This is a genomic window from Arthrobacter sp. 1088, assembly GCF_031455315.1.
Lineage (GTDB): Bacteria > Actinomycetota > Actinomycetes > Actinomycetales > Micrococcaceae > Arthrobacter.
The window spans coordinates 459135-516610 of the sequence record NZ_JAVDSM010000001.1; the positions used below are offsets into that span (position 1 = coordinate 459135).

At 61.6% G+C, this 57476-nt stretch carries 57 protein-coding genes and 1 tRNA gene (2 of these 58 cut by a window edge); 43 read left to right on the forward strand and 15 right to left on the reverse strand.

Translation table 11 applies throughout. The features are described 5' to 3' along the window. The 6 genes from J2Y41_RS02065 to J2Y41_RS02090 all read right to left on the reverse strand — a co-directional run. A protein-coding gene (locus J2Y41_RS02065) for a dihydrofolate reductase (protein ID WP_309925746.1) crosses the window boundary here: on the reverse strand, nt 1–426 show its 5' portion. It extends 174 nt beyond the left edge of the window; the window shows 426 of its 600 coding nt (coding positions 1–426); it begins with the start codon at nt 424–426; its stop codon lies beyond the left edge, outside the window. After that, nucleotides 423–1226, reverse strand: a complete 804-nt coding sequence (locus J2Y41_RS02070; protein ID WP_224165015.1) for a thymidylate synthase — start codon at nt 1224–1226, stop codon at nt 423–425. Before J2Y41_RS02070 ends, J2Y41_RS02065 begins: the two co-directional genes overlap by 4 nt. A 135-nt stretch (nt 1227–1361) precedes the next feature. Next, nucleotides 1362–2330 carry an NUDIX hydrolase gene (locus tag J2Y41_RS02075; protein ID WP_309925749.1) on the reverse strand — a complete coding sequence of 323 codons (969 nt, stop codon included), beginning with the start codon at nt 2328–2330 and terminating at the stop codon, nt 1362–1364. Between the two features lie 9 nt (nt 2331–2339). Beyond that, the gene (locus tag J2Y41_RS02080) at nt 2340–4589 is read right to left on the reverse strand and encodes an RNA degradosome polyphosphate kinase (protein ID WP_224088354.1); all 2250 of its coding nucleotides are present in this window, start codon (nt 4587–4589) and stop codon (nt 2340–2342) included. Between the two features lie 104 nt (nt 4590–4693). Next, nucleotides 4694–5674, reverse strand: a complete 981-nt coding sequence (gene mshD, locus J2Y41_RS02085; protein ID WP_309925752.1) for a mycothiol synthase — start codon at nt 5672–5674, stop codon at nt 4694–4696. Between the two features lie 239 nt (nt 5675–5913). After that, on the reverse strand, nt 5914–6612 hold the full coding sequence (locus J2Y41_RS02090; RefSeq protein ID WP_216925061.1) for a response regulator transcription factor: 699 nt from the start codon (nt 6610–6612) through the stop codon (nt 5914–5916). 262 nt (nt 6613–6874) lie between these two features. On the opposite strand from J2Y41_RS02090, the gene J2Y41_RS02095 reads away from it, so the two are divergent. The 6 genes from J2Y41_RS02095 (at nt 6875) to J2Y41_RS02120 (ending at nt 12319) form a co-directional block, all read left to right on the forward strand. After that, entirely contained in the window at nt 6875–7609 is a 735-nt protein-coding gene (locus J2Y41_RS02095; RefSeq protein WP_224088350.1) for a permease, read from the forward strand. Nucleotides 7610–7776: 167 nt separating this feature from the next. Further along, nucleotides 7777–8376, forward strand: a complete 600-nt coding sequence (locus J2Y41_RS02100) for an FABP family protein (protein WP_224088348.1) — start codon at nt 7777–7779, stop codon at nt 8374–8376. Nucleotides 8377–8433: 57 nt separating this feature from the next. After that, the gene (locus tag J2Y41_RS02105) at nt 8434–9156 is read left to right on the forward strand and encodes a flavodoxin family protein (protein WP_309925757.1); all 723 of its coding nucleotides are present in this window, start codon (nt 8434–8436) and stop codon (nt 9154–9156) included. Between the two features lie 39 nt (nt 9157–9195). After that, entirely contained in the window at nt 9196–10281 is a 1086-nt protein-coding gene (locus tag J2Y41_RS02110; RefSeq protein WP_309925760.1) for a folate-binding protein, read from the forward strand. Further along, a complete protein-coding gene (locus J2Y41_RS02115; protein WP_224088342.1) occupies nt 10278–10712 on the forward strand; it encodes an ankyrin repeat domain-containing protein in 435 nt (144 codons plus the stop codon). The genes J2Y41_RS02110 and J2Y41_RS02115 overlap by 4 nt, the downstream gene beginning before the upstream one ends. 92 nt (nt 10713–10804) lie before the next feature. Continuing rightward, nucleotides 10805–12319: a DHA2 family efflux MFS transporter permease subunit gene (locus J2Y41_RS02120; RefSeq protein WP_224165010.1), complete on the forward strand. Its 1515-nt coding sequence runs from the start codon at nt 10805–10807 to the stop codon at nt 12317–12319. A gap of 104 nt (nt 12320–12423) precedes the next feature. On the opposite strand, the gene J2Y41_RS02125 is transcribed toward J2Y41_RS02120, so the two are convergent. The 5 genes from J2Y41_RS02125 to J2Y41_RS02145 form a co-directional block, all read right to left on the reverse strand. After that, nucleotides 12424–13173, reverse strand: a complete 750-nt coding sequence (locus J2Y41_RS02125) for a GNAT family N-acetyltransferase (RefSeq protein ID WP_224165009.1) — start codon at nt 13171–13173, stop codon at nt 12424–12426. A gap of 9 nt (nt 13174–13182) precedes the next feature. Next, the gene (locus J2Y41_RS02130; protein WP_223934019.1) at nt 13183–14208 is read right to left on the reverse strand and encodes an ATP-dependent 6-phosphofructokinase; all 1026 of its coding nucleotides are present in this window, start codon (nt 14206–14208) and stop codon (nt 13183–13185) included. Between the two features lie 207 nt (nt 14209–14415). Then, on the reverse strand, nt 14416–14664 hold the full coding sequence (locus J2Y41_RS02135; RefSeq protein WP_224088338.1) for a PspC domain-containing protein: 249 nt from the start codon (nt 14662–14664) through the stop codon (nt 14416–14418). A 94-nt stretch (nt 14665–14758) separates the two neighbouring features. Further along, the gene (locus tag J2Y41_RS02140; protein WP_309925764.1) at nt 14759–15109 is read right to left on the reverse strand and encodes a hypothetical protein; all 351 of its coding nucleotides are present in this window, start codon (nt 15107–15109) and stop codon (nt 14759–14761) included. 1 nt (nt 15110) lies between these two features. Next, a complete protein-coding gene (locus J2Y41_RS02145) occupies nt 15111–16703 on the reverse strand; it encodes a PspC domain-containing protein (RefSeq protein WP_309925766.1) in 1593 nt (530 codons plus the stop codon). Between the two features lie 125 nt (nt 16704–16828). Here J2Y41_RS02145 and J2Y41_RS02150 point away from each other — a divergent pair, with 125 nt between their 5' ends. Together J2Y41_RS02150 and J2Y41_RS02155 are read left to right on the forward strand one after the other, a co-directional pair. After that, nucleotides 16829–18385: a PspC domain-containing protein gene (locus J2Y41_RS02150; RefSeq protein WP_309925768.1), complete on the forward strand. Its 1557-nt coding sequence runs from the start codon at nt 16829–16831 to the stop codon at nt 18383–18385. After that, the gene (locus J2Y41_RS02155; RefSeq protein ID WP_224088332.1) at nt 18385–19059 is read left to right on the forward strand and encodes a response regulator transcription factor; all 675 of its coding nucleotides are present in this window, start codon (nt 18385–18387) and stop codon (nt 19057–19059) included. Before J2Y41_RS02150 ends, J2Y41_RS02155 begins: the two co-directional genes overlap by 1 nt. Nucleotides 19060–19259: 200 nt before the next feature. Here J2Y41_RS02155 and J2Y41_RS02160 read toward each other — a convergent pair whose 3' ends face one another. Continuing rightward, nucleotides 19260–20489: a pyridoxal phosphate-dependent aminotransferase gene (locus J2Y41_RS02160; RefSeq protein ID WP_309925771.1), complete on the reverse strand. Its 1230-nt coding sequence runs from the start codon at nt 20487–20489 to the stop codon at nt 19260–19262. Between the two features lie 256 nt (nt 20490–20745). Between J2Y41_RS02160 and J2Y41_RS02165 the strand changes: the two genes are divergently transcribed. The 9 genes from J2Y41_RS02165 to rplL all read left to right on the forward strand — a co-directional run bounded on the left by J2Y41_RS02165 (nt 20746) and on the right by rplL (nt 27402). Further along, nucleotides 20746–20818 (forward strand) — tRNA-Trp (locus tag J2Y41_RS02165). Between the two features lie 81 nt (nt 20819–20899). After that, nucleotides 20900–21181 carry a preprotein translocase subunit SecE gene (gene secE / locus J2Y41_RS02170; protein WP_216925074.1) on the forward strand — a complete coding sequence of 94 codons (282 nt, stop codon included), beginning with the start codon at nt 20900–20902 and terminating at the stop codon, nt 21179–21181. Between the two features lie 114 nt (nt 21182–21295). Next, nucleotides 21296–22153 carry a transcription termination/antitermination protein NusG gene (nusG, locus tag J2Y41_RS02175; protein WP_309925774.1) on the forward strand — a complete coding sequence of 286 codons (858 nt, stop codon included), beginning with the start codon at nt 21296–21298 and terminating at the stop codon, nt 22151–22153. A gap of 130 nt (nt 22154–22283) precedes the next feature. After that, entirely contained in the window at nt 22284–22712 is a 429-nt protein-coding gene (rplK, locus tag J2Y41_RS02180; RefSeq protein WP_021474784.1) for a 50S ribosomal protein L11, read from the forward strand. 227 nt (nt 22713–22939) lie between these two features. Further along, entirely contained in the window at nt 22940–23647 is a 708-nt protein-coding gene (rplA, locus tag J2Y41_RS02185) for a 50S ribosomal protein L1 (protein WP_216925076.1), read from the forward strand. A gap of 121 nt (nt 23648–23768) precedes the next feature. Further along, nucleotides 23769–24881, forward strand: coding sequence for a GNAT family N-acetyltransferase (locus J2Y41_RS02190; RefSeq protein ID WP_309925776.1), 1113 nt, complete (start codon nt 23769–23771; stop codon nt 24879–24881). After that, nucleotides 24860–26032, forward strand: coding sequence for a GNAT family N-acetyltransferase (locus tag J2Y41_RS02195; protein WP_224088326.1), 1173 nt, complete (start codon nt 24860–24862; stop codon nt 26030–26032). The genes J2Y41_RS02190 and J2Y41_RS02195 overlap by 22 nt, the downstream gene beginning before the upstream one ends. A 325-nt stretch (nt 26033–26357) precedes the next feature. Next, a complete protein-coding gene (gene rplJ / locus J2Y41_RS02200; RefSeq protein ID WP_309925778.1) occupies nt 26358–26948 on the forward strand; it encodes a 50S ribosomal protein L10 in 591 nt (196 codons plus the stop codon). A gap of 76 nt (nt 26949–27024) precedes the next feature. Beyond that, nucleotides 27025–27402 carry a 50S ribosomal protein L7/L12 gene (gene rplL, locus J2Y41_RS02205; RefSeq protein WP_223933995.1) on the forward strand — a complete coding sequence of 126 codons (378 nt, stop codon included), beginning with the start codon at nt 27025–27027 and terminating at the stop codon, nt 27400–27402. Between the two features lie 127 nt (nt 27403–27529). Here rplL and J2Y41_RS02210 read toward each other — a convergent pair whose 3' ends face one another. Then, nucleotides 27530–27997 (reverse strand): aminoacyl-tRNA deacylase, encoded by a 468-nt coding sequence (locus J2Y41_RS02210; RefSeq protein WP_396133427.1) that lies wholly within the window; start codon nt 27995–27997, stop codon nt 27530–27532. A gap of 26 nt (nt 27998–28023) precedes the next feature. Next, nucleotides 28024–29223 (reverse strand): acetyl-CoA C-acetyltransferase, encoded by a 1200-nt coding sequence (locus tag J2Y41_RS02215; protein ID WP_224088322.1) that lies wholly within the window; start codon nt 29221–29223, stop codon nt 28024–28026. Nucleotides 29224–29682: 459 nt separating this feature from the next. Here J2Y41_RS02215 and rpoB point away from each other — a divergent pair, with 459 nt between their 5' ends. The 8 genes from rpoB (at nt 29683) to J2Y41_RS02255 (ending at nt 46568) form a co-directional block, all read left to right on the forward strand. Further along, nucleotides 29683–33189 carry a DNA-directed RNA polymerase subunit beta gene (rpoB, locus tag J2Y41_RS02220; RefSeq protein WP_223933989.1) on the forward strand — a complete coding sequence of 1169 codons (3507 nt, stop codon included), beginning with the start codon at nt 29683–29685 and terminating at the stop codon, nt 33187–33189. Nucleotides 33190–33293: 104 nt separating this feature from the next. Beyond that, on the forward strand, nt 33294–37193 hold the full coding sequence (locus J2Y41_RS02225) for a DNA-directed RNA polymerase subunit beta' (protein ID WP_224165000.1): 3900 nt from the start codon (nt 33294–33296) through the stop codon (nt 37191–37193). 354 nt (nt 37194–37547) lie between these two features. Further along, nucleotides 37548–37922: a 30S ribosomal protein S12 gene (gene rpsL, locus J2Y41_RS02230; protein ID WP_009358312.1), complete on the forward strand. Its 375-nt coding sequence runs from the start codon at nt 37548–37550 to the stop codon at nt 37920–37922. A gap of 1 nt (nt 37923) precedes the next feature. Further along, complete coding sequence (gene rpsG / locus J2Y41_RS02235) at nt 37924–38394, forward strand: 30S ribosomal protein S7 (RefSeq protein WP_003803829.1); 471 nt, start codon at nt 37924–37926, stop codon at nt 38392–38394. Between the two features lie 69 nt (nt 38395–38463). Continuing rightward, nucleotides 38464–40578, forward strand: coding sequence for an elongation factor G (gene fusA / locus J2Y41_RS02240; RefSeq protein ID WP_224088320.1), 2115 nt, complete (start codon nt 38464–38466; stop codon nt 40576–40578). Between the two features lie 231 nt (nt 40579–40809). Continuing rightward, nucleotides 40810–42000, forward strand: a complete 1191-nt coding sequence (gene tuf, locus J2Y41_RS02245) for an elongation factor Tu (RefSeq protein WP_224088318.1) — start codon at nt 40810–40812, stop codon at nt 41998–42000. 157 nt (nt 42001–42157) lie between these two features. Then, nucleotides 42158–46417 (forward strand): hypothetical protein, encoded by a 4260-nt coding sequence (locus tag J2Y41_RS02250; protein ID WP_309925785.1) that lies wholly within the window; start codon nt 42158–42160, stop codon nt 46415–46417. A 25-nt stretch (nt 46418–46442) separates the two neighbouring features. After that, a complete protein-coding gene (locus J2Y41_RS02255) occupies nt 46443–46568 on the forward strand; it encodes a hypothetical protein (protein ID WP_263422265.1) in 126 nt (41 codons plus the stop codon). A 26-nt stretch (nt 46569–46594) separates the two neighbouring features. Here the strand turns inward: J2Y41_RS02255 and J2Y41_RS02260 are convergent, their stop codons facing one another. Beyond that, the gene (locus J2Y41_RS02260; RefSeq protein ID WP_309925787.1) at nt 46595–48028 is read right to left on the reverse strand and encodes a GH1 family beta-glucosidase; all 1434 of its coding nucleotides are present in this window, start codon (nt 48026–48028) and stop codon (nt 46595–46597) included. Between the two features lie 385 nt (nt 48029–48413). Between J2Y41_RS02260 and rpsJ the strand changes: the two genes are divergently transcribed. The 18 genes from rpsJ to rpsE form a co-directional block, all read left to right on the forward strand. Then, nucleotides 48414–48722 (forward strand): 30S ribosomal protein S10, encoded by a 309-nt coding sequence (rpsJ, locus tag J2Y41_RS02265; protein ID WP_003803825.1) that lies wholly within the window; start codon nt 48414–48416, stop codon nt 48720–48722. Between the two features lie 17 nt (nt 48723–48739). After that, entirely contained in the window at nt 48740–49390 is a 651-nt protein-coding gene (gene rplC / locus J2Y41_RS02270; protein ID WP_026539807.1) for a 50S ribosomal protein L3, read from the forward strand. A 4-nt stretch (nt 49391–49394) separates the two neighbouring features. Further along, on the forward strand, nt 49395–50012 hold the full coding sequence (gene rplD, locus J2Y41_RS02275) for a 50S ribosomal protein L4 (RefSeq protein ID WP_223933977.1): 618 nt from the start codon (nt 49395–49397) through the stop codon (nt 50010–50012). Continuing rightward, nucleotides 50009–50314 carry a 50S ribosomal protein L23 gene (gene rplW, locus J2Y41_RS02280; RefSeq protein WP_011775593.1) on the forward strand — a complete coding sequence of 102 codons (306 nt, stop codon included), beginning with the start codon at nt 50009–50011 and terminating at the stop codon, nt 50312–50314. Before rplD ends, rplW begins: the two co-directional genes overlap by 4 nt. Nucleotides 50315–50343: 29 nt before the next feature. Beyond that, on the forward strand, nt 50344–51183 hold the full coding sequence (gene rplB / locus J2Y41_RS02285; RefSeq protein WP_011775592.1) for a 50S ribosomal protein L2: 840 nt from the start codon (nt 50344–50346) through the stop codon (nt 51181–51183). Between the two features lie 12 nt (nt 51184–51195). Further along, nucleotides 51196–51477 carry a 30S ribosomal protein S19 gene (rpsS, locus tag J2Y41_RS02290; RefSeq protein WP_011775591.1) on the forward strand — a complete coding sequence of 94 codons (282 nt, stop codon included), beginning with the start codon at nt 51196–51198 and terminating at the stop codon, nt 51475–51477. Between the two features lie 38 nt (nt 51478–51515). Then, on the forward strand, nt 51516–51881 hold the full coding sequence (rplV, locus tag J2Y41_RS02295; protein WP_090817766.1) for a 50S ribosomal protein L22: 366 nt from the start codon (nt 51516–51518) through the stop codon (nt 51879–51881). After that, on the forward strand, nt 51882–52703 hold the full coding sequence (gene rpsC, locus J2Y41_RS02300; RefSeq protein ID WP_224088313.1) for a 30S ribosomal protein S3: 822 nt from the start codon (nt 51882–51884) through the stop codon (nt 52701–52703). Further along, nucleotides 52704–53120 carry a 50S ribosomal protein L16 gene (gene rplP, locus J2Y41_RS02305; RefSeq protein WP_003803795.1) on the forward strand — a complete coding sequence of 139 codons (417 nt, stop codon included), beginning with the start codon at nt 52704–52706 and terminating at the stop codon, nt 53118–53120. It abuts the gene before it with no gap. Between the two features lie 2 nt (nt 53121–53122). Then, nucleotides 53123–53443: a 50S ribosomal protein L29 gene (gene rpmC / locus J2Y41_RS02310; protein ID WP_275959788.1), complete on the forward strand. Its 321-nt coding sequence runs from the start codon at nt 53123–53125 to the stop codon at nt 53441–53443. Continuing rightward, nucleotides 53440–53736 carry a 30S ribosomal protein S17 gene (rpsQ, locus tag J2Y41_RS02315; protein WP_142938371.1) on the forward strand — a complete coding sequence of 99 codons (297 nt, stop codon included), beginning with the start codon at nt 53440–53442 and terminating at the stop codon, nt 53734–53736. Before rpmC ends, rpsQ begins: the two co-directional genes overlap by 4 nt. Nucleotides 53737–54090: 354 nt before the next feature. Next, the gene (gene rplN, locus J2Y41_RS02320) at nt 54091–54459 is read left to right on the forward strand and encodes a 50S ribosomal protein L14 (RefSeq protein ID WP_003803789.1); all 369 of its coding nucleotides are present in this window, start codon (nt 54091–54093) and stop codon (nt 54457–54459) included. Between the two features lie 3 nt (nt 54460–54462). Continuing rightward, nucleotides 54463–54822, forward strand: coding sequence for a 50S ribosomal protein L24 (gene rplX, locus J2Y41_RS02325; protein ID WP_062073171.1), 360 nt, complete (start codon nt 54463–54465; stop codon nt 54820–54822). Continuing rightward, nucleotides 54822–55409: a 50S ribosomal protein L5 gene (gene rplE / locus J2Y41_RS02330; RefSeq protein WP_223933975.1), complete on the forward strand. Its 588-nt coding sequence runs from the start codon at nt 54822–54824 to the stop codon at nt 55407–55409. Before rplX ends, rplE begins: the two co-directional genes overlap by 1 nt. A 77-nt stretch (nt 55410–55486) precedes the next feature. Further along, complete coding sequence (gene rpsH, locus J2Y41_RS02335) at nt 55487–55885, forward strand: 30S ribosomal protein S8 (protein ID WP_216925090.1); 399 nt, start codon at nt 55487–55489, stop codon at nt 55883–55885. Nucleotides 55886–55903: 18 nt separating this feature from the next. Then, nucleotides 55904–56440, forward strand: coding sequence for a 50S ribosomal protein L6 (rplF, locus tag J2Y41_RS02340; protein ID WP_144659422.1), 537 nt, complete (start codon nt 55904–55906; stop codon nt 56438–56440). A gap of 3 nt (nt 56441–56443) precedes the next feature. Beyond that, on the forward strand, nt 56444–56827 hold the full coding sequence (gene rplR / locus J2Y41_RS02345; RefSeq protein ID WP_223933973.1) for a 50S ribosomal protein L18: 384 nt from the start codon (nt 56444–56446) through the stop codon (nt 56825–56827). Between the two features lie 29 nt (nt 56828–56856). After that, nucleotides 56857–57476, forward strand: the 5' portion of a protein-coding gene (gene rpsE / locus J2Y41_RS02350) for a 30S ribosomal protein S5 (RefSeq protein WP_216925200.1). It continues 52 nt past the right edge of the window; only the first 620 of its 672 coding nucleotides appear in the window; the start codon lies at nt 56857–56859; the stop codon falls past the right edge of the window.

A 57476-nucleotide genomic window follows, 5' to 3' on the forward strand; every position in this document is an offset into this window, starting at 1 on the left:
TCCCATCGACTGTTCAAAAATCTGGCCGCCGCCGATGATCCAAACCTTTTGGCCACCGGGTGCGAACTGGGATTCCAGCAGGGCTGCGTCCAGGGAGGAAACCACGACGGCGCCCTCGGCCTCAGGCGTGGAAGCCCACTCCGGGTTGCGGGTCACCACAATGTTGGTGCGCCCGGGCAGGGGACGGTACTTGTCCGGGAACGATTCCCAGGTCTTGCGGCCCATGATGACGGGGTGTCCCGTGGTCAGCTGGCTAAAGTGCTTGAGGTCCTCGGGGAGGTGCCACGGCATGGAGCCGTCATTGCCAATGACACCGGCTTTGGTCTGGGCCCAGATCATGCCGACACCGGTCATTTTGGCTGCGGTTTCCTGGGTGAAAATGACGCCCGGAAGCTGGGAAGGATTCTCGGATGGGGGAGTGCTCATACGGCGATCGGCGCCTTGATGGTGGGGTGGTGCCGGTAGCCCACAACCTCGAAGTCGTCCAGGGTGTAGTCGAAGATCGAGTCCGGCTTGCGGAGGATTTTCAGTTGTGGATACTCGTACGGTTCACGGGTGAGCTGCTCGGTGACTTGTTCCACGTGGTTGTCGTAAATGTGGACGTCACCGCCTGTCCAGACGAACTCGCCCGGCTCCAGGCCCAACTGCTGGGCGACCATGCACGTCAGCAGGGCGTAGGAGGCAATGTTGAAGGGAACGCCCAGGAACGTGTCCGCGGAGCGTTGGTACAGCTGGCAGGACAACTTTCCGTCCGCCACGTAGAACTGGAAGAACGCATGGCAGGGCGGGAGCGCCATGTCCTTGAGCTCGGCGACGTTCCACGCGGAGACGATGTGTCGCCGGGAATCCGGGTTGGCAGCCAGGTTGGCCATGAGCTCGGAGATTTGGTCGATATGCCCACCGTCGGGTGTGGGCCAGCTGCGCCACTGCACACCGTACACGGGGCCGAGTTCGCCGTCGGCGTCCGCCCATTCGTCCCAAATGGAAACGCCTTGGTCCTGCATCCACTTCACGTTCGAATCGCCGCGAAGGAACCACAGGAGCTCCACTGCCACGGATTTGAAGTGGACCCGCTTGGTGGTGATGAGCGGGAAGCTTTCGGCGAGGTCGAAGCGCAATTGGCGCCCGAAGACGCTGCGCGTTCCGGTTCCGGTGCGGTCCGACTTATGCGTGCCATTGGCCATGACGTCGCGCAGGAGGTCTTCATACGGGGTGGGGATGCTCACGAGTCCAGCTTACTGGTTTGGTCCATGCGGGCCCTCAGTGGATTGATGAGTGTCTCATCACCGACGCCGACGACCGAAACCCCAGTAGGCGCGCGCGGCGGCGATCCCGGGGTTTGCTGCCAGGCTTCGGCGAGGCTAGTCGTCGAAAGGCTTGACCTGTTCCACCGACACAATCTTCCGCTCGGAACCACGGGCAACCTGGCAGACGATGACCTCGCCCGGAGAAAGGAACGGATCGGACGTTGGCAGCAACCCCCGCAAGGCGGCTGACATGTGCTGGCCCAGTTGGTTCAGGACGGTGGGCAACGCCGGGCGATGGGTGCACACGGCGATTGGCACCTGCTTATCGAACAGGGCCTCTACTGTGGCGGCCGTTTTCTTGGGTGACCGGTTGTGGTTGTGCTCGGTGAGGGCTTCAACCAGCTTTACCTTCGCTCCGCTTGCCTTGGCGTAGGGGGCAATGGTTGCTACGCAGCGGGTCCACGGGCTGGTAACTATCCGTTGCGGCTTCCACACTTCCAACAGGCGCTGGACGGCCGCCGCCTGGCGTTGTCCAGTGGCGGCCAGCGGACGCTCCCCCTCAGCTTTGGTCCATGAGGACCTGGGCTTTGCCTTTGCGTGGCGGATCAATACGAGCGGCCACGTATCCAATTCGCCCCGGATGTGGGCCTTCTCAAGGTACTCGAGGGGCTCCACATCGGTGGGGTTGCTGAGGAAGGACGCAGCCCTGTCCGGGCTGCACCACATGACGCTGTCTACTTCCTTGCCGTCGGGCCGCAGCTGTTCGCCGTTGACCCGCATGGCCCAGTAGTGCACAACTTTCAGGCCAGCACTGACATGGTAATGAATGGGTGGCAACGGCACGCCGAGCGAACTGTTGAGGCCGATCTCTTCATGCACTTCACGGACGGCGCACTGCGGAACTGTTTCGCCGTCGTCGAGCTTTCCTTTGGGCCAGGACCAATCATCGTAGCGGGGCCTGTGGATCAGGAGCACCTCAAGGGCGCCCTTCTGAACCCGCCAAGGAATTGCACCGGCCGCAACAACGGCCACCCGTTCACCGGGGTGGTCCGTCTGATCCGCCACGGGGGTATCGCTTTTCAACAGGTTCCCTTACCGCCGGGCCGCTGCACGCTGGCGTGACCGGGATGCAAGGAGCCAGGACTGCATGTCCAACAGAGGCTTTCCGTCCTCGTCAAGGTGGTGCCTGGTCCAATGACCTTGGTTGTCCAAGTGCCAACTCGCGGTTCCGTCGTCCACATAACGGTTCATGAGGTCCACGACCGTGGCGGTGTCTTCCTTGCTGGCCAACTGGACGAGTGCCTCAACACGCCGGTCCAGGTTGCGGTGCATCATGTCTGCGGATCCGATGTAAACCACAGGGTCCCCACCGTTCGCAAAAGCAAAGACGCGGGAGTGTTCCAGGAACCGGCCGAGGATGGAGCGGACCGTGATGTTTTCGCTCAGGCCCGGTACGCCCGGCCGGAGGGAGCAGATGCCACGGACCACCACGTCCACCATCACACCGGCCTGCGAGGCGCGGTAGAGGGCGTCGATGATGGCTTCGTCCACCATGGAATTGACCTTGATCTGGACGCGGGCAGGAACGCCGGCGCGGGCGTTGCGGATTTCCGCTTCGATCCTCTCGATGAGGCCGGCACGCACGGAACGCGGCGCCACGAGCAGCCGTTTGAACGTGGACTTCGGTGCGTATCCGGAGAGCTGGTTGAACAGCTTGGACAGGTCTTCGCCCACTTGCTCGTTCGCCGTGAGCAAGCCGAGGTCCTCGTAGTAGCGGGCGGTCCGAGGGTGGTAGTTGCCGGTACCGATATGGCAATAGCGGCGCAGGCCATCCACTTCCTGCCGGACCACCAAAGACAACTTGCAGTGGGTCTTCAGGCCCACAATGCCGTACACGACGTGTACGCCCGCCTGTTCCAGCTTCCGGGCCCAGGAGATGTTTGCCTGCTCGTCAAAGCGGGCCTTGATCTCCACCAGGGCAAGGACCTGCTTGCCGGCTTCTGCGGCATCGATCAACGCGTCAACGATGGGGGAGTCGCCGGACGTCCTGTACAGGGTCTGTTTGATGGCCTGGACTTTGGGGTCCGCGGCAGCCTGTTCAAGGAATGCCTGAACGGAAGTGGAGAACGAGTCGTACGGGTGGTGGAGCAGGATGTCCCGGCGGCGCATGGCGGCAAACACGTTGGCCGCCTTGGACGTTTCGGATTCATTGAGATACCGGGACGTGTGCGGGACATGCTTGGGGTAGTGGAGGTCGGGGCGGTCAATGGCGCTGATCGCAGAGAGGCCACGGAGGTCCAGGGGCGCCGGAACCGAGTAGACCTCGGACTCTTCAACGCCGAGTTCCCGGATGAGCAGAGCCTTGATGTTCGGGTTGATGTCCGTGGTGACTTCCAGACGCACAGGAGGGCCGAAGCGGCGGCGGAGGAGTTCCTTCTCCAAGGCCTGGAGGAGGTTCTCGGCGTCGTCTTCTTCTACCTCAAGGTCCTCGTTGCGGGTGACGCGGAAGGTGTGGTGCTCCAGGACTTCCATGCCGGGGAAGAGCTTGTCCAGGTGGACTGCGATGACTTCTTCCAACGCAATGAAGCGGGCAACACGGCCAGGAATGGCACCTGCACGGGGGCCGTCCACGGAGATCAGGCGCGGCAGCTGGTCCGGAACCTTTACACGGGCGAAGAGTTCCTTGTCGCTGATGGGGTTGCTGACAATCACAGCAAGGTTCAGCGAGAGGCCGGAAATGTAGGGGAAGGGGTGTGCGGGATCCACGGCCAGGGGCGTCAGGATCGGGAAGACCTTCTCCTGGAACATGATGCTGATCCGGTGACGGGCATCTTCATCCAATTCATTCCAGTGCATGATGTGGATGTGCTCGTAAGCCAGGGCAGGACGGATCTGTTCGGCGAAGACACGCGCGTGGCGTTCCTGCAGCTTGTGCGCCTCCTGGCCGATCTGCTCCAGCACCTCGATGGGGCTCAGGCCGGCGGGGGAGGGAACAGCAAGTCCGGTGGCGATGCGCCGCTTCAAACCGGCAACGCGGACCATGAAGAACTCGTCGAGGTTGGAGGCAAAGATCGACAGGAAATTCACGCGTTCCAGGAGGAAGAGGTCCGGATCCTCCGCGAGCTCCAAAACGCGGGAGTTGAATGCAAGCCAGCTGAGTTCACGGTCCAGGAAACGGTCCGGCGTGATGTCGCCTTCGGGTTCCAGGCTCGGCGCAAATTCCGGGATGTCAATGCGGTCCTGGGTGGCTCGTGAAGCCGGCACTTCCGATGATCCGAAGCGTGGGGGCAGTGTGGCGCCCTTCGAAGTGGATCCGGCGGTGCCGACGGGGTCCGGCTGCATGGGGGTTCTCCTAAGCTCAGGACTGGGTTTCCTCCCACATTACAAGCAATTCCAGTGCCCGAATCCAAGAAGTCCCGGGCTTTCCTTGCAGCGGGATGCTGAGGTTAATTCTTGGTTAAAGGTCCATACATCACATCGGTGTCCCAACGGATGAAGCCAAGCTTCTGGTATAGGGATACCACGGCCCGGTTGTCGGCGTCGACGTAAAGCATGACCGCGTGCAGGCCCTTGTCCTGCAGGTACCTGATTCCGGCCACGGTGAGTGCCTTGCCCAACCCCAGGCCCTGCGCCCCGGGCGTGACACCCACTACGTACACCTCGCCGATCGCGGGATGGGGCCCCTGCCGCGGGTGAACCTTGGTCCAGTGGAATCCCAGCAGTTCGCCTGCGTCACTAACGGCCAGGAGGAAGCCGGCGGGATCAAACCAATCTTCGGCCTTGCGGGCCTCAAGATCGGCCCGCGTCATGGAGCCCTGCTCGGGATGGTGCGAGAAGGCCGCGCGGTTGGCTGCAAGCCAAGCGTCCTCGTCCTGTCCCGGCACGAAGGGACGTAATGAGACCCCGTCCGGGAGGCCGACGTCGGGCAGTGCGGACGTGGAGGACATCAGCCGCATCTTCCACAGTTCACGCACGGGACCGTAGCCAAAACGGGTGGCCAGTTCCGCCGCGGCCTCGTGGTTGCCGTGGGACCAGGCGCTCAAGCCGTCAAAACCGCGTTTGCCTTCCAGCGCCTCCAGCAGGCGGCCCGCTACGCCTTGATTGCGGTAGGTGGGGTGGACTGCCAATTCGAGGACACCCGTTGTTCCCGATGGGCCGGGCGCTTCAACGACGACGGCGATTCCCGCCAGGTCTTCTCCGGTCGCCGGATCTGAATCCTCGTCCGGGGCATAAAGCGCAAGCGACAGGACGGAGTGATCGCCGGCATCGGCCCCACGCAACATGACCAGTGTCTGTTCAGACAGGGGAGGGTTGCCGTCGGATTCCTCGGCGGCCGCTGCGAGTGTCCTGAAGTCCTTGAGGAGTTCGGGATCGAGGGCGCCGGTGACGAGCAGTACTGGCCAGTTCTCAGGGTGCGCTTGACTCATGATGCAAGGCTATACGTCCGGGGCAAGCACTGTAATTTGAAGTCCCCTTGAAACGGCTGTAGGCTCGTTATCTCGTTCGGCTTTGCGGCGGCTCTGTAGCCCACCGTGAAGTCAACACAGGGGGGATCCACCAGTGGGGTGGCCTCGATACGTTCGACCCGTATGTCCTCCACGGAAAAGGGAAGAGGCCAGGATTCATGTGAATCCTGGCCTCTTTTCGTTTCGCAGTCGACGGCGGTCTACGCTTCGGAGAGTTCGTCATCCGGGAGCCTGACCAAGGTCAGGCGATAACCGACGTTGCGGACCGTGCTGATGAGATTCTCGTGGTCAACACCGAGCTTGGCGCGGAGGCGTCGGATGTGCACGTCTACCGTCCGGGTGCCACCGTAGTAGTCGTAGCCCCAGACTTCGGTCAACAGCTGCTGACGGGTAAACACGCGTCCGGGGTGCTGGGCGAGGTACTTGAGGAGCTCGAATTCCTTGAACGTCAGGTTCAGGGGTTGGCCGCTGACCCGGGCGGTGTAGCTCGCTTCATCGATAACGACGCCGGCGGCGCGGATCTCCGTCTGGGTCTCCTCTTCGCCTGGTACAGCACGGGCCATGGCCAGGCGGATTCTCGCCTCGACCTCAGCTGGGCCCGCGGAGTCCAGCACAATGTCATCCACTGACCATGCAGAGGAAACGGCTGCCATGCCGCCCTCGGTAAGAATCAGCATGAGCGGGGCGCTGAGTCCGGTGGCCTTCAAGAGTTGCGTCAGGGAGCGTGCCCCCACCAGGTCCTTGCGGGCATCCAGGAAGACGATGTCCGTGGGGTCGGTTTCGAGCAGCGCAGTCGGTTCTGCCGGGAGGATGTGAACACGGTGGTTGAGCAGCTCAAGGGCAGGCAGAATGTCCACCGAAGAGCCGGTGCTGTTCGTCAGGAGCAGGATGTGCGACATAGTTCCTCCAATGGGCTGTACGCGCATCATCGGGCGTCGAAACCGGAATTTCACCGGCCGGTCACGGCAGCTGGCAAGCCTTGGCCCGTTGTAACGGAATCAAGGCAAACAGTGTGGGCCGTTGAAGTCCGAGTATACCCACCCGAGCCCCGCCAGTCAGGGATTCGTGACGGGCTGCCACCGGAATTACGACATATTCGCCCGCCATAAGGCAGGATTGTCGGGAGGTCGTAAGGCGCATCGAATTGAGGTCGGGCACACAGTGAAGTCTTGGAGCATCGGGGTATTCGGACTCGTGGCGCTCGCAGCCATCGTGGCCAGCACCTTCGTTTCCCGGGAAGCCATGGTGGGCATCGGCATTGTGGCGTCCGCGGCTGTAGGGCTTGGTTGGCCGCATTTCCTTGCGGTCCCGGCCAAGAAAACCCTGGCCTCGGTCATTGCCCTGGCCGGTGCCGGGTCGGCATTGACGGCAGCTTACATGCCGGCTCCTGGATTCCTGGATGGTACCCCCGCCTTCATTGCCTTGGGCGTCATGGCGGTGTTCATCATCCAGCTCGTGCGGGGAACGGGGCAGGCGCAGCGCCTGGAGTCCACGCTCGGCTGTTGTGCCGGGGTCCTGTTGAATTGCCTCGGTGCAGGATGGATTGCCGGCGCCCGGTTCAACGGCGTCAAGGAAATGGTCCTGGTGGCCGGGTTGAGCGCCGCAGTGGCACTCCTGGTAGGCGTCATTCGTTGGCCGGACCGGATTGTGGCTCCCTTGGGCATCGTCATGGCCGGACTCATGGGCCCCTTGGCCGGACTTGTTTTTTCCGATATCGCCGTGCTGCCTGCTGCCTTGGTGGGCGTCGTGGTCGGGTCGGTCCTCGTGTGCTTCCGGCGGATGACTACTCTCAGGCGCGGGCGGCTCAATATTCCGGCAGCATTGGGAATGGGCGTCGCACCGGTTTGGGCTGTGGGAGCCTTGGCCTACTTCATAGACAAACTACTCATCTACTAACGGTTAGGATTGCATCATGTCTGTACTCGCATTTGAAATCTTCTTCCTCGTTCTCCTTGGCCTGGCAAGCATTGCCATGGCGTGGTTTGCGGGTTTCGTTGTTTACCGCCTTTTCAAGGGCCAGAAGTAAAGCCTTCTGATCCTGCAGTCCAAAAGAGGTAGTCGTTGTGCCTATTGAGATTCCAACAGACCTGACGCCTGAACTCGTCCCGCTTTCCTGGCTCATTGGTGAGTGGGAAGGCCGCGGGCGGCTTGGCAGTGGTGATGAGGATTCGGAACATTTCGTCCAACACGTTTCCTTCACCCACAACGGTTTGCCGTACCTGCAGTACAGGGCCGAGACCTGGATCAGCGACGACGCCGGCGCAAAGTTGCGCCCACTGACCGTTGAAACCGGCTTTTGGGCCTTGGAACGCAAGCTCCAGGAAGGCGACGGTGGTCCCGGGCTGATCCCTGCGGACATTGTGCCCGTGCTCAAGACCGCCGATGAGGTCGAAGAACGCCGGAACAAAGAAGGCGGCTTCGATATCTCCGTTTCAATTGCCCACCCTGGCGGAATCACAGAGCTCTACTACGGCCAGATCAAGGGACCACAGATCCAGCTCACCACGGATATGGTGATGCGCGGCAGCCACTCCAAGGAGTACACCGCCGCAACACGGATCTTTGGCCTGGTGGATGGCAATCTCCTCTGGCGCTGGGATGTTGCCGCCAACGGCAAGGCATTGGAACCACACGCCTCGGCGTTCCTTCACAGGGTTTCCTGACGCCCGGCGCGAGGTGTCACTGAACGTTCCACACGCAACCAGCAAAAGGAGCAGCTAGTGAATAACAACCTCAAACCGGGAGGCTACGAGGGACTCAAGGCCGTGTTCTTCAACGGCACGTTGAAACCTTCACCTCAGGTCAGCAACACCGATGGGCTGATCCGCATCAGCCGCGACATCATGGAAAAGCAGGGCGTCGCCACCCGCCTCATCCGGACTGTCGATCACGATATCGCCAGCGGTGTCTATCCGGACATGCGGGAACACGGCTGGAAAACCGATGAATGGCCGGAGATCTATCCGTTGGTCGCTGAGGCCGACATCGTGGTGGTGGCCGGTCCCATCTGGTTGGGCGATAACTCTTCCCAGACCAAGAAACTCATTGAGCGTCTGTACGCCCACTCCGGCGAACTGACCGACAAGGGCCAGTGGGCGTTCTACCCGAAAGTGGGTGGATGCCTCATCACCGGAAATGAAGATGGCATCAAGCACTGTTCCATGAACGTGCTGTACAGCCTCCAGCACATAGGCTTCACAATTCCTCCGCAAGCTGATGCCGGCTGGATTGGCCCTGTAGGCCCAGGGCCGAGCTACCTGGACGAAGGGTCCGGTGGTCCGGAGAGTGATTTTACCAACAGGAACACCACCTTCATGTCCTGGAACCTGATGCATATGGCCCGCCTGCTCAGGGATGCGGACGGCATCCCCGCCTATGGCAATCTTCCGGAAGAATGGAAAGCCGGCACACGATTCGATTTCGAGAACCCGGAATACCGCTGATTCCGGAATACCACTGAGCCGCAAGGACTTCTACTACATATGACTTACAAGAGCCCCCTGTTGTCGCGCCCTGGCGCTGTCGAAGACACTGGTCTGGATGCCGGCGTCGCGGCCCACTATGGCGAGCCGCTGCGGGAGCAACGCGCTCTGGCGACCGGTACCGCCGTCGTGGATCTTTCACACCGGGGCGTGGTGACGGTGTCCGGACCGGACCGACTCAGCTGGCTCAACACGCTTTCATCCCAGCAGGTGACCAACCTCCAGCCCCGTGTTGGCAGCGAACTGTTGCTGCTCAGTGTCCAGGGCCGCATCGAGTTCGATGCGCGGGTTATTGACGACGGTGAAACCACTTGGCTGATCGTCGAGGCCGCGGAAGCGGAGCCGTTGGCCGAGTGGTTGAACAAGATGAAGTTCATGCTGCGCGTGGAGGTCACGGATGTCTCCGGGGAGTGGGCTGTCCTTGGTTCCACAAAGCCCGTGGAGAAGCTCGGCGGTTACTTGGTTTGGGAAGATCCGTGGCCGCATATAGGCCCGGGCGGTTATTCCTACAGCACTGTCCCGGAGGAGTCGCACCCTGGCCTCGAACGCCCATGGTTCGAATACCTTGTCCCGGCGGCAGACCTGGAATCCGTGGTCGAAGGCCTGCCCCTGGCTGGTGCCATGGCGGCCGACGCCCTCCGGATTGCCGCGTGGCGCCCACGTCTCGGTGCGGAGACCGATGACAGGACCATCCCGCATGAGCTGGACCTCATTCGCACCTCCGTTCACCTGAGCAAGGGCTGCTACAAGGGCCAGGAGACCATCGCACGCGTTCACAATCTCGGCCATCCGCCGCGGCGCCTCGTCTTCCTGCAGCTGGACGGCTCGCAACACACTCTTCCGGCCGTTGGCAGTGTTGTATTTGCGGGGGAGCGCAAGGTGGGTACTCTGACATCTGTGGCGCAGCACTTCGAGATGGGCCCTGTGGCTTTGGCTGTCATCAAGCGCTCCGTTCCGGCGGATGAAACGTTGACAGTCATGGACGGCGAGGAGCCTTATATCGCAGCCCAGGAAGTGATCGTCGCCCCCGACGCCGGCCAGGTGGTCGGGCGCCAAACCGGATTCCTGAAGGGACCCCATCGATGAGCCAACCTAGTCACAGCACCGGATCCGAAGCCGACTCTGCCGCCACCGATACGGGCGCCGACGACGAAGCAGTCGCCTTGGCCCACACGCTCTTCGATGCCGCCCGCGAAGGCAACACCGAGATGCTTCGGAGCTACCTGAATGCCGGTGCCCCGGCCACGCTCACCAACGCCTCCGGAGATTCGCTGCTGATGCTTGCTGCCTACCATGGGCACGAGGAAACCGTGCAGTTGATCCTGCACCACGGCGCCGATGTGAATACCCCCAATGACCGTGGTCAGACGCCGCTTGCCGGGGCGGTATTCAAGGGATACACGGGCGTCGCCCGGGCGCTGCTGGACGCAGGAGCAGACCCCGACGCCGGAACTCCCACCGCGCGCGAAGCGGCCAGGATGTTTGCCAGGGCCGAAATATTGGCCCTTCTGGGCTAAGGCGCGAGGGGTTCCGGGAAAGCCCGGCAGCTGCGACAACCGTACTGATGGGTGCGGGATCAGAGAACTTTCATACCAGCCGAAGGAATCCCTTGGAAAACGTAGCCAAGCCGTGGCCCGCGCTGTGGTCCCTCGTCATAGGCTTCTTCATGATCCTTATCGACACCACCATCGTGTCGGTCGCGAATCCGCGAATCATGGAGGGCCTCAAGACGGATATCAATGCTGTCATCTGGGTTACCAGCGCCTACCTCCTGGCATATGCGGTACCCCTCCTCATCACCGGCAGGCTGGGTGACCGATTCGGGCCGAAGAATCTGTACTTGATCGGCCTGGTGGTCTTCACGCTGGCTTCGCTGTGGTGCGGCCTCTCCAGTGATATCACCATGCTGATCGCCGCCCGCGCGGTCCAAGGGCTCGGCGCGGCCATGATGACGCCCCAGACCATGGCTGTCATCACGCGTATTTTTCCTCCGGACCGCCGGGGTGCCGCCATGGGGCTTTGGGGAGCGACAGCCGGCATGGCTGTCCTCGTGGGTCCCATTCTGGGCGGGGTCCTGGTGGACGGACTGGGATGGGAGTGGATCTTCTTCGTCAACGTCCCGATTGGAATTGTCGCCTTCTTTATGGTCACCCGTTTCGTCCCGAAGCTGACGACACACAGCCATTCATTCGACGTCGCGGGCGTGGTGCTTTCCGCCGTCGGCATGTTTCTTTTGGTCTTCGGTCTCCAGGAAGGCCAAACCTATAAGTGGGGAACGGTCACCGGTGCCGTTACCGTGTGGGGCTTGATCATCGCAGGGCTCGTGGTCCTGGTTCTCTTTGTTCTCTGGCAGTGGCTGCTGGGCCGGCGCGGCGGGGAACCGCTGCTGCCGCTCGCTTTGTTCAAGGACCGCAATTTCTCGCTGGGCAACACCACCATCATGGTGGTCGGCTTCACAGTGACGGCGTTCCCGCTGCCCACGATCTTCTACTACCAGGTTGTGCGGGGCTTGACCCCCACTCAATCAGCGTTGCTCATGATTCCCATGGCGGTGATCTCCGGTGGCCTGGCACCCGTCGTGGGTAAGCTGATCGACCGTGCCAACCCGCGCTGGTTCGCATCCTTCGGCCTGGTTTGCCTGGCAGGAGCGCTCTTCTGGACAGCTTCACTTCTACGGCCGGATACTCCCATTTGGATGTTCCTGCTTCCCAGTGCCCTGCAGGGCGTTGCCAATGGCTTCATTTGGGGGCCGGTATCCAATGCGACAACACGGAACCTCGAACCGCGCCAAGCGGGCGCCGGTTCGGGCGTGTTCAACACCACCCGCCAGATCGGCGCAGTCCTTGGATCGGCGGCCATTGCCGCGCTGATCCAGGCGCGGCTTGCGGCCGAGCTGCCCGCGGCGCCAGCGGGAGCTCCGGCGAACGAAGCGTCCATGAACGGCGCCCTTCCCGAGGCACTGCATGCAGGATTCTCGACGGCGATGAGCCAGTCGATCGTGCTGCCCGCTTGTGCGATCCTCGTCGGGGCAGTGGTGGCCGTGTTCTTTGCCAAGCCGAAGTCCGTTGAAGGCTGGGGAGCTGCTGCTTCAAGTGGGGCTCCTCAGGAATCCGTCCGGAAGTAGCGTGGCAAACGGCGGGGGCCAGCCCACTTTTGGCTGGTCCTGACCCGGACGCAGGGGCAGGACCGGTGCCATCCCGGACCAAGGCTGGGCCGGTTCGGCGCTTGTCAGCCGAGCAGCACGCTCGCATGGAGTCCGCCAGTGGCGAATCCCAAGCTTCGCGCCATCGCGAGTGCGCTGCTGTTGCTGACATCGGCCTTCCACTGGAGCGTCAGACCAGCGGCCAGGGCTTCGTGGGCAGCAATGGATGCAGCGAGCGTTCCCAGGCCACGCCGACGCCAGGGCGGAGCTACCAGGACGCCCATGTTGGCCAGGATTCCCTCCCACTCGGAGTAGGCCCCGCACGCCACGGGGGTGGGCTGTTCTTCTTCGGGATGCATGATGGTGAAGCGGTGCTCAAGGGCTTGGAGGCCCACTTCGTTGACGTCATCCGGGGGGCACAGCCCTTCCAGCGCGATCGCCTCTGGATTGCCCCGTGAGACCGTGAGGTCTTCGGATGGTTGATTGAGTGGGAGGTCGTCGGCAAAGAACAAGGCGGAGGACCCCAGGCCGTGTCCACCGTGGGACCGGGTGAGGGTCAACAGCGTGACATGCTGGGCAAGCTCAGTGTCTGGAATTCCAGCGGCTGCGTCGAGGACCCACTGGGGTCCCACCAGCGCTGAGGCACCAAAAAGGCGGAGGAAAACGACTGCCTGCGCCGATTCGTCGGCGAGGGTGATGCGGTTTGAGGGGTCGCTTGGATCCACCTCCGAAGTGGTGACCCGGGCCGCAGCGGCGGCGAAAGCGTCGTCGTCGAACCCCAAATGCCGAGCCCACGCCAGCTGGATAATGGCAGCGGACGTGGGCTCAAGAGTCATGGATTCAGCCTAGCCGAACAACACACTCGCTTCGTCGTAGCGGTGCTGCGGAACGGTCTTGAGCTTGCCCAGTGCTTCTTCGAAACCAACGTGGGAGATGTCCGTCCCCTTCAGGGCGACCATGGTGCCCCAACGTCCCTCCACCACCGAATCGATAGCTGCCATGCCCAGGCGGGTTGCCAGAACGCGGTCATAGGCCGTTGGTACGCCGCCACGCTGGATGTGGCCAAGAATGGTGGCGCGGGTCTCTATGCCCGTGCGTGCTTCGATTTCCGGGGCGAGCTGGTCCGCGATTCCGCCCAGGCGGGGCCGGCCGAAAGTGTCCAGTCCGCGCTCGGAGTGGGGAGATTCCATGTGGTCCGGAACGAAGCCCTCAGCTACCACCACCAGGGGCGCGCGACCGCGGTCGTGGGCCTCCTGGACCCACTCGGTAATCTGCTCGATGCTGACCGTCTGTTCCGGGATGAGGATGGCGTGTGCACCAGCGGCCATTCCGGCGTGCAGCGCGATCCAGCCTACGTGGCGGCCCATGACCTCGGCGATCATGCAGCGGTGGTGGGACTCACCTGTGGTGCGGAGGCGGTCGATTGCTTCGGTGGCGATTTCAACCGCTGTATCGAAACCGAAGGTGTAGTCGGTTGCGTCGAGGTCGTTGTCCACGGTCTTGGGAACACCAACAATTTTCAGTCCGGCGTCGGTGAGCCGTTTTGCCGCCGCCAGCGTGCCCTCGCCACCAATAGCGATGATGGCGTCAATGCCCAGGCGTTCCATGTGGGCCTTGATGACGTCCGGTCCGCCGCCGTTCTCGAAGGGGTTGGTGCGGGAGGTGCCCAGGATGGTGCCACCCTGCTTGGCGATACCGCGGACCAAGGTGCGGGGGATGTCGATGACATCACCTTCCACAACGCCGCGCCAGCCGTCCTTGAAACCCACGAACTCCTGGCCGTGGATTGCGATCCCCTTCAGGACCGCTCCCCGGATTACTGCGTTGAGTCCGGGGCAGTCGCCACCGCTGGTAAGAATGCCAATTTTCATGTTTGCTCACTCATGGCTTGGAGGAATACGTGTAGAGCGCCACGCTGAGCTCCCAACGATTGTAGACGTGGATGTGGGGTGGGACACAAATGGTTACTTTCGACCCCGACGGTGCGCTATTGGAAATCTCTCTGAAAACAACGAAAGCGCCCCGCAACGGCGGGGCGCTTTGTGTCGCTGGCGTCGAAGTCGTTGATCGTTGTGACCCTAACGGGAACGCTGGCTGATGAACGACTCCAGCACGATCCTGTTCTTCTGGTCCGGCAGGATGAGCCAAGCGAGGATATAGAACACTGCAGCCGGCCCGGGCAAGAGGCAGAAGAGCAGGAAAGCGACGCGAACGTATGCCACGTCCACCCTGAGCTTCGCAGCGATCCCACCGCAGACACCACCCAACCAGCGCTGGGGTCCACGCTTCAGGCCGAAGCCCCTGACGATGCTGAAGAACTTGTCCATGGCTACAGACTTCCTTGTTGTGGTTGCTTTGTCACGCTGGTTGCTTGTCACGTTGGTACCTGTCACGTTGCTACCTGTCCGGATGGGTTGGCAGTTACCTTGCGGGGCTCTTGGTTTTACCAGCACTCTTGCGGGCGGCGAGGACTCCTCCGATGACCAAGGCTGCGCCTGCGCCGATCATGAGGCCGATCAGCACATACGTGCCGTCCAGCACCACCCAACCAAGGGTGGAGATCGCCAACAAAGCGGCCAAGGCAATCACAATCAATCCCCACACCACGGTGCCGATCCGCGCCTGCTGCGGTTCGTCGTCGTCGATGGCCGGTTCCACCCGATAGCTGGGCTCAAGCGGTGGCGTGAGCGATATTGGCTGGAGCCGCGGTGCGGGTGCGGGCTCATTCGATTCCGCTGCTTCACGTGCGTTGCTTGACTCGTTCGTGCTCATGTCAGTTTCCTTCCTGGATGGTCACGTTGCTGAAAGTGCCATCGATCTCCACCACGAGGTTGGCTCCGGGCTTATCGGCGTTGTAGACCGAACGCTCGTCCTGGAGGCGGCCGCCGCGGTCCGAGCCGTGTTCGTTGAGGTTGCCGAAGGTCATATCGGCCCTGACCTCAACGGGTACGTCGTCCGGGATGATGACGGTGACGTTGCTGAAGGTGGCGTCCACGGGGACCACGATTTCGGTGGTCAGCGGAGCCCTCAGGGCCAGGTCGTCCAGGTTCACTGTTCCCTTGCCGCCAGTGACGTCGACCCCCTGCCGGGCCTGCTCAATGCTCAGTGGTGCCCAGTCCACGTCATGGAAGGTGAAGCGATCGCCATTCCTTGGGACGACGTTGAAGATTCCACCGATGATCAAGGCCACCACTGCCAGGAAACCGAGGAAACCGGAGGTCCGTCCCCGCAACCCCGCAATGAGGATGCCCAAACCCAGGACCGCTGCGCCCGCGGCCCACACCACGGCGTTGGCTGAGTGGCCGAGCTCGATGATGTTGCCGGCGTCCAGCGCTTTCAAGGTACCCCCAACCAGCAGTGCCACACCCGCGGTGACGGCAACTATCGCTGGCCCGGGACCCCTGCGCCGGGCGCGGGGCGGCTTGGGTTCACCGTTGTGCGGCTGGCCGCCAAAAGGCTGTCCGCCCTGGGGCGGAGTGGGGCCGAAGGGCGGCCGGGGGCCTGATGGCTCGTAGGGGCCAGCCCCATAACCCTGCGGTTTGGTGCCTGGCTGGCCTTGGCCGTAGACCGGAACACCGCTGTTGGTGCCGGCAGCTGTGTTCATGCCGGTATCAGTGTTTGTCCCGGTTGCCGTTGGCGTTCCGTATGCCGTGGGCGCTCCGTAGGCAGTAGCCATTCCATAAGAAGTGCTTGCAAAGTCCTGTTGGTTCATGGGCTGGCCCACCTTCGATCCCTTGTTGCGCTGCACCAGGTAGTAGATGAGGTAGATGACGCCGCCCACCCAGAACAGCGTCCACAACAGGCCGGGAAGGCCGTTCCAGCCCCAGCCCCAGAACCCGCGGCCCAGGCCAGGCAGGCCGATGATCGTGGTGATTAACGCTCCTGTCATGCCACCTGACCAGCGCCCGGCGGCTGCTTCCTGAACGTGGATGCGGCCGTCCGGTTCAGGCAGCAAGGCCCACGCCAGGCCGTAAAGGAGGACGCCAATGCCGGCAAAGAGGGCCAGGACGATGAATATTCCCCGGACAATCAGGGGGTCGATGCCGAACCGGTGCGCCACTCCGCTGGAGACGCCACCGATCCAGCGCTCCGGCCCACGGCGGACGCCCTGGCTGCGGATCCAGTCGAAGAAGTTCTGCTGGGGTGCAGTGCGCGGTTGGGGTTCGGTGCGGGGCTGTGGTGCAGTGCGGGGTGCACCGGGACCGGTTTCGGATGAAGGATAGGCGTGGGGGGACGGTTCCCCCGGGGCGCCGGCGGATGTGCCGGCGTTGGCGCCAGGATCGGGTGTGCCGGCGTCGCCAGGATCGGGTGTGCCGGCGTTGCCAGGCGTTCCGGATTCCTCTGGGTTCATGCTGTTCGCGTTCATACCTCGATCCTCCCGTCCCGGGTACCCTGCCCTCTACTGGGGGATACCCTGAATGATCCCTGAGGGACCCCCGAATCAGGCCGGTTTCAGGTCCGGGCAACCCTGATCCGTGTTTGGATTGGTACATGACAACCGCTGTACAACGCCCGCCGCTGGTCCGCAGCAGCGACCGCATGATCGCCGGCGTCTGCAGCGGACTTGCCGACCATTTGGGCTGGCCCGTGAAGTATGTCCGGCTGGGCATGATCCTTGCCTGCTTCGCCGGGGGAGCGGGGCTGGCCTTCTACGCCTGGCTGTGGACCATGGTTCCCACCGCTGATGAGGCCGCGCGCCGCAATGCCCGGCGCCCGGCGTCGCCTATTGCTCCCGCAGTCAGCCTTCCGCCTGCCACTGAGTCCATACCAAAAGCGCCCGACGCCGGACCCGCACCGCCGGTGGCCGGCTCTCCAGCGGTGGGTGGAAACCTGCCCGGACCCGACGCCGCGGGTGCCTTTGGTCCACAGTTTGCCAGCCCACCGCTCGGTAGCCCACCGCTTGGTGAACAACTGTCTGGTGGGGCAACCAGCGGCAGCACGGCGGCTCCTGCCGGCGGCTCGGCCGAATCCGGAGGCCCCGCATCACCGGTCTCCCGGTTCAACTTTCGAAGAATCCAGTATGGCAAGGAGATCCTGCTCGGAGCCGGCCTGCTTCTGGTCGCTGTGATCCTGATTGCCCGCCAGTTCGGCGTCGATGTGCCCTTGGGAACACTGATTCCGGCAGCTGCCATCCTGGGCGGCGCTGCAATCGCATGGATGCAACTCGACGAGACGCGCAGGGCCGGTTTGGTGGACAAGACCAAGGCCGACCAGGCTGGTGGCTGGGTCCGCTTGGCCGCCGGCCTTGCATTGGTAGTTGCCGGTGTCCTGGTCATGGTGTCCGGATCGGGATCCTGGGAGCAGACCTGGCTGGCGCTCCTGGCGTCCGTTGCTGTGCTGGGTGGCGTTGCACTGGTCCTGCTGCCGTGGGGACTGAAGTTCTGGAAGGACCTCGAGACTGAACGGGCGGGGCGTGTACGGGAAACCGAGCGCGCGGAGATCGCAGCCCACCTGCACGATTCGGTGTTGCAGACCCTTGCGCTGATCCAGCGCAGGGCAAGCTCTGAGCAAGACGTTGTCCGGCTGGCGAGGGCCCAGGAACGTGAACTTCGGTCCTGGCTCTTCACTGATGCCGCCAAGAATGCCGGACTGCTGGCCGAGCGGATCAAAGCCGTAGCCGCCGAAGTTGAGGATGCCCACGGCCAAGCCGTGGAGGTGGTTACCGTAGGCGACGCCGATATGACTGACAGGCACGAAGCCCTGGTCCAGGCAGCCAGGGAAGCCATGCTCAATGCTGCCCGGCACGGCGGGGGAACGGTATCCGTCTACATGGAGAGCACAGCCGGAAACACCGAGGTCTTCATCAAGGACCGCGGTCCGGGATTTGACCTTGAGTCCGTCCCCGATGACAGGCTGGGAGTCAAGGAATCAATCATCGGCCGCATGAAGCGTCACGGAGGCACGGCCACGATCAACAGCAGCAGGGACGGAACCGAAGTCCGGCTGGCCCTCCCCTCGATAAACGCCGATGGTGGCGATACGCGCACTGGAGACGTGCGCTCCGGAGATGTGCACAGCGGCGAAGTACGGAATGGAGAACCACGGTAATGAACAACACCTCCCAAAGCGGTGAGCCGCGCAGTGTACGGGTGGTGATCGTCGATGACCACACGATCTTCCGTTCCGGGCTGAAGGCGGATCTCGATCACCGCATGGACGTCGTGGGCGAGGCAGGCACGGTTGAGGAGGCCATTGCTGTCATTGCGGAAACCCGGCCTGAAGTTGTCCTGCTGGACGTGCACCTTCCCGGTGGCCTTGGCGGCGGAGGGCGCGAGGTCATCGCAGGGTCAGCCGCGCTCCTGGGCACCACCAGCTTCCTGGCACTGAGTGTTTCAGACGCAGCCGAGGACGTCGTGGCAGTGATCAGGGCCGGTGCCCGCGGCTATGTCACCAAGACGATTTCCGGTGCCGGTATTTCCGATGCCGTGATCCGCGTGGCGGACGGCGACGCCGTCTTCTCGCCGCGCCTCGCTGGCTTCGTCCTGGACGCCTTCGGTACGGCACCAGCAGACATCGCGGACGACGAATTGGACCGTCTCTCGGCGCGTGAGCTGGAAGTCATGCGGCTCATCGCGCGCGGATACAGCTACAAGGAAGTGGCCAAGGAGCTGTTCATTTCCATCAAGACCGTGGAGACGCACGTGTCCGCCGTTCTCCGGAAACTGCAGCTCTCCAGCCGCCACGAACTCACCAAGTGGGCCGCCGAGCGCCGCCTCCTCTGATCCTCTCCCACATCCGTCGCCCTTTTGACTGATCCTCTCTCAGATCCGTCGCCCTTTTGACGGATGCTCTCTCAGATCCGTCGCCCTTTTGACGGATGCTCTCTCAGATCCCGCCGGCTTAAACGGAAATGCTCCCGCACCAACAAACATTGGTGCGGGAGCATTCAACCGGTAACGTCGAAGGGCTACCGGGCCATAAGCTATTTCGCCTTGCCCAGGAATTCCTGGATCCGGCGGACGCCCTCGGCGAGATCGTCGTCGCCAAGTGCGTAGGACAGGCGAACATAGCCGGACGGGCCGAATGCCTCGCCGGGAACGATCGCTACTTCAACCTCGTCGAGGATCAACGTGGCGAGTTCCGCGGATGTCGTAGGGCGGACCGGGCCGTTGGAGGTTTCGAATTCCTTACCCAGCAGGCCGCGGACGTCCGCGTACACGTAGAAGGCGCCGGTCGGCGTCGGGCATTCCACGCCGTCAATCGCGTTCAGGCCGGCCACGATCGCCTTGCGGCGGCGGTCGAACGCGACCTTCATTTCGTCGACGGCGGTCAACGGACCCGTGAGGGCAGCGGCGGCGGCGACCTGCATGATGTTCGAAACGTTGGATGTCGCGTGCGACTGCAGGTTGGTTGCACCCTTGATGACGTCGGCCGGGCCGATCATCCAGCCCACGCGCCATCCGGTCATGGCGTAGGTCTTGGCTACACCGTTGAGGATGACGACTTTGTCGCCAAGCTCCGGTGCTGCGGTGGCGATGGAGGTGAACTTCACGCCGTCATAGGTCAGGTGCTCGTAGATTTCGTCGGTGACAACCCACAGGCCCTTGGAAGCGGCCCACTTGCCGATCTCCGCAACCTGCTCCGGGCTGTATACAGCGCCGGTCGGGTTGGACGGGGACACGAACAGCAGGATCTTGGTTTTGTCCGTGACAGCGGCTTCAAGCTGCTCGATGGTCACGAGGTAGCCCTGCTCGGGTCCGGCGAATACCTCCACCGGAACGCCCCCCGCGAGACGGATGGCCTCCGGATAAGTGGTCCAGAAGGGCGTGGGGATGATGACTTCGTCGCCCGGGTCAACCAACGTGGCGAAGGTGTTGTAGACAGCCTGCTTGCCGCCGTTGGTCACCAGGACCTGCGACGGGTCCACTTTGTAGCCGGAGTCCCGGAGGGTTTTATCGGCGATGGCCTTCTTCAGCTCGGGAAGCCCGGCAGCGGGGGAGTAGCGGTGGTACTTCGGCTGGGCAGCAGCCTCGATTGCTGCCTTGACGATGTAATCCGGGGTGGGGAAATCGGGTTCGCCGGCACCGAAACCGATCACGGGGCGCCCCGCGGCCTTCAGTGCCTTGGCCTTGGCGTCAACGGCAAGGGTGGCGGACTCGGCAATAGCGGAGATTCGTTGTGAAATGCGGGCGGCAGGTGTTCCGGCAGACATCTATGTACCGTTCTTCGCAGGCAGCTCGTGGGCTGGATGATGGGATTCGACGTAAACTACCTTATGCTGTTCTGCGGAGCTCCCGGGCGCCTGCTGGACAATGTGACTGATAATGCTGCTCACATTGATTCATAAGCGGCCGGAAGGCCCGGAATTAGTCCGGTTCGACTATCGCGAAGTTCTTGCGTAGACTGGTTCACCGGTGTTGAAAAGCACCACAGGCTGAAGTGCGGCCTGAAACATGGATTCGATCCATAGGGTAGTGGCGCAATTGGTAGCGCAGCGGTCTCCAAAACCGCAGGTTGCAGGTTCGAGTCCTGTCTGCCCTGCGCAAGCTGTTCCGGCGGAAACGCCGGGGCAAGCGCAGCAACCATGGCTCTGATCAGAGCCGGGTCAAACGACTTTGCAAGGTGAGTGAGGACCAGGTGACCGAAACGGCTGCTAGCAGCTCAAAGGGCCGTCCTGCCAAGAAAGCCGATGCCGGCTTCTTTGCCCGAATTGCACTCTTCATCCGCCAGGTTATCGGCGAACTGAAGAAGGTCGTTGCCCCGACCCGCAAGGAACTGATCAATTACACGGTCGTGGTGCTGGTGTTCGTAGCCATCATGATGCTCATCGTCACCCTGCTGGACCTTGCCTTCGGCACGGGAGTGAGCTGGGTCTTCGGTGGGTCAGGCGCTACGGACCGCTAAGCGGATCTGTCCGCAAACCGCGCGAAATTCCTTGGTAACTCAGGAATTTTGTGGGGTTTGCGGAATTGAGCCATTTAAATAGGCATGTTAGGCAATGAGGAAGCAGGAGACCAAGTGTCTGAGCAGGAGCTTGAGGTAAACGAGGCTGAGCTGGATGGGCCCGCTGAAAGCACGGACGACGCCGCGGCTGAGGCTGCGGAAGAGTCGGAGGCTGACTCTGCTGCGCCCGAATCTGCCGACGTCGATGATTCCGAAGAGGATTTCGAGTCTGACGTAGACGCTGAGTCTGATGACGAGTCCGACTCTGACGACGAGTCCGACGTCGACGCTGCGGATGTCTCGCTGGAAGCCGCTGCTGCTGCAGCGCCCGCGGATCCGGCTGAGGAATTCAAGGCCAAGCTTCGCCGCCAGGAGGGTGACTGGTACGTCATCCACTCCTACGCCGGTTACGAAAACCGCGTGAAGGCCAACCTCGAGACCCGCATCCAGACGCTGGACATGGAAGATTACATCTTCGAAATCCAGGTCCCGATGGAAGAAGTCGTCGAGATCAAGAACGCGCAGCGCAAGGTAATCAACCGCGTCCGCATCCCCGGTTACGTCCTGGTCCGCATGGACCTGACCGACGCTTCCTGGGGCGCCGTTCGCCACACCCCCGGCGTCACTGGCTTCGTTGGCAACGCCCACAACCCGGTCCCGCTGCGCCTTGACGAGGTCTTCTCCATGCTCGCCCCGGTCTTCGAAGAAGAGCAGGCCGAGAAGGGCAAGCCGGTCAACAAGCAGAGCCAGGCTCCCGTGGCTGTCGACTTCGAGGTCGGCGAGTCCGTCATCGTCAAGGAAGGCCCGTTCGAGACCCTTCCGGCAACGATCTCCGAGATCAAGCCCGAGTCCCAGACCCTCGTGGTCCTGGTCTCGATCTTCGAGCGCGAAACCCCGGTTACGCTCGCATTCAACCAGGTCACCAAGATCTAGCTGATTCCAAGATTTCGCTCCCGTTCCGCCTGCTTTGCGGTTCGGAAGCGGCCGGCCGCCTTGCCATGGCGGCCACAAACCTGGGACGCGCTCCTGTGTCCCAGGAAGCTATTGAGAGAAGGACCCTACATTGGCTCCCAAGAAGAAGGTCACCGGCCTCATCAAGCTGCAGATCCAGGCAGGTGCCGCTAACCCGGCTCCGCCGATCGGTCCTGCGCTTGGCCAGCACGGTGTCAACATCATGGAATTCTGCAAGGCGTACAACGCTGCAACGGAATCCCAGCGCGGAAACGTTATCCCGGTTGAAATCACGGTCTACGAAGACCGTTCCTTCACCTTCATCACCAAGACCCCGCCGGCTGCAGAGCTCATCAAGAAGGCTGCAGGCGTTGCCAAGGGTTCGGCTACCCCGCACACCGTCAAGGTTGCCAAGCTGACCCAGGCCCAGGTCGAAGAGATTGCTTCCACCAAGATGGAAGACCTGAACGCCAACGATATCGCGGCTGCTGCCAAGATCATCGCTGGTACCGCCCGTTCCATGGGTATCACCGTCGAATAGTCGAGGAATGCACGGACGGTGCGGGCTGAGGAACGAAGCACTCGCCGGAAGTGAGTCCCGGAGACTTTCGACAAATAGACGCAGCAGAGGGCTAATTTCAGCCTTCACCCGCCGGGCAACCGGCATCTGAAACATTAAAATGTCGCAGGATCCTTGCCGGATCCACGACTTGTGGCAGGGCCCAGCGCGGTCCGCAGACCACAACTGCACAAGGAGAAATAAGCAGCATGGCAAAGCGCAGCAAAGCATATGAGGCAGCCGTAGCCAAGATCGAGGCAGACAAGGTCTACGCCCCGTTCGAGGCAATCACCCTCGCGAAGGACACCAACCCTTCCAAGTTCGACGCAACCGTTGAGGTCGCTTTCCGTCTGGGCGTTGACCCGCGTAAGGCCGACCAGATGGTCCGTGGCACCGTCAACCTGCCGCACGGCACCGGTAAGACCGCCCGCGTCCTCGTTTTCGCAACCGGCGACAAGGCTGAGGCAGCAATTGCTGCCGGCGCCGACTTCGTTGGTTCCGATGACCTGATCGAAAAGATCGCAGCCGGCTGGACCGACTTCGACGCCGCCGTGGCAACCCCTGACCTCATGGGTAAGGTTGGCCGCCTCGGTAAGGTCCTGGGCCCGCGTAACCTCATGCCGAACCCGAAGACCGGTACGGTTACCCCGGATGTCACCAAGGCTGTCAACGACATCAAGGGCGGCAAGATCGACTTCCGCGTCGACAAGCACTCGAACCTGCACTTCATCATCGGCAAGGTGTCCTTCGACGCCCAGAAGTTGGCTGAGAACTACGCAGCTGCACTGGAAGAGGTGCTTCGTTTGAAGCCGTCCGCTTCCAAGGGCCGCTACATCCAGAAGGCTACGGTTGCAACCACGTTCGGTCCGGGCATCACCGTTGACCCGAACGTCACCAAGGTTCTCACCGAGGCGTAAGCTTCGCGAGTTCAAACTCTGAGAGGGACCGTCCGGCATTGCCGGGCGGTCCCTTTTTCATGGGTTCGTGCAGGCTGGCCGCGACTTGTTTGCCACCCCAGGCGGCCGTAGGCTGTGGGGCGTGGCGTCGTCGTCGAACTTTTCCGCCAATGGCGGGCTCACCATAGAAAGGCTTCCTGTTCCGAACGGTCCGGAGGCCACTGCCTCACCGGACTTCAAAGCCTTCCATGCGTTACGCATCGCCCATGAGCTGGCTTTGTGGGGCAACCTGGACCATTCGGCCACATTGGCCGAGTCGTTCATGTTCTGGCAGGGCAACGAATACGAGGAGCGGCACGTCTACCTGGCCCGTTTGGACGGCATTGTGGTGGGCAGCGGTTCGCTGACCCTGCCGTTGAGCGAGAACACGACGACGGCGGGTGTGGACGTCGTCGTTGACGCAGCTTTCCGGCGGCGCGGCATTGGGACGATGATCCTTGAAGTTCTCGAAAGGGCGGCTGTGGAGCGGAACCGTACTTCCCTTGACGGATACTGCGGCGAGCCAATCGGGCCTGTCATTGCGGGCGAGGCGCTGCTGGAGGCAAAGTCCGGCACGGGTGGCGTGCCCCTGGACGCGGCATCGACCCGCTTTGCCGTGCACCATGGCTATTCCCTGGAACAGGTCGAAACCAGCAGCATCCTGACACTGCCGGTTGATGAGGCGCACCTGATTGAACTCGAAGTCGAGGCGCTGCGCCGGGCAACGGAGTACGACATCGTCGGTTGGATGAACGAATGCCCGGACGAACTCCTGGACAGTTTTGCCAATCTCAAGAGCCTCATGAGCACGGAGGTGCCCATTGCCGGTCTGGGGTGGGAAGGCGAAGAGTGGGACGCCGTGCGGGTTCGGCGTGAGGAATCCACGTGGCGGGCAAGCGGCATGGACTCGGTTGTGGCGGCTGCCCGGCACCGCCCGAGCGGGGAGTTGGCGGCCTATACGGTCCTGACCCACCGTGAGGCGCTGCCGGCGGTCGTCAGCCAGGAAGACACGCTGGTGGCTCCCGGCCACCGGGGACACGGCCTTGGCATGCTGGTCAAAATCGCCAATCTTCGGAGGGCAGAAAGTCTTTGGCCGGACGCCACAGGCGTCATGACATGGAACGCCAATGAAAACCGGCATATGCTGGCCATAAATATCGCCCTTGGATTCAAGCCTTCCGGTTTTGAAGGCGAATGGCAGAAACGGCTGGGATGACTGTACACGAGGCGAAGACCGTTGTTGTCGAGCAGCTATGGGTGCCGGACAATCTGGACAGCCCCAAGGCAAGGGATTTCCTGGACGCCGTGGAAGTGGCGCGACGGGTCCGGATGCAGACCTGGGGGAGCGATGACCTGGCTTACACACCCCTGGAGAAGCTGCTTGAGTTCTCCGACCCCTATGAGCGCCAGATCATCCTGGTAGCCAAGGTGGACGGGGTCATCGTTGGAACAGTGGACATTGCGCTGCCGCTCGCGGACAACATGGACCTGGCGGAGTTCACCCTCGATATTCTCCCGGAGTATCAGAGCCAGGGCGTGGGTCGTCAGCTCCTGGAGGCCGCAGAGCAGTTGGCACGTTCTGAGGGCCGCACCATGGTTTTGGTGGACACGAACCACCCGGCGACCTCACTGACAGAGATACCTGAAGACCAATTGATTCCCGGCAGCGGCCCGGGCTTCGTTCCTGTCAGCAGCAGGGAAGTGGACTTTGCCCAGCGGGCCGGTTATACCCTTCAGCACATCGAGCAATTCAGTTCCTGCGTGCTGCCGCTGGATTCCAAGCTGGTTGCGGATCTTCAAGCAGAGGCCGAGGAAGCGAACGCTGGCCGCTACAGGCTGCACCATTGGACTGACCGGTGCCCGGAGGCTTGGTTGGAGGCCGTGGCTGAGCTGGAAAACGCTGCGGGTGAGGTTGTCCACGGTGAGGACGGCGAGGAAGAAGACTCCGCTGTTGAGGTTACCGGCATGGTCTTCGACGCCGCGGTTTTACGCGAAACCGAAGACGCCGCATTGGCGCAGGGCCGGCGCACGGTGGTTACAGCCGTCGAGCATATTGAGAGCGGGCGGCTGGCCGGATTGACCACCATCAGCGTCCTCGCGCACCGTCAGGACGTTGTTTTCCAAGACGATACTTTGGTCCTGCAGGAACACCGCGGCAACAAGTTGGGCCTGCTGATCAAGGTGGCAAACATGGAAAGGCTCAGCGAGCAATTTCCTGATGCCCGGGTCATTTACACCTGGAACGCACCGGAAAACCGGTACCTCCTGACCGTGAACAAGCAATTGGGATTTACGACGGCGGGAGTCACCGGGCTCTGGCAAAAGGAGCTTCCCGATCGGGGACCGAAGGTCACGTCGTCGGAGTAGCCAGCCAGGCATCCCACGGGGGGAGCGCGACGTCGATTTGGTTTGCTGATCGGTCTCCCGTAACCTTGAAGTACCAAAGACCGTCGGTTGATGGGAATCCACTCTTTCGAGCGCAGCTCAATTCTGCAGCGACGCCCCTGAGAACAAAGTGCATTCCTTGACGAAGGACCCTGAACATAGGGCGGCCGGCGCAGGTGAACGAAGCAAGTCTCCGCAGTGCAAACTGTGTTGAGCCAAGCCCCGTGCATCTGCGCGGGGCGTTTTTAGTTTTAGCTCTCGTGAGCGGGGACCCGGAAGACCGGCTTTATTCCCCGGAAGGAGGGTTATGACAACGCCTAGCAAGGTCTCCGCAGTTGCAGAGATCACCAACGATTTCAAGGAATCGAACGCGGCTGTCCTGACCGAATACCGCGGGCTCACTGTTGCACAGCTCAAGGAACTGCGTGTTGCACTCGGCCAGGACACCAAGTTCTCGGTCGTCAAGAACACCCTGAGTGCCATTGCGGCCAAGGAAGCCGGAGTTGAAGCATTCAACGACCAGCTTGCAGGCCCCACTGCAATCGCCTTTATCAAGGGTGACGCTGTTGCTGCTGCCAAGAGCCTGACGGACTTTGCCAAGGCCAACAAGCAGCTGGTTATCAAGACCGGTTACTTCGAAGGCAAGGCATTGGATGCACAGGGTGTTGCCGCACTGGCAGCCCTCGAGTCCCGCGAACTGCAGCTTGCACGTGTTGCTGGTGTCCTTAAGGCTCCTGCTTCCGCTGCTGCCCGCATCATTGACGCTCTGCGCCTCAAGCTTGAAGAAGAGGGCGGCGCATCTGCACCGGCCGCTGAAGAAGCCCCGGCTGAAGAGGCTGCTGCTGAAGAGGTTGCGGCTCCGGCCGAAGCCGCTGAAGCCGCAACCGAAGAGAACTAAGTTCTCCCCCCAATCAAACTCAGGTGCATGGATCGGCTTTGCCCGGATCTGCACCAACTAATGGAAGGACGCCACCATGGCGAAGCTCAGCAACGAAGAGCTCATTGAAGCTTTCAAGGAACTGACCATCATCGAGCTCTCCGAGTTCGTCAAGCTCTTCGAAGAGACCTTCGAAGTTACGGCTGCTGCTGTTGCAGTTGCCGGCCCCGCCGCTGGCGGTGCTGCTGAAGCTGCTGAAGAGAAGACTGACTTCGACGTCATCCTCGAAGCTGCTGGCGACAAGAAGATCGCAGTGATCAAGGAAGTTCGCGCCATCACCTCCCTCGGCCTCAAGGAAGCCAAGGACCTGGTTGACAGCGCACCGAAGGCTGTTCTCGAAGGCGCCACCAAGGAAGCCGCAGAGAAGGCAAAGGCTCAGCTCGAAGAAGCTGGCGCAACGGTTACCCTCAAGTAACTCGTCTTGCTTTGTGGAAGCCCCGTCCGGTTCGCCGGGCGGGGCTTCCTGCTTTAAACAAGCAACGCGGGGTCACTTACGGCCCATCCCATGGGGAATTACCGGCCGTAAGTGACCCCGCGTTGCGCTAAGCGGGTTCGCTGATGTCCGCAACGATGGCATTGAGCGCGGAAGTGAGGGCGTCCGCGTCCACGAATGCACTCCTGCCATGGGCTCCGGCACCCATCGAGATGCGGCGTCCGGTGATGGTGGCATCCGCATACACCGGCCAGGGCGTGGTGCTTCCCAGGGGAGTGATGGTCCCGCGCTCATAGCCGGTTGCGGCCAGGGCAACATCGGCGTGCGGCAGCGAGAGCTTGTTGACGCCCACCAACGCCCGCAACTTGGGCCAGGAGATCTGCCGGTCGCCGGGGATCAGCGCGAAGAGGAAGGTGCCGTCGCGATGCTTGACCACGAGCGACTTCACGATGTCCCCGGGACTGATCCCGAGGATGCCTGCGGCCTCCTCAAGGCTTTTGGCGGCAGGGCGCTCGACGACGTCCACGTCCAGTCCGCGCGCGGCGGCGTCGGACAGGAACCGTTCGGCCCCGTTCATTTGAGGTTCCACCACGTCCTGTGCCATTAATCGCGGTACAGCAGGAGAGCTTCGCCCTGGCCACCGCCGCCACAGAGGGATACAGCAGCCTTGCCGGTTCCCCTGCGCTTGAGTTCGTGGGCCGCGTGCAGGGCCAGCCGGGCCCCGGAAGCACCGATCGGGTGGCCGAGCGCGATTGCGCCGCCGTGGATGTTGCACTTCTCCAGCGGGTAGCTCAAGTCCTTCAATGATTGGACCGCCACAGAGCCGAAGGCTTCGTTAATCTCGATGAAGTCCAGGTCCTCGGCAGTCCATCCGGCCCGCTTCAATGCTTGCGAAATAGCGTTGGACGGCTGGGAGTGCAGTGAGTTGTCCGGGCCGGCCACTTGGCCGGGTTTGCCTACGACCGCAAGGTATTCCAGCCCGTTGTCCGTGGCGAAGCGGCGACTTGTCAGCACGAGTGCGGAGGCGCCGTCGGACAGGGGAGAGGAGTTGCCGGCGGTAATGGTGCCGTCGGTAGCGAATGCGGCCTTCAAAGGGGCAAGGGTTTCCAGGGTCGTGTTCGGACGAACGCCCTCGTCCGAGGTGAGTGTTACCGGATCCCCCTTGCGCTGCTTCACGCTCACGGGAGCGATTTCGACGTCGAAAATTCCCTCCGCGATTGCGGCAGCAGCGCGCTGGTGGGAAGCCGCCGCAACTTCGTCCTGCGCACGGCGGTCAATGCCCAGCGTTACGTTCTTGGTTTCTGTGGACAAGCCCATGGACTGGCCATCGAATGCATCCGTGAGTCCATCATGGGCGGCAACGTCCAACGCCTGGATCGCGCCGTAGGTCCAACCCTGCCGGGAACCGGGGAGCAGGTGCGGGGCGCGCGTCATCGATTCCTGGCCGCCGGCGACAACTACGGTGGCGTCCCCGCTGCGGATCATCCGGGCGGCATCAATGACAGCCGTGAGGCCGGAGAGGCAAACCTTGTTGATGGTGACGGCAGGGATGTTCCAGCCAACGCCTGCCGCGATAGCGCTCTGCCGTGCAGGATTCTGGCCAGCGCCCGCTTGCAGCACCTGTCCCATGATGACGGCGTCCACTTGTTCGGCCTTTACGCCGCTGGCCGCCAGTGCGGCGCTGATGGCGTGGGCGCCGAGGTCGACGGCGGTGAATCCGGCAAGCTGCCCATTCAGCCGACCCTGTGGGGTACGGGAAGCGGCAAGGATGACAACGTCATTGTCGTCAGCGGAGTTGTTCATGGTCTCTCTTCCGATCCGTGGTGGTGTAGCCAAGGCTATCGCGCTGCGTGCGCCAGCCTATCCTTTTCAACGCTCTTACCTGTCGCTGGATTCCATGCCGGGAGATTTCACGACGGGCCCGGTGCCTTGCTCCGCCAGATGGTCCGGGCAAGGTCCGTGGACCGCGCATAGGTGCCTGCGGCAACAGTGCTTGCATTCACGGACAATCTGGGGTAGACAGGAAGGCTACTTTGCCGTATCGTAGATATTTGCGTCTTCCCTGTTAACCTTCAGCCTTCATATAGCGGTGGGCTTTACCTCTCAGCTGCGACATTGACGTGCCGTTCACAACGTGCACTGCCATGTGCGGACTGGGTCCGGGTCATATAGCGGAACCGGAATAAGTATGCTGCGGAGCACTCTGCATCATGCAAACGGGGGAGATCTGAAAACGCCTGAAGGTCTGTGGAAGGATCCCTCTTGGTCGCCTCGAGCACCTCTAATAACGAAACCGCTAACACGGCAAGCACCGATGGTGCCACTCGCCGCCTCTCATTCGCAAAGATTCACGAACCCCTTGATGTTCCGAATCTTCTCGCCCTGCAGACGGACAGCTTTGACTGGCTCGTCGGAAACGAACGCTGGCAGGCGCGGGTAGCGAAGGCTGTCGAGGAGGGCGACCTCAGCGTCGCCACCACCTCCGGACTTGCCGACATCTTCGAAGAGATCTCCCCCATCGAGGACTTCCAGGGCACTATGTCCCTGAGCTTCTCCGAGCCGGAGTTCGCTGATCCGAAGTACACCATGGCCGAATGCAAAGACCGTGACGCCACTTACTCGGCACCGCTGTATGTCAAGGCCGAGTTCATGAACAACAACACGGGCGAAATCAAGCAGCAGACCGTGTTCATGGGCGACTTCCCCCTCATGACTGAAAAGGGAACGTTCGTCGTCAACGGCACCGAGCGTGTCGTTGTCTCCCAGCTGGTCCGCTCGCCGGGCGCCTACTTCGAGCGCACTGCGGACAAGACCAGTGACAAGGACATCTTCACTGCGAAGATCATCCCGTCCCGCGGTGCATGGTTCGAACTCGAAATCGACAAGCGCGACCAGGTCGGCGTCCGCCTCGACCGCAAGCGCAAGCAGTCGGTCACCGTTCTGCTGAAGGCCCTCGGTTGGACCGAAGGCCAGATCCTGGAAGAGTTCGGCCAGTACGACTCCATGCGTGCAACGCTGGAGAAGGACGCCACCGAAACCCGCGAAGACGCGCTTCTGGACATCTACCGCAAGCTGCGTCCGGGCGAGCCGCCCACCGTCGAGGCTGCCCAGTCCCTGCTGGACAACCTGTACTTCAACGCCAAGCGTTATGACCTCGCCAAGGTTGGCCGTTACAAGATCAACCGCAAGCTCGGCATCGACCGCTCCCTTGGTGACAAGGAAGCTTCGGTACTGCACGTCGAAGACATCGTCGCCATGATCAAGTTCCTCGTTGCGCTGCACGCCGGCGAGAAGACCCTCATGGGCAAGCGCGATGGCGAAGACCACGAGCTCCGCGTCGAGATCGATGACATCGACCACTTCGGCAACCGTCGCATCCGCGCCGTTGGCGAACTGATCGAAAACCAGGTCCGCACCGGCCTTTCCCGCATGGAGCGTGTTGTTCGCGAACGCATGACCACGCAGGACGTCGAGGCCATCACGCCGCAGACGCTGATCAACATCCGCCCGGTTGTCGCTGCCATCAAGGAGTTCTTCGGAACCTCCCAGCTGTCGCAGTTCATGGACCAGAACAACCCGCTTTCGGGTCTGACCCACAAGCGCCGCCTGTCGGCTCTTGGCCCGGGTGGTCTTTCCCGTGACCGCGCAGGCATGGAAGTTCGAGACGTTCACCCGTCCCACTACGGACGTATGTGCCCCATCGAAACCCCTGAAGGCCCGAACATTGGTCTGATCGGTTCGCTGGCTTCCTACGGCCGCATCAATCCGTTCGGTTTCATTGAGACGCCTTACCGCCTCGTTTCCAACGGCGTGGTCTCGGACGAGGTCCAGTACCTCACCGCCGACGACGAAGCTGAAGTCCTGATCGCACAGGCCAACGCTCCGCTGGACGCTGACAAGAAGTTCTCGGAAGAGACCGTCCTTGTCCGTGCCCGTGGTGGTGGAGGCGAGCCGGTCCTGGTTCCCGCTGCCGAAGTTCAGTTCATGGACGTTTCCCCGCGCCAGATGGTGTCCGTGGCAACCGCCCTGATCCCGTTCCTCGAGCATGACGATGCCAACCGTGCACTCATGGGTGCCAACATGCAGCGCCAGGCTGTGCCGCTGGTCCGTTCCGAGGCTCCTTTCGTGGGTACCGGCATGGAGCGCGCAGCAGCAGTCGACGCCGGTGACGTTGTCATCGCGAAGAAGGCCGGTGTAGTCACCGAGGTTTCCGCTGAGCTCGTTGTCATGATCAACGACGACGGCACGGAGACCAACTACCGCATCAACAAGTTCGCCCGCTCCAACCAGGGCAACTGCTACAACCACCGTGTCCTGGTCAACGAAGGCCAGCGCCTGGAAGTCGGCGGCATCATCGCCGATGGTCCCGCAACGGACCAGGGTGAACTCGCCCTCGGTAAGAACCTGCTCGTGGCATTCATGTCATGGGAAGGTCACAACTTCGAGGATGCCATCATCCTGTCCCAGCGCATTGTTGCTGAGGACGTTCTTTCCTCCATCCACATCGAGGAGCACGAGATCGATGCCCGCGACACCAAGCTTGGTGCCGAGGAAATCACCCGTGACATCCCCAACGTGTCCGAGGAAGTCCTGGCAGGCCTGGACGAGCGCGGCATCATCCACATCGGTGCAGAGGTTGAAGCAGGAGACATCCTGGTCGGAAAGGTCACACCCAAGGGTGAAACCGAACTGACTCCGGAAGAGCGTCTTCTCCGCGCCATCTTCGGTGAGAAGTCCCGCGAAGTCCGCGACACCTCCCTGAAGGTTCCCCACGGCGAGTCCGGTACGGTCATCGGCGTCCGCGTCTTCGACCGCGACAACGACGACGAACTGCCCCCGGGCGTGAACCAGCTGGTCCGCGTCTATGTTGCAGCCAAGCGCAAGATCACCGACGGCGACAAGCTCGCCGGCCGTCACGGCAACAAGGGTGTTATCTCCAAGATCCTTCCGATCGAGGACATGCCCTTCCTTGCAGACGGTACCCCGGTGGACATCGTCCTGAACCCGCTTGGTGTTCCGGGTCGTATGAACGTTGGCCAGGTCCTGGAAACCCACCTCGGTTGGGTTGCCAAGACCGGTTGGAAGATCGAAGGCGAGCCGGAGTGGGTCAAGAACCTGCCCAACCTGCCCCGTGAAACCGGCCAGACCACCGTTGCCACCCCGGTGTTCGATGGCGCCCGCGAAGAAGAAATCACGGGCCTGCTTGACTCCACCAACGTGACCCGCGACGGCGACCGCCTGATCGACTCCTCCGGCAAGACCCGTCTGTTCGATGGCCGCTCCGGCGAGCCGTTCCCGGACCCGATCTCCGTCGGTTACATGTACATCCTGAAGCTCCACCACCTGGTGGACGACAAGATCCACGCGCGTTCCACCGGCCCGTACTCCATGATCACGCAGCAGCCGCTGGGTGGTAAGGCACAGTTCGGTGGCCAGCGCTTCGGTGAAATGGAAGTGTGGGCGCTCGAAGCTTACGGCGCTGCCTACACGCTTCAGGAACTCCTCACGATCAAGTCCGATGACATCCATGGTCGTGTGAAGGTCTACGAAGCCATCGTCAAGGGCGAGAACATCCCTGAGCCTGGCGTTCCCGAGTCCTTCAAGGTCTTGATCAAGGAAATGCAGTCGTTGTGCCTGAACGTGGAAGTTCTTTCCACCGACGGAACCACGATCGAAATGCGTGACTCTGATGACGCAGTCTTCACGGCTGCGGAAGAACTGGGCATCGATCTGTCTCGTGCAGAGCCCAGTTCCGTAGAAGAGGTCTAGTAGCCGTTCCGGTGGGCAGCAGTACTTAGCTGCCCACCGGGACAGCTCCCTCTTCCCGTAACCAAGACTTCAGAATTTAGAGAACAAGAGAGAACAGGGACCATATGTCCAGCGAATCCTCCTTCGGCCTCATGCAGATCGGCCTCGCCACCGCGGAAGACATCCGTGGCTGGTCTTACGGTGAGGTCAAGAAGCCGGAAACCATCAACTACCGCACCCTCAAGCCTGAGAAGGACGGTCTTTTCTGCGAGAAGATCTTCGGTCCTTCCCGCGACTGGGAATGCTACTGCGGCAAGTACAAGCGCGTCCGCTTCAAGGGCATCATCTGTGAGCGTTGTGGCGTTGAAGTCACCCGCGCCAAGGTGCGCCGTGAGCGCATGGGCCACATCGAACTGGCTGCGCCTGTAACCCACATCTGGTACTTCAAGGGCGTTCCCTCGCGCTTGGGCTACCTGTTGGACCTGGCTCCGAAGGACCTTGAGAAGGTCATCTACTTCGCTGCCTACATGATCACCAGCGTTGACACGGAAAACCGCCACGCTGAACTGCCGAACCTCCAGGTCGAGCACGACCTCGAGAAGAAGCAGCTCGTGGACAACCGCGACAGCGACATCGCCACGATCGCCCGCGACCTTGAAGACGAGCTTGCCCGTCTTGAAGGTGAAGGTGCCAAGGCTGCCGACAAGAAGAAGGCCCGCGACTCCGCAGACCGCCAGATGGCGAACGTCCGCAAGCGTGCCGACGCCGATATCGAGCGCCTTGAGCAGGTCTGGGACCGCTTCAAGAACCTCAAGGTCGCTGACCTTGAGGGTGACGAGGGCCTGTACCGCGAACTGCGTGACCGCTACGGCATGTACTTCGAAGGCTCCATGGGTGCCGAGGCCATCAAGAAGCGTCTTGAGACCTTTGACATGCAGGCTGAAGCCGAGTCGTTGCGCGACACCATCCAGAACGGCAAGGGCCAGCGCAAGACGCGTGCCCTGAAGCGCCTGAAGGTTGTCAACGCATTCCTGACCACCAACAACAGCCCCCTTGGCATGGTTCTGGACGCCGTCCCGGTGATCCCGCCGGAACTGCGCCCGATGGTTCAGCTGGATGGTGGCCGCTTCGCGACCTCCGACCTCAACGACCTCTACCGCCGTGTGATCAACCGCAACAACCGACTCAAGCGACTGCTTGACCTCGGTGCTCCGGAGATCATCGTCAACAACGAGAAGCGCATGCTTCAGGAAGCTGTTGACAGCCTCTTCGACAACGGTCGTCGTGGCCGCCCCGTTACGGGTCCGGGCAACCGTCCGCTGAAGTCCCTGAGCGACATGCTCAAGGGCAAGCAGGGTCGTTTCCGCCAGAACCTCCTCGGCAAGCGCGTCGACTACTCCGGCCGTTCGGTCATCGTCGTTGGCCCGCAGCTGAAGCTGCACCAGTGTGGTCTGCCCAAGCAGATGGCGCTGGAGCTCTTCAAGCCGTTCGTGATGAAGCGCCTGGTTGACCTCAACCACGCACAGAACATCAAGTCGGCAAAGCGCATGGTCGAGCGTTACCGTCCGCAGGTTTGGGACGTGCTGGAAGAGATCATCACCGAACACCCGGTGCTGCTCAACCGTGCACCTACCCTTCACCGCCTCGGCATCCAGGCCTTCGAACCGCAGCTTGTGGAAGGCAAGGCAATCCAGCTTCACCCGCTGGTTTGTGGCGCCTTCAACGCTGACTTCGACGGCGACCAGATGGCAGTGCACCTGCCGCTGAGCCCGGAAGCCCAGGCCGAAGCCCGCATCCTGATGCTGTCCTCGAACAACATCCTGAAGCCGTCCGATGGCCGCCCGGTTACCCTGCCTTCGCAGGATATGATCATCGGCCTGTACCACCTGACCACTAAGCGCGTCGGCTCTGCCGGCGAAGGCCGCATCTTCTCCTCGGTTTCGGAAGCCATCATGGCGTACGACGCCCGTGATCTGCACCTGAACTCCCAGGTCAAGATCCGTCTGGACAACTTCGTGCCTTACGCCGGTTGGGAAGCTCCGGAAGGTTGGGAGCCGGGTCAGCCTGCTCTCGTCCAGACCTCCCTGGGCCAGGTCATCTTCAACCAGACGCTGCCTGAGGATTACCCGTGGGTTGAGGCTGTTGCCGACAAGGGCGAACTGTCCCGGATCGTCAACGACCTCGCTGAGCGCTACCCGAAGGTTGTCACGGCTGCCACGCTGGACAACCTGAAGGATGCCGGTTTCTACTGGGCAACCCGCTCGGGCGTTACCGTGGCTATCTCCGACATCGAGGTGCCGACCTCCAAGCCCGCCATCCTGGCTGGTTACGAGAACATGGCTGCCAAGATCCAGGGCCAGTACGACAAGGGCCTGATCGACGACGACGAGCGTCGCCAGGAACTGATCGAGATCTGGAACAAGGCCACCAACGAGATCGCCCAGGCGATGCGTGACAGCCTGTCCCCGATGAACACCATCAACCGCATGGTGTCCTCCGGTGCACGTGGTAACTGGATGCAGGTTCGCCAGATCGCGGGTATCCGTGGTCTTGTGGCCAACCCGAAGGGTGAGATCATCCCTCGCCCGATCAAGTCCTCCTACCGCGAGGGCCTGTCGGTGTTGGAATACTTCATCGCCACGCACGGTGCCCGTAAGGGTCTGGCCGATACCGCTCTCCGTACCGCCAACTCGGGTTACCTGACCCGTCGTCTGGTGGACGTTTCGCAGGACGTCATCGTCCGCGAAGAGGACTGCGGTACCGAACGCGGTCTGCTCACGCCGATCGCCGTGCCGGATTCCAACGGTGAGCTCGTCCTGGACGAGAACGTCGAGAACAGCGCCTACGCACGTACGCTGGCCGTCGACGTCGTCGATGCCCAGGGCAACGTCCTGGCTGCCGGTGGAACCGACTGCGGCGACGTCGTTATCGACCAGCTGCTGGCTGCAGGCATCACTGAAGTCAAGGTCCGTTCCGTACTCACCTGTGAGTCCAAGGTCGGCACCTGTGCACTCTGCTACGGCCGTTCGCTGGCAACTGGCAAGACCGTGGACATCGGTGAGGCCGTGGGCATCATTGCCGCACAGTCCATCGGTGAGCCCGGTACCCAGCTGACCATGCGTACGTTCCACACCGGTGGTGCCGTTTCTGCCGGTGGTGGCGACGACATCACCCAGGGTCTGCCCCGTATCCAGGAGCTCTTCGAAGCCCGTACTCCGAAGGGTGTCGCACCGATTGCTGAAGCAGCCGGCCGCATCACCATCGAAGAGTCCGAGCGCCAGATGCGCTTGGTCATCACTCCGGACGATGGTTCCGAAGAGATTGCCTACCCGGTGCTGCGCCGTTCCCGTCTCCTCATCGAGGATGGCGAGCACGTCAGCGTCGGCCAGAAACTGATCAACGGTCCTGTGGACCCGAAGCAGGTTCTGCGCATCATGGGTCCCCGTGCCGCACAGAAGTTCCTTGTGGACGAGGTCCAGGGCGTTTACCGCAGCCAGGGTATTGGTATCCACGACAAGCACGTCGAGGTTATCGTCCGCCAGATGCTGCGCCGCGTGACCGTCATCGAATCCGGCGACTCCGACTTGCTCCCTGGTGAGCTTGCAGAGCGCTCCCGCTTCGAAGACGAGAACCGCCGCGTCGTGTCCGAGGGCAAGTCCCCGGCTTCGGGTCGTCCGGAACTCATGGGTATCACCAAGGCGTCCCTGGCAACCGAGTCCTGGCTGTCGGCCGCTTCCTTCCAGGAAACCACCCGCGTCCTGACGCAGGCGGCCATGGAAGGCAAGAGCGATCCTCTGCTCGGCCTCAAGGAGAACGTCATCATCGGTAAGCTCATCCCGGCCGGTACGGGCCTGCCCCGTTACACGGAGGTCACGGTTGAGCCGACCGAGGAAGCCAAGGCAAGCCTGTTCACGGGCCCCAGCGCTTTCACGGACTTCTCCTATGACGCCCTGGGCGGCGACGGTGCTCCCGAGTTCCACGCCATCCCGCTGGATGACTACGATCTCGGCAACGACTTCCGCTGAAACCAGCAGTAGTTAATGGCTGAAGGATGGGCCCCGCACTCTTGAGTGCGGGGCCCATCCCGTTAACGGGACGCCATACACCCGATTAAGGCCTCAGATCAAGCCGTGCTAGAATTTTGGTAATTGTTCTGTGTGGCAGTGGATGAAGGCCGCCGCAGCATCATTTTGGTTTTGTTCTCATGGTGCTGGGTGGAGCCTGTTTCCGGGTTGCGGGCAACATGCGCAACGAATGCCGCACTTTTGCACGCCTACCGGATGTTTCGGCCGGCCGCATGAGCAACGCCAAAGTTCCCACGTTTACACTGGCTGGCGCCTATGTGTGGGGGCAGAGATCAAACAACGGAGAACACGAAAGTGCCTACGATTAACCAGCTGGTCCGCAAGGGCCGCACGCCTAAGGTCTCCAAGACCAAGGCTCCCGCGCTGAAGGGCAGCCCGATGCGCCGCGGTGTTTGCACCCGCGTCTACACCACCACCCCCAAGAAGCCGAACTCGGCTCTTCGTAAGGTGGCACGTGTGCGCCTCAACGGTGGCGTTGAAGTTACCGCTTACATCCCCGGCGTTGGCCACAACCTCCAGGAGCACTCCATCGTGCTCGTCCGTGGTGGTCGTGTGAAGGACCTTCCGGGTGTCCGCTACAAGATCGTCCGCGGCGCACTCGACACCCAGGGTGTCAAGAACCGCAAGCAGGCCCGCAGCCGTTACGGCGCAAAGATGGAGAAGAAGTAATATGCCTCGCAAGGGTCCGGCCCCGAAGCGGCCGCTAGTTTCCGATCCCGTTTACGGCTCCCCGTTGGTCACTCAGCTGATCAACAAGGTTCTGGTTGACGGCAAGAAGTCCACCGCAGAGCGCATCGTTTACGGCGCCCTCGAAGGTGCACGTGCCAAGTCCGGCGGCGACCCCGTTGCTGCCCTCAAGAAGGCCATGGACAACGTCAAGCCTTCCCTCGAGGTGCGTTCACGCCGTGTTGGTGGCGCCACCTACCAGGTTCCGGTTGAGGTCAAGCCGGGTCGCTCCACCGCCCTCGCCCTGCGTTGGCTCGTGGGCTACTCCAAAGCCCGCCGCGAGAAGACCATGACCGAGCGTCTCCAGAACGAAATCCTGGATGCCTCGAACGGTCTCGGTGCCGCTGTCAAGCGTCGCGAAGACACCCACAAGATGGCCGAGTCCAACAAGGCCTTCGCACACTACCGCTGGTAAATCCTCCCGGGCGCCGTCGGCTCAACCGAGCCGGCGGCGAACGTGTAGTCCATCCGAAAGGGAGACCCCGTGGCACAGGACGTGCTTACCGACCTTAACAAGGTCCGCAATATCGGCATCATGGCCCACATCGATGCCGGCAAGACCACCACTACCGAGCGCATCCTGTTCTACACGGGTGTGAACCACAAGATCGGCGAGACGCACGACGGCGCCTCGACGACCGACTGGATGGAACAGGAAAAGGAACGCGGCATCACCATCACGTCTGCCGCCGTGACTTGCTTCTGGAACCAGAACCAGATCAACATCATCGACACCCCGGGCCACGTGGACTTCACGGTTGAGGTTGAGCGCTCCCTGCGCGTCCTCGACGGTGCTGTCGCTGTGTTCGACGGCAAGGAAGGCGTGGAGCCGCAGTCCGAGACTGTTTGGCGCCAGGCTGACAAGTACAACGTTCCGCGTATCTGCTTCGTCAACAAGATGGACAAGCTGGGTGCGGACTTCTACTTCACCGTTGACACCATCATTTCCCGCCTTGGTGCCAAGCCGCTGGTCATGCAGCTCCCGATCGGCGCTGAGAACGACTTCATCGGCGTGGTTGACCTCCTCGAAATGCGTGCCCTGGTTTGGCCTGGCGACGCAAAGGGTGACGTCACCATGGGCGCTTCCTACGAAGTGCAGGAAATTCCGGCGGACCTCCAGGCCAAGGCTGAAGAGTACCGTGCACAGCTCGTAGAGACCGTTGCGGAAGCATCCGAAGAGCTCATGGAGAAGTACCTCGAAGGTGAAGAACTCACCCTTGAGGAACTGAAGGCCGGCATCCGCAAGATGACCATCAACTCCGAGCTCTACCCCGTGTTCTGTGGCTCTGCCTTCAAGAACCGCGGCGTACAGCCGATGCTTGACGCTGTTGTCGACTTCCTGCCGAACCCGCTCGACGTCCCCGCGATGATCGGTCACGATCCCCGCGACGAAGAGAAGGAACTCACCCGCAAGCCCTCTGCAGACGAGCCGTTCTCGGCCCTCGCCTTCAAGATTGCGGCGCACCCGTTCTTCGGTCAGCTGACCTTCATCCGCGTGTACTCCGGTCACGTCGAGGCCGGCGCCCAGGTGGTCAACTCCACCAAGGGCAAGAAGGAACGCATCGGCAAGCTGTTCCAGATGCACGCCAACAAGGAAATGCCCGTTGAGGGCGCTACCGCCGGCCACATCTACGCAGCCATCGGTCTGAAGGACACCACAACGGGCGATACCCTGTGTGATGCCAACCAGCAGATCGTCCTCGAGTCCATGAGCTTCCCGGAGCCCGTGATCTCGGTTGCCATCGAGCCCAACACCAAGGGTGACCAGGAGAAGCTCTCCACGGCCATCCAGAAGCTCTCCGCTGAGGACCCGACCTTCCAGGTCTCCCTCAACGAAGACACGGGCCAGACCATCATCGCCGGCATGGGCGAGCTCCACCTGGACATCCTGGTGGACCGCATGCGCCGCGAATTCAAGGTTGAGGCAAACGTTGGCAAGCCGCAGGTTGCTTACCGCGAAACCATCAAGCGCGCTGTAGAGCGTCACGACTACACGCACAAGAAGCAGACCGGTGGTTCGGGTCAGTTCGCAAAGATTCAGATCGCGATCGAGCCCATGGACACCTCTTCCGGCGAGCTGTACGAGTTCGAGAACAAGGTCACCGGTGGCCGCGTTCCGCGCGAATACATCCCGTCCGTTGACGCTGGTATCCAGGATGCACTGAACGACGGCGTCCTGGCCGGCTACCCGGTTGTCGGCATCAAGGCCACGCTGATTGATGGCGCGTCCCACGATGTTGACTCTTCGGAAATGGCGTTCAAGATCGCCGGCCGTATGGCTTTCAAGGAAGCTGCACGCAAGGCGAACCCTGTTCTGCTCGAACCGCTGATGGATGTTGAGGTCCGCACACCTGAGGAATACATGGGTGATGTTATTGGTGACCTGAACGCCCGCCGTGGCCAGATGCAGTCCATGGAGGACGCAGCAGGTGTGAAGGTTATCCGTGCACACGTTCCGCTGTCCGGGATGTTCGGTTACATTGGCGACCTCCGTTCCAAGACGCAGGGCCGTGCCGTGTACTCCATGACGTTCAACAGCTACGCGGAGGTCCCGAAGGCTGTAGCCGACGAGATCATCCAGAAAACCCGCGGAGAGTAATCTCCCGGCAACGGATGCTATTCCGGTTCCGGGAGGGCATCTTAGCGTGTGAGGCGGGGCTGCGGCGAAAGCCGTGGCCCGGCCCCTGCGCGAACAGGCTCTAGGAACTAGTATTGGTTCCTGAATCTGCAATTTCACCAAAACCAAGCCCCCAAGTAGACTTGCTAAAGTTTCTGCCGCGAAAAGCGCGGCCGAGGAGCACTTCACTTGAAATCGTTCTAGGAGGAACCTGTGGCAAAGGCAAAGTTCGAGCGGACTAAGCCGCACGTCAACATCGGCACCATTGGTCACGTTGACCACGGTAAGACGACGCTGACTGCCGCCATTTCCAAGGTGCTGTACGACCAGTACCCGGACATCAACGAGCAGCGCGACTTCGCGTCCATCGACTCTGCTCCGGAAGAGCGCCAGCGCGGTATTACCATCAACATCTCCCACGTGGAGTACCAGACCGAGAAGCGTCACTACGCACACGTTGACGCCCCCGGTCACGCTGACTACATCAAGAACATGATCACCGGTGCTGCCCAGATGGACGGCGCGATCCTCGTGGTTGCCGCAACCGATGGTCCGATGGCCCAGACCCGCGAGCACGTTCTGCTCGCCCGCCAGGTTGGTGTTCCCTACCTGCTGGTCGCACTGAACAAGTCGGACATGGTTGATGACGAAGAACTCCTCGACCTCGTCGAAATGGAAGTTCGTGAGCTCCTGAGCTCGCAGGGCTTCGATGGCGATGAAGCTCCGGTTGTTCGCGTTTCCGGTCTGAAGGCTCTGGAAGGCGACCCGGTTTGGGTCAAGTCCGTCCAGGACCTGATGGCAGCTGTCGACGAGTCCGTTCCGGACCCCGTACGTGACCGCGACAAGCCGTTCCTGATGCCGATCGAAGACGTCTTCACCATCACCGGTCGTGGCACCGTTGTTACGGGCCGCGCCGAGCGTGGAACCCTCGCCATCAACTCCGAGGTCGAGATCGTCGGTATCCGCCCGGTCCAGAAGACCACGGTTACCGGTATCGAGATGTTCCACAAGCAGCTCGACGAAGCATGGGCCGGCGAGAACTGTGGCCTCCTGCTCCGCGGTCTCAAGCGCGACGACGTCGAGCGTGGCCAGGTTGTGGTCAAGCCGGGTTCCATCACCCCGCACACCGACTTCGAGGCCAACGTCTACATCCTTTCCAAGGACGAAGGCGGACGTCACAACCCGTTCTACTCGAACTACCGCCCGCAGTTCTACTTCCGTACCACGGACGTAACCGGCGTTATCACCCTGCCGGAAGGCACGGAAATGGTTATGCCTGGCGACAACACTGAGATGACCGTTGAGCTCATCCAGCCGATCGCTATGGAAGAGGGCCTCGGCTTCGCTATCCGCGAAGGCGGCCGCACCGTTGGTTCGGGACGTGTTACCAAGATCATCAAGTAGTTTCTACTTGTAGATCGGCAATCTTCCGGCCTGGTCGGTAGCAAGCCAAAGAAGAACCCCGCCGCTTATGCGGTGGGGTTCTTCTTTGCTATGATTAATCTATCGATTGGATTAATGCCGTGCAGGCCTTGCGCCCGGCTTCACCGTAGGAGCTTCCATGCTGGGATTCTTGACGACGGGCCTTGTACTGCTGCTTTTGGCCCTTATTGGTGTCATTGGTTATGCGCTGGGTTTGGTGCGGGGCCGACGGGAGGCCGCCCGCTCGACGCCGACTGTCGGAGTCGACGACGCCGCCACTTACCGTGCGGGGTATCTCGCCGGCCATCTGGCAGGTTGGGAGGACGCGCGGGGGCAAAGCCGGCGGCCCGCAGTGCGGCAGCAGCAGGCGGCACGGCAGCAATCGGCGACAGTACAGCAGCCAGGGACAATACAGACACCCGGGAGATTGCAGCAGCCGCCTGCAGTACTGCCGCCGACGCCGTTCCAGCCCGTGATCATGCCTGCTGCCTTTCAGCAGACCGTGGGAAGTACTGCGCCACCCCGGGTTCCGCCGTCGTACAGTCGCGGGCCTGTGCCCGAGCCAAGTTTTGCTCCTACGCCACAACAGCAGCAATTCCAGCCGACGCTCACCCCGCGTGAGAGCCCGGAAACGGTAGCGGCGAGAAAGGAGAAGCGCGACCGCCAAAACATCAACATCACCCTGTACGTCGCGAGTCTGTTGCTTGTTGCCGCCGGCGCTCTTTTTGTTGGAACCAGTCTTCCTGGGGTTTTTCGGCTCGTGGCTATTTGGGCGATCACCATCTTGTTCTATGCTTCAGGACTCATCATCCAGCGAAGGGTGCCGCGGCTTCGCCCGGCAGCCATGGCCTTTACGGGAACAGGTCTGGCCCTGGTCCCGGTTACAGGTTTGGCCATGTACAACTTTGCCCTCCATGACGGCCCCATGGCATGGCTGATCACTTCATTGCTGGGAACTGCTGCCTACGTTTACGCTGCTCTGCGCCTCGATAACAAGGTGCTGGCGTTGCTCTCACTTAGCTTCGTGGTTTCCACGGCGTGGTCCGGAGTATCAGTGCTAGGCGGGGCCCTGGTCTGGTACTTTACGGCGCTCATTGGCGTTGCCATTCTCTTCACACTGGCTGCACTGGTTCACCCCCGTTGGATCCCTCCGCTCTATGTGCGTCCTTTGGTGGTGCTGCATCCCTTTGTAGTGCCGTTCGTGGGGCTCGCGGTAACCATGACGCCCAGCTTCCTGGCCAAGGGGGAGTACCCCATGGTCATGGTGATGTGCGCGCTGTACTTTGCGGTGATGCTGCTTGTGAGGTCAGGCCAGCACCGTTTGCTCAACTTCTATTTCGCCCGCGCCGCCTCCACCTTGGCTGTGTTGGGTTTTGTGTGGGATGTATCTTCGGATTCAAGCCACGTGCTGCTGGCAGGAATCATCTGTCTGGGTCTCCAATCGGTTGGAGTCGCATTCGGCGGAAAACGCCTGGTTCCACGTACGTGGTGGTACGACGCCGTCTGGTCCCTCGGGCTGCAAATTGTTGCCTCGGTTGTGCTCATGGTCATGCTTGGCATGGGAAACTTCCAGCTGCCGGAGTTCCTGCCGCTCTTCATCGCGATATCGACCTCCATGGTGGTGGGGTGGAAGCTGGGCGAGGGGGCAGAGTTCGCACCGGCCGCCGTACTTGTTGTGGCAATACCGTTCGTTGGGTTGCTGGGTGCGTGGCCTGTGACCGTGCTGCTCGCTGTCGCCGGCCTGTACTGGTTCCTTCTGGGAGCCATCAGACCAGGGCCACTTCGACATGTCTACGTCCTGGCTGGGCGGGTCGCCCTGACGCTGGCTGTAACGGTGTCGGCTGCGGGCGTCTTCACCGACCATCCGGACAGGTCTGCCTATACGTTGTTCGTTTTCGTGGCGGCGTGTGCCGTACAGCAGCTGGTGAGTGCCTTGCTTGAGGGCAACGGTGTCCGCACCGTGGGAGGGCAGGCGTCTACGGCGGGGTTCGGCGGTGCGGCGATGGCAGGACTTCTTGCTTTGCCTCTTTTCGATGCCGCACCCGGGCGGCCCACTGTGGCGGTTGCTGTGGGGGTGGTGGTTGCCGCAGGTTTGGTGTCCGGCTGGTTTGCGTTCCCCCAGGGTAGGGGCAGCAGTGGGTCCGGCCCCGCAGGTGGTGGCGTGCTGACCTGGCGTCCGACCATGGGGGAGTTCCTTGCTCCGGCCGCCGCTACGGTGGCAGGCATCGTGGCTGTGGTCGCTGTGTCGCGGACTCTGGGTAACGTTGTTCTCTTGGCGGCTGTCACCTACTTCTGCGCCATAGGCCTCCGGCTGCCCGCTTCCTTGCATAGGCAAAGCTACTGGTGGTTGGCGCGCGCTGCAGGAACCCTGTTGGCTGCCTCGGCCTACTACGACACAACGAAGGATGCCGGATTCCGGATTGCCGGTGAAGCGGTTGGCGTCGGACTGACTGTCACAGTCGTTCTCGCCCTACAGCTGATCCTGCCTCTGCGTGCGGGTTATGTTGCGAAGTTCCCACGCCCGGCCATTATTGATGCTGGAGTGGTGCTTGCCGCCATGGTCCTGTGCAGTATGTTCCTCACCATGGATGGGGTTCCGGGGGGTCGCGAGGGCTGGCAACCAGGTGCCGCTGCCACGCTGGCGGCACTGGCGGCCGTGGCCGTGAGTACCGCGCTTCGAGCGCACAAACCGGGATGGTTGTTCGCTCCTGCGGCAATGGTTCTGCTGCTCGCCCTCCGGCTTGAAAATGTCAGGGATCTGGAACTCCTGCTGGGCATCTTTACGGCATATAGCGGCTTCATGGTTGCTGTCACCGGTCAACGCCTCGCCCGTGGTGGCTACCTGTTGGCTGTGCGCATTCTCTCCGGGGCCTTGGTCACACTGGTGGTGGCCGACTTCACGGAGTCGGCTGCGGCTACATCTGTCACCGTCGCGCTGATCCTTATCCTGCAGTTGCCGGTGCAGTTCCTTCTGCAGTCCTTTCTCCAGGGGCGGCACAGCGATGACCCCTTCCAGAAGGCAATGGTTTGGGCCGTTCCAAGTGCACAGCTACTTCTCCCACTGGTCTACTTCCTCGCAGAAGACTACGACGGCGGTGGCCGTTGGGTGCTCCTCGCGGAGTTGGCATTCGTTCCGGTAACAGCCGCGATCGCGTGGCGCACCTTTGGTGCCCGGGGAGCGCAGTACTTTGGGATCGCTGCAGTCACGGCAGGAGTGATTGCCGCTGGACCCGCCCTGGGCTTCCCATCCGATACGTGGTTGTATCAGCCGTTGCTGGATAAGTATCAAGTGCCCTGGGTACTGCTTGCGCTGGCTGTGGCTGCCGTGGTTGCCAGGGCAGTTTTCCCGCCCGTGAACGCGGGGTCAGTCAGGACCGGCGAGGGTTCACCCGCCGCTGTGGCCGAACGGTTGCTGTCGTTGATTTCGGCACTCACCTTCACCACTGCCGGCGGATTGTTGGCTCTGGCGACGTCCCTGTCGCTGAGCGGTTTTGCCGTCCTGGTTCTGGCGTCGGTGCTGTTCGCTGCGTCGCACTTTGAGGGCATGCCTTCCCTCTATGCCGCGGCCGCGCCCGCCGCGCTGGTTGGTGCCGTGACCGCCGTCGACGGTTTGCTGGATGGCCGCGAACCGACTCCCTGGGACTCCTTCGTTCCATGGCTGATAGGCGCAATGGGAACCGGGGCGGCCATGTATGTGGTCCGACGACTGGGCGGACCTTCCATCACCTCACAACCCTGGCGGCGGAACGCCCTGGTGATAACTTCGATCACGGGGCTTGGCGCAGCTGCGGCCGCCGGCCTGGCACGGGACCAGACCTCGCTGGTGGGTGCGGGCCTGATCCTGGTTGCCGGAGTGTTGGTGGTCATCGAGGTCCCGAACGGCAAGCGCCTGGCCGGAGAAATCACTGCACTGGCAACCCTTGCAGGGTTCCAACGGGCCGTGCTGTTTGTGGATGGCGGCTCACCTGACTGGTTCTGGGCCGCGCAATGGTACGTCGTCGCGGGCGCGGTTATGGCAGGGGTGCGCTACATGGGCTTCCAGCGTCCAGAGGGACAATTGCGGCTTGCCCTCACAGCAGGGCTGCTGTCCTTGACAGCCGTGGGGACAAGTTTCGTGGGAACATCGTCCCAGCAGATATACGTCCTCGTGGCTCATGTGGTGCTCCTGGTGGCCGGACTCCTCCTGGCTGAGCGAATGTTCGTGTGGTGGGGCGCTGCTGGTGTGGCAGCCAGCATCATGTGGGCGCTGCGCAGTTACGCATTCGCCATGCTGGCACTCGTCGCCTTGGCCCTCATCGTCCTGGCGGTATGGAGGCTGAACCGAAAACCGCCTGCAACCGACGGAAACAATCCAACACCGGAACCCTCACCTGCATCCAGCCGGGATGGAATCCGCTAACGTTGAACCCAATGAGAGGAGCACCATGGAATTCCTGATTTTCCTTGCCATCATCGCGGTGATCGGCGGCGGAGTGCTGTGGGGTCGCAAGTACTTCCGCAATGAAATTGAGCGGGCCAAGCGCATCAACCGCGCCAACAAAAACAAGTAGCCCAATCGGGAGTTAACCCACGTGGGCTAGTGTTCCCGATGGCGTGCACGGCCCAGTGCCCGGTACCAGTAAAACGAGTCTTTGGGTGTGCGCTCCAAGGTGTCGAAGTCCACGTGCACCAAGCCAAAGCGTTGCGAGTACCCTGCCGCCCACTCGAAATTGTCCAGTAGCGTCCACACGTAGTAACCGCGGAGTTCGACGTCCTCGGCGATCCCGCCGGGTCCCGTAGCTGTCAGTGCGTGGCCAAGATGCTCCGCCAGGTAACTGATCCGGTTATGGTCCTGTATAGGCCCATCCACGTGCGAAGGCTCGGGGAAACTGGCCCCTCCTTCGGTGATGTAGACCGGTGGAAGGGCGTCGCCGTAGCGGTCCTTCATCTCGCGGAGCAGTACTGCCAAATGCTCCGGCGCCACCGGCCAGCCGAATCCAGTCGTTTCGTACTCCTGGTAGGCGGCCAGGTGAAATGGCACTTTCGTCATTTCGACGGCCGTGCCCGTGGGGATCTCCGCCGGTCCCCGCCCCGCAGCAACCTTGACCGGGTAGTAGTAGTTGAGCCCGTAGAAGTCCAGAGGCTGGCTGATCAGTTCAAGGTCACCATCCCTGATGGTTCCCAAGGACCGGAACCAGGGTTTCATAGGCAAGGGTGGCCTGGGGTACTGCCCCAGCAGGACCGCGTCAGCATAGATGCGGTTGAGGAGCAGATCGAAGGACTGGGCCATCAAACGGTCCGAGAGGCTGTTGCTCGCTGGGCGGACGGGGGAGTGCATGTTGGAGATGCCGATCTGCCCCTTCACCCCGGCGTCACGCAGGGCACGCACTGCCAACCCATGGCCCAGCAGCTGATGGTGGGCGGCCGGCAAGGCATCGAACAACAACTGGCGGCCGGGCGCGTGGACGCCCAAAGCATAGCCCTGGAGGGTGACGGAAACTGGTTCGTTCATGGTGACCCAGTGCTCCACGCGGTCCCCAAAGCGCTCCGCTGCAGCACTGCAATAGACGGCAAAGCGTTCCGCTGTATCCCGATTGATCCAGCCGCCGGAGTGTTCAAGTTCCAGGGGAGTATCCCAGTGGAACAGGGTGACCATGGGGGAGATGCCGGCAGCAAGGAGTTTGTCGATCAGGCGATCGTAGAAGTCCAGCCCACGCTGGTTGATTGTGCCCGTGCCACCGGGCTGGATCCTGGGCCAGGAAAGGGAGAAACGGTACGAATCGATGCCGAGTTCCTGCATCAGGCTGATATCTTCGTCGGCGCGGTTGTAGTGATCGCAGGCTATGGTGGGCGAGTCGGCGTCGACGATTGCTCCCGGCTTCTGCGCGAACGCATCCCAGCCCGAAGGTCCCCGCCCATCAGCCGTTACGGAACCTTCAATCTGGAAGGCGGCGGCCGCGACCCCCAGCGTGAACCCGGGACGTAGGCGCGCGGCCAGATCTTCCACGGAACCCATATCCTGGGCGGTCATTCCACTATCATCCCTATCGGGTGGCGGCTGTGGCAATGCCCGCCCGGGCCCCGATTGGCCTTTGGCCTTTATTTCCGGCATACTGGATGAGTTGTTCAAGCGCTTCTTCGTGTCCCGATCCGGATAATGCCGGGTGTCAGGGTCCAGGCTGAAGCCCAAACATAACCCTGAACCCCATGGAATGCGGTCGAGTTTGCGTGAAAATCGCGACACGCCCGACCGCGGGGGTCGGTGCGCCGGCAGGTTGAGGAACCCGGAATGATCCGGATTCAGCTTGTGCGGCGTGTGGTGGTAAAACCTCAAACGCTTCGGCGGCCACGCCAACAGGTAAGTAAACAGAGCAGCCCTAACTAGAGCAGCACTAGCTGAAAGAGAGTCAGGCGACATGGCGGGACAAAAAATCCGCATCCGGCTGAAGTCATATGACCACGAGGTCATTGATGTTTCAGCGCGGAAGATCGTTGAGACGGTCACGCGCGCAGGCGCAACGGTAGTCGGCCCGGTGCCGCTTCCGACGGAGAAGAACGTGTACTGCGTTATCCGCTCTCCGCACAAGTACAAGGACAGCCGTGAGCACTTCGAAATGCGTACTCACAAGCGTCTGATCGACATCATCGACCCCACGCCGAAGGCTGTTGACTCGCTTATGCGTCTCGACCTGCCGGCAGACGTGAACATCGAAATCAAGCTCTAGGGAGGTGCTGAGAGACTATGACCGCAACCCGTAACGTAAAGGGCCTGCTGGGCACGAAGCTCGGCATGACCCAGGTCTGGGACGAGAACAACAAGCTCATCCCGGTAACTGTCGTCCAGGCTGACTCCAACGTCATCACCCAGCTGCGCAACGCAGAGGTAGATGGCTACGTCGCCGTCCAGATCGGCTACGGCCAGATCGACCCCCGCAAGGTCACCAAGCCGCTGGCTGGTCACTTTGAAAAGGCAGGCGTAACTCCTCGCCGCCACGTTGTCGAACTGCGTACCGCAGACGCCGCATCCTACGAGCTGGGCCAGGAGCTCTCTGTCGAGATCTTCGAAGCCGGCCAGAAGATCGACGTCGTTGGAACCTCCAAGGGTAAGGGCTTTGCCGGTGTTATGAAGCGTCACGGCTTCCACGGCGTTGGCGCTTCCCACGGTGCCCACAAGAACCACCGTAAGCCTGGCTCCATCGGTGGCGCATCCACCCCGAGCCGCGTCTTCAAGGGCCTGAAAATGGCCGGCCGCATGGGCGCCGAGCGTCACACGACGCTGAACCTCACGGTTCACGCTGTTGACGTTGAGAAGTCGCTGCTCCTTATCAAGGGTGCCGTCCCCGGTGCCCGCGGCCAGGTCGTACTCGTACGCACCGCCGTGAAGGGAGCCTAGTTAGATGACTAGCACTGTCAAGGTAGACCTGCCTGCAGAGATCTTCGACGTCCAGACCAACGTGCCGCTGCTGCACCAGGTCGTCGTCGCACAGCTCGCTGCTGCCCGCCAGGGTACCCACAAGACGAAGACCCGCGCCGAGGTTTCCGGTGCAGGTCGCAAGCCGTTCAAGCAGAAGGGCACCGGCCGCGCCCGTCAGGGTTCCATCCGTGCTCCTCACATGACCGGCGGTGGCGTTGTCCACGGTCCGACCCCTCGTGACTACAGCCAGCGCACCCCCAAGAAGATGAAGGCTGCTGCTCTCCGCGGTGCCCTGTCTGACCGCGCCCGCAACGGTCGCATCCACGTCATCGCTGAACTGGTTGCCGGCACCAAGCCGTCCGCCAAGGAAGCACTGGCTTCGCTGCGTGCAGTCTCCGAGCGCAAGAACCTGCTCGTTGTCATCGAGCGCGCCAACGACGTCGCTGCACTCTCCGTGCGCAACCTCGCAGATGTTCACGTTCTGTACGCAGACCAGCTGAACACCTACGACGTTCTCATCTCCGACGACGTGGTCTTCACCAAGGCTGCTTTCGAGGCGTTCGTCGCTGACAAGGCCAAGAACGAGGAGGCCTCCAAGTGAGCGTAACCACCATCAAGGACCCGCGCGACGTCGTGCTTGCACCCGTCGTATCGGAAAAGAGCTACGGTCTGATCGACGAAGGCAAGTACACCTTCCTGGTGGACCCTCGCTCGAACAAGACCGAGATCAAATTGGCCGTAGAGAAGATCTTCTCGGTCAAAGTTGACTCGATCAACACCATCAACCGTGCCGGTAAGCGCAAGCGCACCAAATTCGGCTGGGGACAGCGCAAGAGCACCAAGCGTGCAATTGTCACCCTCAAAGAAGGCACAATCGACATCTTCGGCGGTCCGCTCGCGTAGCGGAGACCACTTTAACGAGGAAATAAATTATGGGAATCCGTAAATACAAGCCGACTACCCCGGGCCGTCGTGGCTCGAGCGTAGCCGACTTTGCTGAAATCACGCGATCGACTCCGGAAAAGTCGTTGCTGCGTCCGCTGCACAAGACTGGCGGCCGTAACAACTCCGGTAAGATCACCACCCGTCACAAGGGTGGTGGGCACAAGCGCCAGTACCGTCTGATCGACTTCCGTCGTCACGACAAGGACGGCATCAACGCCCGCGTTGCCGAAATCGAGTACGACCCGAACCGCACGGCTCGCATCGCACTCCTGCACTACGTTGATGGCACCAAGCGTTACATCATCGCTCCTAACAAGCTGTCCCAGGGTGACTTCGTCGAGGCTGGTCCCGACGCTGACATCAAGCCGGGCAACAACCTGCCGCTGCGCAACATCCCGGTTGGTACCGTAATCCACGCAGTTGAACTGCGTCCGGGTGGCGGCGCCAAGATGGCACGTTCCGCAGGTGCTTCGGTACAGCTCGTTGCCAAGGAAGGCCGTTTCGCCCAGCTGCGTCTGCCCTCCGGTGAAATCCGCAACGTTGACGTGCGCTGCCGCGCAACCGTCGGCGAGGTCGGCAACGCCGAGCAGTCGAACATCAACTGGGGCAAGGCCGGCCGTATGCGCTGGAAGGGCGTTCGCCCGACCGTCCGTGGTGTAGCCATGAACCCGGTTGACCACCCGCACGGTGGTGGTGAAGGTAAGACTTCCGGTGGACGTCACCCGGTTAACCCGAACGGCAAGCCCGAGGGCCGTACCCGCCGTCCGAACAAAGAGAGCGACAAGCTTATTGTTCGTCGCCGCCGTACTGGCAAGAACAAGCGATAGGAGCCTGGACACATGCCACGCAGCCTGAAAAAAGGTCCTTTCGTTGACCAGCACCTCTTTGTGAAGGTCGCACGGGAAAACGATAAGGGCACCAAGAACGTCATCAAGACCTGGTCCCGCCGTTCGATGATCATCCCCGACATGCTCGGGCACACGATCGCCGTACACGACGGACGCAAGCACATCCCGGTGTTTGTCACTGAGTCGATGGTCGGGCACAAGCTCGGCGAATTCGCTCCCACGCGGACATTCCGCGGCCATGTTAAGGACGACCGTAAGGGCAAGCGCCGCTAGGCGCCTGACTTTACGTCTTAGACGAGAGAAGGAAAGCAATGGAAGCCAAGGCTATTGCGCGTCACATCCGCGTAACGCCTATGAAGGCCCGGCGCGTCGTCAACCTTGTTCGTGGTAAGCAAGCGAATGAGGCTCTGGCAATTCTGAAGTTTGCCCCCCAGGCAGCTTCGGAGCCGGTATTCAAGGTACTTCAGTCGGCAATGGCCAACGCACGTGTCCTCGCGGACCGTGACGGCGTTGCATTCGACGACAGCGACCTGTTCATCAGCGAAGCATTCGTTGATGAAGGCCCGACCATGAAGCGGTTCCAGCCGCGTGCCCAAGGCCGCGCCTACCGCATTAGGAAGCGGACCAGCCACATCACCGTGGTCGTCGCAACCCCGGAGAAAGAGGAGGCTCGCTAAGTGGGACAGAAAGTAAACCCGCACGGGTTCCGACTCGGCATCACCACCGACCACGTTTCGCACTGGTTTGCTGACAGCAACAAGGCCGGACAGCGCTACAAGGACTTCGTCCGCGAGGACATCAAGATCCGTCAGCTCATGTCCACGGGCATGGAGCGCGCCGGCATCGCCAAGGTTGAGATCGAGCGCACCCGTGACCGTGTCCGCGTGGACATCCACACGGCACGCCCGGGTATCGTCATCGGTCGCCGTGGCGCCGAGGCAGACCGCATCCGCGGCGAGCTCGAAAAGCTCACTGGCAAGCAGGTTCAGCTGAACATCCTCGAGGTCAAGAACCCCGAGATGGAAGCACAGCTTGTTGCCCAGGGCATCGCTGAGCAGCTGACTTCCCGCGTGGCTTTCCGCCGTGCGATGAAGAAGGCCATGCAGTCCGCACAGCGTGCGGGTGCCAAGGGTATCCGTGTTGCTTGCTCGGGTCGTCTGGGTGGCGCAGAAATGTCCCGCTCGGAGTTCTACCGCGAAGGCCGTGTGCCCCTGCATACCCTCCGTGCGAACATCGACTACGGCTTCTATGAAGCCAAGACCACCTTCGGCCGCATCGGTGTGAAGGTTTGGATCTACAAGGGTGACGTAACCGCCAAGGAACTGGCTCAGCAGGCAGCTGCTGCTCCGTCCCGTGGCCGCGCAGGAGACCGTCCGGGCCGCCCGGGTGGCGACCGCCGTCGTCGTAACGACCGTCCGGCAGCTGAGGCAGCACCCGCTGCCGTTGAAGCACCGGCCGCTGAAGCTGCTGCTCCTGCAGCAGAAGGAGGAGAGGCTTAAATGCTTATCCCACGTCGAGTCAAGCACCGTAAGCAGCACCACCCGGGTCGTTCCGGCGCTGCAACGGGTGGCACCAAGGTCAGCTTCGGTGAGTACGGTATCCAGGCCCTGAGCCCGGCATACGTGACGAACCGTCAGATCGAGTCCGCCCGTATCGCGATGACCCGCCACATCAAGCGTGGCGGTAAGGTCTGGATCAACATCTACCCGGACCGTCCGCTGACGAAGAAGCCTGCTGAAACCCGTATGGGTTCCGGTAAGGGTTCTCCGGAATGGTGGGTCGCAAACGTCAAGCCGGGCCGGGTTCTCTTTGAACTCTCCGGTGTCAATGAAGAGGTAGCTCGCGAGGCCCTGCGCCTGGCAATCCACAAGCTCCCGTTGAAGGCACGCATTGTGCGTCGCGAAGGTGGTGAATAGAAATGGCAGTAGGGTCGAAGGATCTCGCACCCGCACAGCTGGACGGTTTCGACAACGAGCGTCTCGTTGAAGAACTCCGCAAGTCCAAGGAAGAGCTGTTCAACCTGCGTTTCCAGTCCGCCACCGGTCAGCTGGAGAACCACGGTCGCCTGCGTGCGGTAAAGAAGGACATCGCACGCATCTACACCGTTCTGCGTGAGCGCGAGCTGGGCATTCGTGCCGAGGTTGCCGCACCGGTTGTGGAAGCCAAGGAAGAAAAGAAGTCCAAGAAGGCTGCCAAGGCTGAAACTGCCGAAGCTGAAGCTGGAGAGGACGCCAAGTGAGCGAGAAGGAAACTGTGACGGAAGCAGCAGCCAGCGCTGAACAGCGCGGTTACCGTAAGACGCGTCGCGGCTACGTTGTCTCTGACAAGATGGAAAAGACCATCGTTGTTCAGGTTGAAGACCGCGTGAAGCACGCTCTGTACGGCAAGGTTATTCGCCGCACTTCGAAGGTCAAGGCTCACGACGAAGAGAACACCGCCGGCATCGGCGACCTCGTTCTTATCTCTGAGACCCGCCCGCTGTCCGCTACCAAGCGGTGGCGCCTGGTGGAGATCCTCGAAAAGGCCAAGTAAATCCGACGCCGGGCTTGCCCGGTTTGGATTCACTGGAAGGGTCCGCGTTCTGCATGGAACGCGGGCCCTTCCGCGTTCCCGGCACGTTTCGGAAAGACCAACGAAACATGCTAGGATATTGAGTTTGTATGGCGCCATTTGTGCGTCATCGATTACCTCGTAAACAATCGTGCCGCTGCATACTGCCCCGCGCAGAGTTTTCTGCAAGGGAAGCTGATGCTCGTGGCACGGGCGTTTAGGCCTGTTCTGGCAAAATCCAGGCAGGTCAAGAGACACCCCGATCAACCGTTCCGCAAGGCTCATTCCGTATGCATGATTTCGGTCTGAGAACCGGCGCGACGCAAGGAGTAAAAATTGATTCAGCAGGAGTCGCGACTCAAGGTCGCCGACAACACGGGTGCTAAGGAAATCCTTACCATTCGCGTTCTCGGTGGATCCGGTCGTCGCTACGCAGGCATTGGCGACGTCATCGTCGCTACCGTCAAGGACGCTATTCCCGGCGGAAACGTAAAGAAGGGCGACGTCGTCAAGGCGGTCATCGTCCGTACCAAGAAGGAACGCCGCCGTGCGGATGGTTCCTACATCAAGTTTGACGAAAACGCAGCTGTGATCCTGAAGAACGACGGTGACCCCCGCGGTACCCGTATCTTCGGCCCGGTTGGTCGTGAACTTCGCGACAAGAAGTTCATGAAGATCGTTTCGCTGGCCCCGGAGGTGCTTTAGTCCATGGCTAAGATCAAAAAGGGTGACCTCGTTCAGGTCATCACCGGCGCCAAGCAGGAACGTGGCGGCGACCGCGGCAAGCAGGGCAAGGTCCTGCGCGTATTCCCGGACACCAACCGCGTGCTGGTAGAGGGAATCAACCGCGTCACCAAGCACACCAAGGTCGGTCAGTCGCAGCGCGGCACCAAGACCGGTGGCATCGAGGTTGTTGAGGCCCCGATCCACGTTTCCAACGTTGCTCTGGTTGACCCGTCGACCAAGAAGCCGACCCGTGTTGGTTTCCGTCTCGACACCGTTGAGAAGGATGGCGCTACCAAGACCGTCCGGATCCGCGTGTCCAAGGCCACCGGGAAGGACATCTGATGAGTGAGACACTGTCTGAGACCACCGTCGAAACGAAGATCGTTCCTCGTCTGAAGACGAAGTATGCAGAGACCATCAAGAAGTCCCTGCAGGACGAGTTCAGCTACGCGAACGTGAACCAGGTTCCCCGCCTGGTGAAGGTTGTTGTGAACATGGGTGTTGGAGATGCCGCCAAGGACTCCAAGCTGATCGACGGCGCTGTCCGCGACCTCACCCTGATCACCGGCCAGAAGCCGCAGGTAACCAAGGCCCGCAAGTCGATCGCACAGTTCAAGCTGCGCGAAGGCATGCCGATCGGTGCACACGCAACTCTGCGTGGAGACCGCATGTGGGAATTCGTGGACCGTCTGGTTTCGCTGGCTCTGCCGCGTATCCGTGACTTCCGCGGCCTCAACGGCAAGCAGTTCGATGGCAACGGCAACTACACCTTCGGTCTGACCGAGCAGGTTATGTTCCACGAAATCGACCAGGACTCCATCGACCGCGTTCGCGGTATGGACATCACGGTCGTCACCACTGCCAAGACCGACGACGAAGGCCGCGCGCTGCTCAAGGCGCTTGGTTTCCCGTTCAAGACCGAAAACTAACTACGTAACAGGTCCGGCAGCGTGGCTCGTAAGAGCGGGCGCTGCGGAAACCGTTATGAGGAAGGGCTATAGCCCAAATGACTATGACAGATCCTGTCGCAGACATGCTCACGCGTCTGCGCAATGCAAACTCGGCATACCACGACACCGTGACCATGCCGTACAGCAAGCTGAAGGCACGCGTTGCTGACATCCTGAAGGCAGAAGGCTACATTGCCGGCTGGAAGGAAGAAGACGCCGAGGTTGGCAAGAAGCTGACCATCGACCTGAAGTTCGGTCCGAACCGCGAGCGTTCCATCGCTGGCGTCCGCCGCATCTCCAAGCCCGGCCTCCGCGTATACGCGAAGTCCACCAACCTGCCTCACGTGCTGGGTGGCCTGGGTATCGCTATCCTGTCCACCTCTTCCGGCCTCCTGACTGACAAGCAGGCCGGCAAGAAGGGCGTGGGCGGCGAAGTCCTCGCGTACGTCTGGTAACGGGAAAGGAAGAGAATAATGTCACGTATTGGACGTCTCCCCATCACCGTTCCTGCCGGAGTTGAGGTCAAGCTCGATGGCTCCGTCATCAGCGTCAAGGGTTCCAAGGGAGAGCTGAGCCACACTGTAGCCAGCCCGATCGAGGTTTCCCTGGAAGAGAACACTCTCACGGTCACCCGCCCGAACGACGAGCGCAACTCGCGTTCGCTGCACGGCCTGACCCGCACCCTGATCGCCAACATGATCCAGGGCGTTACCGAGGGCTACGAGAAGAAGCTTGAAATCGTTGGTACTGGTTACCGCGTTCAGGCAAAGGGTTCTGACCTGGAGTTCGCTCTTGGCTTCAGCCACCCGGTTAATGTCTCGGCACCCGAAGGCATCACCTTCGTAGTAGAGGGTCCGACCAAGCTCTCTGTTGCGGGTATCAACAAGCAGCAGGTCGGCGAGGTTGCTGCCAACATTCGCAAGCTGCGCAAGCCTGACCCCTACAAGGGCAAGGGTGTCCGTTACGCCGGCGAAGTCATCCGCCGCAAGGTCGGAAAGGCTGGTAAGTAAACCATGGCCATCGCAATTAACAAGAAGCGTACGAACAAGAGCAAGTCTGCTGCACGCAGCCGTCGCCAGCTTCGTATCCGCAAGCGCATCACCGGCACGGCTGTACGTCCTCGTCTGGTCGTCAACCGTTCGGCCCGCCACATCTTCGTCCAGGTTGTCGATGACAGCAAGGGTGTAACCGTGGCTTACGCTTCCACCCTGGAAGCTGACCTTCGCGCACTCGACGGAGACAAGACTGCCAAGGCCAAGCGCGTGGGTGAGCTCGTTGCCGAGCGTGCCAAGGCTGCAGGCGTCGAAGCTGTTGTCTTCGACCGTGGCGGTAACAAGTACCACGGCCGCATCGCCGCCGTCGCTGACGGTGCTCGCGAAGGTGGGCTGGCACTGTGACCGTTGAAAATAACGAAAAGGACATTCAGGTGACTGAAGCTGTAGCTGCTGAAGCAACTGAGACCGCACCCGCTACCGACGACCGCCGCGGCGGACGTCGTGGCGAGCGCGGCGAGCGTGGCCAGGGCCGCGGCGACCGTGGTGGCCGTGGTGGCCGCGACGGCGGTCGCGAAGCCGAGAAGAGCCAGTTCGTAGAGCGCGTTGTAACCATCAACCGCGTTGCCAAGGTCGTCAAGGGTGGTCGTCGCTTCAGCTTCACCGCACTCGTCGTCGTCGGTGACGGCAACGGCATGGTTGGCGTCGGCTACGGCAAGGCCAAGGAAGTTCCCGCTGCTATCGCAAAGGGCGTCGAAGAGGCCAAGAAGTCCTTCTTCCGCGTTCCCCGCGTTGGCAACACCATCCCGCACCGTGTGCAGGGTGAGGCTGCTGCAGGCGTTGTCCTGCTGCGTCCGGCTTCCGCCGGTACCGGTGTTATCGCCGGTGGTCCGGTCCGCGCGGTACTGGAGTGCGTGGGTATCCACGACATCCTCTCCAAGTCGCTCGGTTCCTCCAACGCGATCAACATCGTTCACGCGACCGTTGACGCTCTGAAGCAGCTCGAAGAGCCCGCTTCGGTGGCTGCCCGCCGTGGCCTGCCGCTGGACGAGGT

Coding starts and splice junctions, on each gene's coding strand:
- J2Y41_RS02080 (WP_224088354.1), bottom strand. CDS start 4,589: ATGCAGCCGGACCCCGTCGGCACCGCCGGATCCACTTCGAAGGGCGCC.
- mshD (WP_309925752.1), bottom strand. CDS start 5,674: ATGAGTCAAGCGCACCCTGAGAACTGGCCAGTACTGCTCGTCACCGGC.
- J2Y41_RS02090 (WP_216925061.1), bottom strand. CDS start 6,612: ATGTCGCACATCCTGCTCCTGACGAACAGCACCGGCTCTTCGGTGGAC.
- J2Y41_RS02110 (WP_309925760.1), top strand. CDS start 9,196: ATGACTTACAAGAGCCCCCTGTTGTCGCGCCCTGGCGCTGTCGAAGAC.
- J2Y41_RS02115 (WP_224088342.1), top strand. CDS start 10,278: ATGAGCCAACCTAGTCACAGCACCGGATCCGAAGCCGACTCTGCCGCC.
- J2Y41_RS02125 (WP_224165009.1), bottom strand. CDS start 13,173: ATGACTCTTGAGCCCACGTCCGCTGCCATTATCCAGCTGGCGTGGGCT.
- J2Y41_RS02130 (WP_223934019.1), bottom strand. CDS start 14,208: ATGAAAATTGGCATTCTTACCAGCGGTGGCGACTGCCCCGGACTCAAC.
- J2Y41_RS02135 (WP_224088338.1), bottom strand. CDS start 14,664: ATGGACAAGTTCTTCAGCATCGTCAGGGGCTTCGGCCTGAAGCGTGGA.
- J2Y41_RS02140 (WP_309925764.1), bottom strand. CDS start 15,109: ATGAGCACGAACGAGTCAAGCAACGCACGTGAAGCAGCGGAATCGAAT.
- J2Y41_RS02145 (WP_309925766.1), bottom strand. CDS start 16,703: ATGAACGCGAACAGCATGAACCCAGAGGAATCCGGAACGCCTGGCAAC.
- J2Y41_RS02150 (WP_309925768.1), top strand. CDS start 16,829: ATGACAACCGCTGTACAACGCCCGCCGCTGGTCCGCAGCAGCGACCGC.
- J2Y41_RS02155 (WP_224088332.1), top strand. CDS start 18,385: ATGAACAACACCTCCCAAAGCGGTGAGCCGCGCAGTGTACGGGTGGTG.
- J2Y41_RS02160 (WP_309925771.1), bottom strand. CDS start 20,489: ATGTCTGCCGGAACACCTGCCGCCCGCATTTCACAACGAATCTCCGCT.
- rplA (WP_216925076.1), top strand. CDS start 22,940: ATGGCAAAGCGCAGCAAAGCATATGAGGCAGCCGTAGCCAAGATCGAG.
- J2Y41_RS02195 (WP_224088326.1), top strand. CDS start 24,860: ATGGCAGAAACGGCTGGGATGACTGTACACGAGGCGAAGACCGTTGTT.
- rplJ (WP_309925778.1), top strand. CDS start 26,358: ATGACAACGCCTAGCAAGGTCTCCGCAGTTGCAGAGATCACCAACGAT.
- rplL (WP_223933995.1), top strand. CDS start 27,025: ATGGCGAAGCTCAGCAACGAAGAGCTCATTGAAGCTTTCAAGGAACTG.
- J2Y41_RS02210 (WP_396133427.1), bottom strand. CDS start 27,997: ATGAACGGGGCCGAACGGTTCCTGTCCGACGCCGCCGCGCGCGGACTG.
- J2Y41_RS02215 (WP_224088322.1), bottom strand. CDS start 29,223: ATGAACAACTCCGCTGACGACAATGACGTTGTCATCCTTGCCGCTTCC.
- J2Y41_RS02225 (WP_224165000.1), top strand. CDS start 33,294: ATGTCCAGCGAATCCTCCTTCGGCCTCATGCAGATCGGCCTCGCCACC.
- rpsG (WP_003803829.1), top strand. CDS start 37,924: ATGCCTCGCAAGGGTCCGGCCCCGAAGCGGCCGCTAGTTTCCGATCCC.
- J2Y41_RS02250 (WP_309925785.1), top strand. CDS start 42,158: ATGCTGGGATTCTTGACGACGGGCCTTGTACTGCTGCTTTTGGCCCTT.
- J2Y41_RS02255 (WP_263422265.1), top strand. CDS start 46,443: ATGGAATTCCTGATTTTCCTTGCCATCATCGCGGTGATCGGCGGCGGA.
- J2Y41_RS02260 (WP_309925787.1), bottom strand. CDS start 48,028: ATGACCGCCCAGGATATGGGTTCCGTGGAAGATCTGGCCGCGCGCCTA.
- rpsJ (WP_003803825.1), top strand. CDS start 48,414: ATGGCGGGACAAAAAATCCGCATCCGGCTGAAGTCATATGACCACGAG.
- rplC (WP_026539807.1), top strand. CDS start 48,740: ATGACCGCAACCCGTAACGTAAAGGGCCTGCTGGGCACGAAGCTCGGC.
- rplD (WP_223933977.1), top strand. CDS start 49,395: ATGACTAGCACTGTCAAGGTAGACCTGCCTGCAGAGATCTTCGACGTC.
- rplB (WP_011775592.1), top strand. CDS start 50,344: ATGGGAATCCGTAAATACAAGCCGACTACCCCGGGCCGTCGTGGCTCG.
- rpsS (WP_011775591.1), top strand. CDS start 51,196: ATGCCACGCAGCCTGAAAAAAGGTCCTTTCGTTGACCAGCACCTCTTT.
- rplV (WP_090817766.1), top strand. CDS start 51,516: ATGGAAGCCAAGGCTATTGCGCGTCACATCCGCGTAACGCCTATGAAG.
- rplP (WP_003803795.1), top strand. CDS start 52,704: ATGCTTATCCCACGTCGAGTCAAGCACCGTAAGCAGCACCACCCGGGT.
- rpmC (WP_275959788.1), top strand. CDS start 53,123: ATGGCAGTAGGGTCGAAGGATCTCGCACCCGCACAGCTGGACGGTTTC.
- rplX (WP_062073171.1), top strand. CDS start 54,463: ATGGCTAAGATCAAAAAGGGTGACCTCGTTCAGGTCATCACCGGCGCC.
- rplE (WP_223933975.1), top strand. CDS start 54,822: ATGAGTGAGACACTGTCTGAGACCACCGTCGAAACGAAGATCGTTCCT.
- rpsH (WP_216925090.1), top strand. CDS start 55,487: ATGACTATGACAGATCCTGTCGCAGACATGCTCACGCGTCTGCGCAAT.
- rplF (WP_144659422.1), top strand. CDS start 55,904: ATGTCACGTATTGGACGTCTCCCCATCACCGTTCCTGCCGGAGTTGAG.
- rplR (WP_223933973.1), top strand. CDS start 56,444: ATGGCCATCGCAATTAACAAGAAGCGTACGAACAAGAGCAAGTCTGCT.